Annotated in this window: 56 protein-coding genes, 1 tRNA gene and 1 other RNA gene; 26 read left to right on the forward strand and 32 right to left on the reverse strand. The window is 67.2% G+C overall.

The window, feature by feature from the left end:
- Window positions 1-51: 51 nt before the first annotated feature.
- The 5 genes from AC6HZP_RS20520 to AC6HZP_RS20540 all read right to left on the reverse strand — a co-directional run bounded on the left by AC6HZP_RS20520 (window position 52) and on the right by AC6HZP_RS20540 (window position 2,471).
- Window positions 52-873 carry a TIGR00282 family metallophosphoesterase gene (locus AC6HZP_RS20520; RefSeq protein WP_497524346.1) on the reverse strand — a complete coding sequence of 274 codons (822 nt, stop codon included), beginning with the start codon at window positions 871-873 and terminating at the stop codon, window positions 52-54.
- An 18-nt stretch (window positions 874-891) separates the two neighbouring features.
- A complete protein-coding gene (locus tag AC6HZP_RS20525; protein ID WP_497524347.1) occupies window positions 892-1,482 on the reverse strand; it encodes a 5-formyltetrahydrofolate cyclo-ligase in 591 nt (196 codons plus the stop codon).
- Between the two features lie 70 nt (window positions 1,483-1,552).
- A non-coding RNA gene (ssrS, locus tag AC6HZP_RS20530) (6S RNA) lies at window positions 1,553-1,711 on the reverse strand.
- Window positions 1,712-1,814: 103 nt separating this feature from the next.
- Window positions 1,815-2,186 carry a cell division protein ZapA gene (locus AC6HZP_RS20535; protein ID WP_201400783.1) on the reverse strand — a complete coding sequence of 124 codons (372 nt, stop codon included), beginning with the start codon at window positions 2,184-2,186 and terminating at the stop codon, window positions 1,815-1,817.
- A gap of 3 nt (window positions 2,187-2,189) precedes the next feature.
- Window positions 2,190-2,471, reverse strand: a complete 282-nt coding sequence (locus AC6HZP_RS20540; RefSeq protein ID WP_201400784.1) for a DUF4164 domain-containing protein — start codon at window positions 2,469-2,471, stop codon at window positions 2,190-2,192.
- Window positions 2,472-2,783: 312 nt separating this feature from the next.
- Here AC6HZP_RS20540 and tkt point away from each other — a divergent pair, with 312 nt between their 5' ends.
- The 8 genes from tkt (at window position 2,784) to AC6HZP_RS20580 (ending at window position 11,105) form a co-directional block, all read left to right on the forward strand.
- Window positions 2,784-4,775 (forward strand): transketolase, encoded by a 1,992-nt coding sequence (gene tkt, locus AC6HZP_RS20545; protein ID WP_201400785.1) that lies wholly within the window; start codon window positions 2,784-2,786, stop codon window positions 4,773-4,775.
- Between the two features lie 81 nt (window positions 4,776-4,856).
- Window positions 4,857-5,864, forward strand: coding sequence for a type I glyceraldehyde-3-phosphate dehydrogenase (gene gap / locus AC6HZP_RS20550; RefSeq protein WP_201400786.1), 1,008 nt, complete (start codon window positions 4,857-4,859; stop codon window positions 5,862-5,864).
- 120 nt (window positions 5,865-5,984) lie between these two features.
- Window positions 5,985-7,184: a phosphoglycerate kinase gene (locus tag AC6HZP_RS20555; protein ID WP_497524348.1), complete on the forward strand. Its 1,200-nt coding sequence runs from the start codon at window positions 5,985-5,987 to the stop codon at window positions 7,182-7,184.
- A gap of 190 nt (window positions 7,185-7,374) precedes the next feature.
- Complete coding sequence (locus AC6HZP_RS20560) at window positions 7,375-8,406, forward strand: class I fructose-bisphosphate aldolase (RefSeq protein WP_497524349.1); 1,032 nt, start codon at window positions 7,375-7,377, stop codon at window positions 8,404-8,406.
- A 214-nt stretch (window positions 8,407-8,620) separates the two neighbouring features.
- Window positions 8,621-9,631 (forward strand): flagellar motor protein MotA, encoded by a 1,011-nt coding sequence (locus AC6HZP_RS20565; RefSeq protein ID WP_497524350.1) that lies wholly within the window; start codon window positions 8,621-8,623, stop codon window positions 9,629-9,631.
- A gap of 2 nt (window positions 9,632-9,633) precedes the next feature.
- Complete coding sequence (locus AC6HZP_RS20570) at window positions 9,634-10,662, forward strand: peptidoglycan -binding protein (RefSeq protein WP_201400790.1); 1,029 nt, start codon at window positions 9,634-9,636, stop codon at window positions 10,660-10,662.
- 3 nt (window positions 10,663-10,665) lie between these two features.
- Window positions 10,666-10,911, forward strand: a complete 246-nt coding sequence (locus tag AC6HZP_RS20575; protein WP_497524351.1) for a DUF4258 domain-containing protein — start codon at window positions 10,666-10,668, stop codon at window positions 10,909-10,911.
- Window positions 10,908-11,105 carry a DUF2283 domain-containing protein gene (locus AC6HZP_RS20580; protein WP_497524352.1) on the forward strand — a complete coding sequence of 66 codons (198 nt, stop codon included), beginning with the start codon at window positions 10,908-10,910 and terminating at the stop codon, window positions 11,103-11,105. Before AC6HZP_RS20575 ends, AC6HZP_RS20580 begins: the two co-directional genes overlap by 4 nt.
- A gap of 285 nt (window positions 11,106-11,390) precedes the next feature.
- On the opposite strand, the gene AC6HZP_RS20585 is transcribed toward AC6HZP_RS20580, so the two are convergent.
- Complete coding sequence (locus AC6HZP_RS20585; RefSeq protein ID WP_497524353.1) at window positions 11,391-13,229, reverse strand: ABC transporter transmembrane domain-containing protein; 1,839 nt, start codon at window positions 13,227-13,229, stop codon at window positions 11,391-11,393.
- Between the two features lie 256 nt (window positions 13,230-13,485).
- Here AC6HZP_RS20585 and rpmE point away from each other — a divergent pair, with 256 nt between their 5' ends.
- Complete coding sequence (gene rpmE, locus AC6HZP_RS20590; protein ID WP_201400792.1) at window positions 13,486-13,710, forward strand: 50S ribosomal protein L31; 225 nt, start codon at window positions 13,486-13,488, stop codon at window positions 13,708-13,710.
- Window positions 13,711-14,043: 333 nt separating this feature from the next.
- On the opposite strand, the gene rcdA is transcribed toward rpmE, so the two are convergent.
- On the reverse strand, window positions 14,044-14,571 hold the full coding sequence (gene rcdA, locus AC6HZP_RS20595) for a protease adaptor protein RcdA (RefSeq protein WP_497524354.1): 528 nt from the start codon (window positions 14,569-14,571) through the stop codon (window positions 14,044-14,046).
- A gap of 252 nt (window positions 14,572-14,823) precedes the next feature.
- Entirely contained in the window at window positions 14,824-15,015 is a 192-nt protein-coding gene (locus AC6HZP_RS20600; RefSeq protein WP_497526833.1) for a DUF1192 domain-containing protein, read from the reverse strand.
- A gap of 130 nt (window positions 15,016-15,145) precedes the next feature.
- Between AC6HZP_RS20600 and AC6HZP_RS20605 the strand changes: the two genes are divergently transcribed.
- The 4 genes from AC6HZP_RS20605 (at window position 15,146) to AC6HZP_RS20620 (ending at window position 19,787) form a co-directional block, all read left to right on the forward strand.
- Window positions 15,146-16,123: an NAD(P)H-quinone oxidoreductase gene (locus tag AC6HZP_RS20605; RefSeq protein WP_497526834.1), complete on the forward strand. Its 978-nt coding sequence runs from the start codon at window positions 15,146-15,148 to the stop codon at window positions 16,121-16,123.
- A 1,273-nt stretch (window positions 16,124-17,396) separates the two neighbouring features.
- A complete protein-coding gene (locus AC6HZP_RS20610; protein WP_497524355.1) occupies window positions 17,397-18,119 on the forward strand; it encodes a DUF1013 domain-containing protein in 723 nt (240 codons plus the stop codon).
- A 400-nt stretch (window positions 18,120-18,519) separates the two neighbouring features.
- A complete protein-coding gene (gene rpsU / locus AC6HZP_RS20615; RefSeq protein WP_201400796.1) occupies window positions 18,520-18,750 on the forward strand; it encodes a 30S ribosomal protein S21 in 231 nt (76 codons plus the stop codon).
- A 140-nt stretch (window positions 18,751-18,890) separates the two neighbouring features.
- Window positions 18,891-19,787: a tetratricopeptide repeat protein gene (locus tag AC6HZP_RS20620; RefSeq protein ID WP_497524356.1), complete on the forward strand. Its 897-nt coding sequence runs from the start codon at window positions 18,891-18,893 to the stop codon at window positions 19,785-19,787.
- A 32-nt stretch (window positions 19,788-19,819) separates the two neighbouring features.
- Here the strand turns inward: AC6HZP_RS20620 and AC6HZP_RS20625 are convergent, their stop codons facing one another.
- The 9 genes from AC6HZP_RS20625 to AC6HZP_RS20665 form a co-directional block, all read right to left on the reverse strand.
- Window positions 19,820-20,338: a GNAT family N-acetyltransferase gene (locus tag AC6HZP_RS20625; protein WP_497524357.1), complete on the reverse strand. Its 519-nt coding sequence runs from the start codon at window positions 20,336-20,338 to the stop codon at window positions 19,820-19,822.
- A 94-nt stretch (window positions 20,339-20,432) separates the two neighbouring features.
- Window positions 20,433-21,839, reverse strand: coding sequence for an NAD(P)(+) transhydrogenase (Re/Si-specific) subunit beta (locus tag AC6HZP_RS20630; RefSeq protein ID WP_201400799.1), 1,407 nt, complete (start codon window positions 21,837-21,839; stop codon window positions 20,433-20,435).
- 10 nt (window positions 21,840-21,849) lie between these two features.
- Window positions 21,850-22,341, reverse strand: coding sequence for a proton-translocating transhydrogenase family protein (locus tag AC6HZP_RS20635; RefSeq protein WP_201400800.1), 492 nt, complete (start codon window positions 22,339-22,341; stop codon window positions 21,850-21,852).
- A 2-nt stretch (window positions 22,342-22,343) separates the two neighbouring features.
- A complete protein-coding gene (locus AC6HZP_RS20640; protein WP_497524358.1) occupies window positions 22,344-23,519 on the reverse strand; it encodes a Re/Si-specific NAD(P)(+) transhydrogenase subunit alpha in 1,176 nt (391 codons plus the stop codon).
- Window positions 23,520-23,625: 106 nt separating this feature from the next.
- Window positions 23,626-23,751, reverse strand: coding sequence for an aa3-type cytochrome c oxidase subunit IV (locus AC6HZP_RS20645; RefSeq protein WP_201400802.1), 126 nt, complete (start codon window positions 23,749-23,751; stop codon window positions 23,626-23,628).
- A 167-nt stretch (window positions 23,752-23,918) separates the two neighbouring features.
- On the reverse strand, window positions 23,919-25,274 hold the full coding sequence (locus AC6HZP_RS20650; protein WP_201400803.1) for an ABC1 kinase family protein: 1,356 nt from the start codon (window positions 25,272-25,274) through the stop codon (window positions 23,919-23,921).
- 101 nt (window positions 25,275-25,375) lie between these two features.
- Window positions 25,376-25,768, reverse strand: a complete 393-nt coding sequence (locus tag AC6HZP_RS20655) for a type II toxin-antitoxin system death-on-curing family toxin (RefSeq protein ID WP_497524359.1) — start codon at window positions 25,766-25,768, stop codon at window positions 25,376-25,378.
- Complete coding sequence (locus tag AC6HZP_RS20660) at window positions 25,765-25,989, reverse strand: AbrB/MazE/SpoVT family DNA-binding domain-containing protein (RefSeq protein WP_029076686.1); 225 nt, start codon at window positions 25,987-25,989, stop codon at window positions 25,765-25,767. Before AC6HZP_RS20660 ends, AC6HZP_RS20655 begins: the two co-directional genes overlap by 4 nt.
- A gap of 369 nt (window positions 25,990-26,358) precedes the next feature.
- Complete coding sequence (locus AC6HZP_RS20665) at window positions 26,359-28,170, reverse strand: M3 family oligoendopeptidase (protein WP_201400805.1); 1,812 nt, start codon at window positions 28,168-28,170, stop codon at window positions 26,359-26,361.
- Window positions 28,171-28,412: 242 nt separating this feature from the next.
- Between AC6HZP_RS20665 and AC6HZP_RS20670 the strand changes: the two genes are divergently transcribed.
- The 4 genes from AC6HZP_RS20670 (at window position 28,413) to AC6HZP_RS20685 (ending at window position 34,064) form a co-directional block, all read left to right on the forward strand.
- Window positions 28,413-29,834 (forward strand): sigma-54-dependent transcriptional regulator, encoded by a 1,422-nt coding sequence (locus AC6HZP_RS20670; protein ID WP_497524360.1) that lies wholly within the window; start codon window positions 28,413-28,415, stop codon window positions 29,832-29,834.
- 97 nt (window positions 29,835-29,931) lie between these two features.
- Window positions 29,932-31,611 carry a L,D-transpeptidase family protein gene (locus AC6HZP_RS20675; RefSeq protein ID WP_201400807.1) on the forward strand — a complete coding sequence of 560 codons (1,680 nt, stop codon included), beginning with the start codon at window positions 29,932-29,934 and terminating at the stop codon, window positions 31,609-31,611.
- 352 nt (window positions 31,612-31,963) lie between these two features.
- Window positions 31,964-33,697: a peptidoglycan L,D-endopeptidase MepK gene (mepK, locus tag AC6HZP_RS20680; protein ID WP_497524361.1), complete on the forward strand. Its 1,734-nt coding sequence runs from the start codon at window positions 31,964-31,966 to the stop codon at window positions 33,695-33,697.
- Between the two features lie 193 nt (window positions 33,698-33,890).
- Window positions 33,891-34,064 (forward strand): hypothetical protein, encoded by a 174-nt coding sequence (locus AC6HZP_RS20685; RefSeq protein WP_201400809.1) that lies wholly within the window; start codon window positions 33,891-33,893, stop codon window positions 34,062-34,064.
- A gap of 171 nt (window positions 34,065-34,235) precedes the next feature.
- On the opposite strand, the gene AC6HZP_RS20690 is transcribed toward AC6HZP_RS20685, so the two are convergent.
- The 3 genes from AC6HZP_RS20690 to AC6HZP_RS20700 form a co-directional block, all read right to left on the reverse strand.
- Window positions 34,236-34,487: a DUF2312 domain-containing protein gene (locus tag AC6HZP_RS20690; protein WP_201400810.1), complete on the reverse strand. Its 252-nt coding sequence runs from the start codon at window positions 34,485-34,487 to the stop codon at window positions 34,236-34,238.
- Between the two features lie 88 nt (window positions 34,488-34,575).
- Window positions 34,576-34,893 carry a DUF1244 domain-containing protein gene (locus AC6HZP_RS20695; protein WP_497524362.1) on the reverse strand — a complete coding sequence of 106 codons (318 nt, stop codon included), beginning with the start codon at window positions 34,891-34,893 and terminating at the stop codon, window positions 34,576-34,578.
- Window positions 34,894-34,905: 12 nt separating this feature from the next.
- A complete protein-coding gene (locus AC6HZP_RS20700) occupies window positions 34,906-35,730 on the reverse strand; it encodes an N-formylglutamate amidohydrolase (RefSeq protein ID WP_497524363.1) in 825 nt (274 codons plus the stop codon).
- Window positions 35,731-35,800: 70 nt separating this feature from the next.
- On the opposite strand from AC6HZP_RS20700, the gene AC6HZP_RS20705 reads away from it, so the two are divergent.
- The 3 genes from AC6HZP_RS20705 (at window position 35,801) to pyk (ending at window position 38,805) form a co-directional block, all read left to right on the forward strand.
- The gene (locus AC6HZP_RS20705; RefSeq protein WP_497524364.1) at window positions 35,801-36,709 is read left to right on the forward strand and encodes a DMT family transporter; all 909 of its coding nucleotides are present in this window, start codon (window positions 35,801-35,803) and stop codon (window positions 36,707-36,709) included.
- A gap of 66 nt (window positions 36,710-36,775) precedes the next feature.
- Entirely contained in the window at window positions 36,776-37,369 is a 594-nt protein-coding gene (locus AC6HZP_RS20710; RefSeq protein WP_201400814.1) for a DUF1036 domain-containing protein, read from the forward strand.
- A complete protein-coding gene (gene pyk / locus AC6HZP_RS20715; RefSeq protein WP_497524365.1) occupies window positions 37,366-38,805 on the forward strand; it encodes a pyruvate kinase in 1,440 nt (479 codons plus the stop codon). The genes AC6HZP_RS20710 and pyk overlap by 4 nt, the downstream gene beginning before the upstream one ends.
- A gap of 270 nt (window positions 38,806-39,075) precedes the next feature.
- On the opposite strand, the gene AC6HZP_RS20720 is transcribed toward pyk, so the two are convergent.
- Together AC6HZP_RS20720 and ykgO are read right to left on the reverse strand one after the other, a co-directional pair.
- Window positions 39,076-39,663 (reverse strand): tetratricopeptide repeat protein, encoded by a 588-nt coding sequence (locus AC6HZP_RS20720; protein ID WP_497524366.1) that lies wholly within the window; start codon window positions 39,661-39,663, stop codon window positions 39,076-39,078.
- 73 nt (window positions 39,664-39,736) lie between these two features.
- Window positions 39,737-39,862: a type B 50S ribosomal protein L36 gene (ykgO, locus tag AC6HZP_RS20725; protein ID WP_018181353.1), complete on the reverse strand. Its 126-nt coding sequence runs from the start codon at window positions 39,860-39,862 to the stop codon at window positions 39,737-39,739.
- Window positions 39,863-40,082: 220 nt separating this feature from the next.
- Here ykgO and AC6HZP_RS20730 point away from each other — a divergent pair, with 220 nt between their 5' ends.
- Complete coding sequence (locus AC6HZP_RS20730; RefSeq protein ID WP_201404552.1) at window positions 40,083-40,268, forward strand: KGG domain-containing protein; 186 nt, start codon at window positions 40,083-40,085, stop codon at window positions 40,266-40,268.
- 105 nt (window positions 40,269-40,373) lie between these two features.
- Here AC6HZP_RS20730 and AC6HZP_RS20735 read toward each other — a convergent pair whose 3' ends face one another.
- Complete coding sequence (locus tag AC6HZP_RS20735; protein ID WP_201400817.1) at window positions 40,374-40,832, reverse strand: Lrp/AsnC family transcriptional regulator; 459 nt, start codon at window positions 40,830-40,832, stop codon at window positions 40,374-40,376.
- A gap of 192 nt (window positions 40,833-41,024) precedes the next feature.
- Here AC6HZP_RS20735 and AC6HZP_RS20740 point away from each other — a divergent pair, with 192 nt between their 5' ends.
- Window positions 41,025-42,284, forward strand: a complete 1,260-nt coding sequence (locus tag AC6HZP_RS20740; protein ID WP_497524367.1) for a D-amino acid dehydrogenase — start codon at window positions 41,025-41,027, stop codon at window positions 42,282-42,284.
- Between the two features lie 75 nt (window positions 42,285-42,359).
- Here the strand turns inward: AC6HZP_RS20740 and AC6HZP_RS20745 are convergent, their stop codons facing one another.
- From AC6HZP_RS20745 to AC6HZP_RS20765, 5 genes are all read right to left on the reverse strand, one after another.
- A complete protein-coding gene (locus AC6HZP_RS20745) occupies window positions 42,360-42,608 on the reverse strand; it encodes a hypothetical protein (RefSeq protein WP_201400819.1) in 249 nt (82 codons plus the stop codon).
- A 438-nt stretch (window positions 42,609-43,046) separates the two neighbouring features.
- Window positions 43,047-44,021, reverse strand: a complete 975-nt coding sequence (locus tag AC6HZP_RS20750; RefSeq protein ID WP_201400828.1) for an ABC transporter permease — start codon at window positions 44,019-44,021, stop codon at window positions 43,047-43,049.
- Window positions 44,018-44,989 (reverse strand): ABC transporter permease, encoded by a 972-nt coding sequence (locus AC6HZP_RS20755; protein ID WP_497524368.1) that lies wholly within the window; start codon window positions 44,987-44,989, stop codon window positions 44,018-44,020. The genes AC6HZP_RS20750 and AC6HZP_RS20755 overlap by 4 nt, the downstream gene beginning before the upstream one ends.
- The gene (locus tag AC6HZP_RS20760; RefSeq protein WP_497524369.1) at window positions 44,986-46,494 is read right to left on the reverse strand and encodes a sugar ABC transporter ATP-binding protein; all 1,509 of its coding nucleotides are present in this window, start codon (window positions 46,492-46,494) and stop codon (window positions 44,986-44,988) included. The genes AC6HZP_RS20755 and AC6HZP_RS20760 overlap by 4 nt, the downstream gene beginning before the upstream one ends.
- A gap of 14 nt (window positions 46,495-46,508) precedes the next feature.
- A complete protein-coding gene (locus tag AC6HZP_RS20765) occupies window positions 46,509-47,561 on the reverse strand; it encodes an ABC transporter substrate-binding protein (RefSeq protein WP_201400831.1) in 1,053 nt (350 codons plus the stop codon).
- Window positions 47,562-47,801: 240 nt separating this feature from the next.
- On the opposite strand from AC6HZP_RS20765, the gene AC6HZP_RS20770 reads away from it, so the two are divergent.
- The 3 genes from AC6HZP_RS20770 to AC6HZP_RS20780 all read left to right on the forward strand — a co-directional run bounded on the left by AC6HZP_RS20770 (window position 47,802) and on the right by AC6HZP_RS20780 (window position 50,694).
- The gene (locus tag AC6HZP_RS20770) at window positions 47,802-48,602 is read left to right on the forward strand and encodes an IclR family transcriptional regulator (protein ID WP_497524370.1); all 801 of its coding nucleotides are present in this window, start codon (window positions 47,802-47,804) and stop codon (window positions 48,600-48,602) included.
- 134 nt (window positions 48,603-48,736) lie between these two features.
- On the forward strand, window positions 48,737-49,759 hold the full coding sequence (locus tag AC6HZP_RS20775; RefSeq protein ID WP_497524371.1) for a LacI family DNA-binding transcriptional regulator: 1,023 nt from the start codon (window positions 48,737-48,739) through the stop codon (window positions 49,757-49,759).
- 41 nt (window positions 49,760-49,800) lie between these two features.
- Window positions 49,801-50,694, forward strand: a complete 894-nt coding sequence (locus tag AC6HZP_RS20780; RefSeq protein WP_497524372.1) for a sugar phosphate isomerase/epimerase family protein — start codon at window positions 49,801-49,803, stop codon at window positions 50,692-50,694.
- A 74-nt stretch (window positions 50,695-50,768) separates the two neighbouring features.
- Here the strand turns inward: AC6HZP_RS20780 and AC6HZP_RS20785 are convergent, their stop codons facing one another.
- From AC6HZP_RS20785 to cpdR, 4 genes are all read right to left on the reverse strand, one after another.
- Entirely contained in the window at window positions 50,769-50,957 is a 189-nt protein-coding gene (locus AC6HZP_RS20785; RefSeq protein WP_497524373.1) for a hypothetical protein, read from the reverse strand.
- A gap of 68 nt (window positions 50,958-51,025) precedes the next feature.
- The gene (locus tag AC6HZP_RS20790; RefSeq protein WP_497524374.1) at window positions 51,026-52,549 is read right to left on the reverse strand and encodes an ABC-F family ATP-binding cassette domain-containing protein; all 1,524 of its coding nucleotides are present in this window, start codon (window positions 52,547-52,549) and stop codon (window positions 51,026-51,028) included.
- A 529-nt stretch (window positions 52,550-53,078) separates the two neighbouring features.
- Window positions 53,079-53,153, reverse strand: a tRNA-Val gene (locus AC6HZP_RS20795).
- A gap of 104 nt (window positions 53,154-53,257) precedes the next feature.
- Window positions 53,258-53,620, reverse strand: a complete 363-nt coding sequence (gene cpdR / locus AC6HZP_RS20800) for a cell cycle two-component system response regulator CpdR (protein WP_244670002.1) — start codon at window positions 53,618-53,620, stop codon at window positions 53,258-53,260.
- Between the two features lie 298 nt (window positions 53,621-53,918).
- Here cpdR and AC6HZP_RS20805 point away from each other — a divergent pair, with 298 nt between their 5' ends.
- Window positions 53,919-54,767, forward strand: a complete 849-nt coding sequence (locus tag AC6HZP_RS20805; protein ID WP_201400837.1) for an N-formylglutamate amidohydrolase — start codon at window positions 53,919-53,921, stop codon at window positions 54,765-54,767.
- Window positions 54,768-54,850: the final 83 nt, after the last annotated feature.

Raw genomic sequence — 54,850 nt, forward strand, 5'->3', positions numbered from 1 at the left:
TCTGAAATGGGGGAAGCGTTTGCCTCTCCCATCACGGAATGACGACCGCCGTCAACCCCAGAAGGTCGGCAACCGCTCCTCGAGCACGCCGCCAAGGGCGAGCGGCGAGACGGCGCGGGCGAGCCCGGTGGTGTCGTCGACGTCGACGCAGAGCCCGCACAAGGTCGCCGGGCCGTTCGACGGCTGGAAGCGGCCGGAGGGGATCTTGGTCAGGAAGCGGCGCACCGGCTCGTCCTTGTCCATGCCGAGCACCGAATCATAATCGCCGCACATGCCGGCGTCCGACTGGTAGGCGGTGCCGCCCGGCAGGATGCGGCAATCCGAGGTCGGCACATGAGTATGCGTGCCGACGACCAGGGTGACGCGACCGTCGAGATGATGGCCGACCGCCTGCTTCTCACTGGTCGCCTCGGCGTGGAAATCGATGATGATGGCATCCGCCTGCTCGCCGAGCGGACAGGCCGAGACCTCGCGGTCGACCGCCGCGAACGGATCGTCGAGCGCATCCATGAAGACGCGGCCCATGGCGTTGACGACGAGGACGCGGGCGCCGTTGCGCGCGATGAAGAGATTGGCGCCTTTCCCGGGCGTGCCGACCGGATAGTTGACGGGGCGGAGGAAGCGCGGCTGCCGCTCGGAGAAGACCAGCGCCTCGCGCTGGTCGAAGGCGTGGTTGCCGGTGGTGATCACGTCGGCGCCGGCGTCGAGCACGTCGCGGACGATGTCCTCGGTCATGCCGAAGCCGCCGGCGGCATTCTCGCCATTGATGACGACGAAATCGAGCCTGTAACGGTCAATCAGCCCCGGCAGCTGGTCGATGACGGCGTTGCGGCCCGTCCGGCCAACGATATCCCCCAGGAAAAGCAGTCGCACACGAACCCCCTTGATCGGTCACCCGGATTTCAGCGCAGTGATCCGTTCAGCCTCGGTCAGGATGTAGTCGAGGGGGATGTCGTGCGTCTCAAAAGGAACTTTGTCGACCTCCTGAACCGCGAAGGCAAGCCCGACCAGCAGCGGTCGCGCGCCGGAGGCGAAGATGGCGGCGACGGCGCGGTCATAGTGGCCCTTGCCATAGCCGATCCGGTGGCCGCGCCGGTCGAAGGCGGCGAGCGGCAGCAGGATGACATCCGGCACGACGAAGGGCGCGTCCGCCGAGGGGCCGACGGTGCCGAAGCCGGCCGGATGCAGCTCCGCCCCGGCTTCCCAACGGCGGAAGCGCAGCGTCTCGGCATCGACCAGCACGGGCAGCGCGATGGTGGCGCCGGCGGCGCGCGCGCCTTCGATCAGCGGCCGCGGATCCGCCTCGCTGCGAATCGGCCAGTAGCCGGAGACGATGCGGCCGGCCGGCTCGAACCACTCGACGCCGTGGCGGAGGAAGCCGTCGACGGCGTGCTGGCGCTGGGCGGTCGAAAGCCCGTCACGCCGGGCGAGCGCGGCGACGCGCAGCTGATTCTTGGTGGCGGTATCCGTCTCGGTCGTCATGTCAGCCCGGATCGTCGCGGCGGGGTTGGAAGCCACGGCCATAGAACGATTGCGGGAGAGAAGGAAGGGTGGCGAGCCACGATGGGCCGATGGAGTGATCGATCCCGGGAACCTACAGCGTAGGTGGGCGCCGTATGTCCGGAACCAGGGCTCCAGTCAGGGACAGCTCCCTTTTGGATCGATAAGGCCCCGGGGAATTGTGAGCTCCTGTCGCACCGCGCAGTCTCGCCGACACTGAATATAGGAGACCGCGGGACGCTTAGCCAGCGATCTCGGCGCGATGAGCGGGGAAGCTCTCGCTTTTCCCGTGCTACGGCGGGCGAAGGTCGGGATCAGTCGCGCTTGTCGCCGGCGACGAGCTTCTCGGCGAGGCTTTCGAGGCGGCTCGCCGCCAGGTCGACGACGCGCGCGACGTTCGCTTCCGCTTCCTCGTAGCGCGCGATCACCGCTGCCTTAGTCTCGTTCATCGCGGCGAGCTCGGCCTCGAGCCGGCGGACCTGGCGCCGTGATTCGGCGAGGTCGTCGCCCATGGTGATCGCCGCCATGACGGTCAGGCGCTGGTCGCCGATCTCGCCGAAGCTTTGGCGCAGCTGGCCGATGATTTCATTGAGACGATCGGCGAGGCCCTCGAGATGGGCCTCCTGGCCGTCGTCGCAGGCCATCCGGTAGGTCTTGCCGTTGATGGTGACGCTGACCTGCGACATGGCTCAGCCGTCCTGCCGTTCGAGCACGGAACGAATCGTTTCCATGGCGGCGACGAGACGGCGGGAGACTTCCTTGTTGGCCTCTTCGAGCCGCTCGGAGCGGGCTTCGGCCGCGTCGACCGACTGCGCCAGACGCGAGCGATCGAGGCCGATCCGCTGCATTTCCGTCTCGATTTCGCCGAGGCGCACACCGGCGTTGAGCCGTCTGTCGACCGCTCCCTCCAGCCCGTCCAGCGCCGCACTCAAGCGCCGCAACGCACCTTCAATGGGCGACGCCCCTCGCATTCTCGGCGGAATCTCCCTGTCGCATGCGGTCAGAAATCGTTCCGGACATTAGGCAGGCCCGAAACAGGGCGTCAATGGCTTATCCTGGGCTTATCCGGAAGCGGCCGTTTTCCCGGATTTCCGGGGGCTCGCGGCGGTTGCAGCCGGCTCTCTGCGACAGGTCGCGAGATTGACTCACAAGGGGGGTCTGTTATTTGTCGCAGCGCCTTTCCGCGACGGTCCGGCGGCCTGGTAGTTACCCCACAGAACAACGCGGCCGCGCGACTGCCCGACAAGCGAGCAGTGGCCCGGCCCACAAGCGTGGAAGCAGAGATGACAGCTCCTGAAACTCACAAGCGCATGGCAAACGCCATCCGTGCGCTCGCGATGGATTCGGTCGAAAAGGCCAAGTCCGGCCATCCCGGCATGCCGATGGGCATGGCCGACGTCGCCACGGTGCTGTTTTCGCGGTTCCTGAAATACGATGTCAACGCGCCGTTCTGGCCCGACCGGGATCGCTTCATCCTGTCGGCCGGCCATGGCTCGATGCTGATCTATTCCGTCCTGCACCTGCTCGGCTCGAAGGAACTGCCGATCAGCGAACTGCAGAATTTCCGCCAGCTTCATTCGAAGACCCCGGGCCATCCCGAGAACTTCATGACGCCCGGCGTCGAGACGACGACGGGTCCGCTCGGCCAGGGTCTCGCCATGTCGGTCGGCTTCGCGCTGGCCGAGCGCATGCTCGCCGCCGAATACGGCGCCGACCTCGTCGATCACTACACCTACGTGATCGCCGGCGACGGCTGCCTGATGGAAGGCGTCAGCCATGAGGCGATCGATCTCGCCGGCCATCTGAAGCTCAACAAGCTTATCGTCCTGTTCGACGACAACGGCATCACCATCGACGGCCACACCGATCTCTCGACCTCGGTCGACCAGGTCGCCCGCTTCAAGGCGAGCGGCTGGAATGCCGAGCGCGTCGACGGCCTCGATCCGGAGGAAGTCGCCGCCGCCATCGAGCGCGCCCGCAATTCCGACCGCCCGACCCTGATCGCCTGCAAGACGATCATCGGCTACGGCGCGCCGACCAAGGCCGACAGCCATGCCTCGCATGGCTCGGCGCTCGGCGACAAGGAAATCGCCGGTGCCCGCGAGGCGCTCGGCTGGCCCTACGCGCCGTTCGAGATCCCGGACGACGTCTACGCCGCCTGGCATGGCGCCGCCGCCAAGTCGGCTGAACCGCGCGCCGCGTGGGAGGCCCGCCTCGCCGCCGCCGACGCCGCCGTGCGTTCGGAATTCGAGCGCCGCATGAAGGGCGAGCTGCCGGCCGGCCTCGACGCCGCCGTCGACGCCTACAAGAAGACCCTGTCGGAGACGAAGCCGAAGGTCGCCACCCGCAAGTCGTCCGAAATGGCGCTCGACATGCTGGCGACCGTGGTGCCGGAACTGGCCGGCGGTTCCGCCGACCTGACCGGCTCGAACCTGACCCGCGCCAAGGCGCAGCAGCCGCTGACCCCGGATGATTATTCCGGCCGCTACATCCATTACGGCATCCGCGAGTTCGGCATGTCGGCGGCGATGAACGGCATCGCGCTGCATGGCGGCTTCATCCCGTATGGCGGCACCTTCCTGGTGTTCACCGACTACGCCCGCCCGGCCATCCGCCTGTCGGCGCTGATGGGCGAGCGTGTGATCTACGTCATGACGCATGACTCGATCGGCCTCGGCGAAGACGGCCCGACCCACCAGCCGGTCGAGCATGTCGCAGCACTCCGGGCGATCCCGCATCTGCGCGTGTTCCGTCCGGCCGACGCCGTCGAGGTGGCCGAAGTCTGGCAGATCGCGATCGAGAGCCCGCACAACCCGTCGGTTCTCGCGCTGTCGCGCCAGAACCTGCCGACGCTGCGCACCGAGCACGTCTCGGAGAACAAGTCGGCCCGCGGCGCCTACCTGATCGCCGGTCCGGAGACCGCCGACGTGACGCTGTTCGCGACGGGCTCCGAGGTCGAGATCGCCGTCAACGCCAAGGCGAAGATCGAGGAAGCCGGCCGCACGGCCCGCGTCGTCTCGGTGCCGAGCTTCGAGCTGTTCGAGCTGCAGGACGACGCCTACAAGGCGGCGACCATCGGCAATTCGAAGGTCCGCGTCGGCATCGAGGCCGCCATCCGTCTCGGCTGGGACCGCTTCATCGGCGTCGACGGCATCTTCATCGGCATGAACGGCTTCGGCGCCAGCGCGCCGGCCGACCAGCTGTACGAGTATTTCGGCATCACGGCGCAGCATGCCGCCGATGCGGCGCTGGCGCGGTTGAACACCAACGCCTGAATCACGAACTGAACCATGGCCGGGCATATGCGCCCGGCCGAAACGGACGAAGGCGCGGCGCGCGCCTCAAGGAGAGCGAATATGGCGGTGCGGGTTGCTATCAACGGGTTCGGCAGGATCGGCCGGAACATCCTTCGGGCGATCGTCGAGTCGGGCCGGACCGACATCGAGGTCGTCGCGGTCAACGATCTCGGCCCGGTCGAGACGAACGCCCACCTGCTCCGCTTCGATTCGGTCCATGGCCGCTTCCCGCATGAGGTGATCGTCGACGGCGACACGCTCGTCATCGGCGACCGCCGCATCAAGGTCACGGCGATCAAGAACCCGGCCGAGCTGCCGCACAAGGAGCTCGGCATCGACATCGCGCTCGAGTGCACCGGCATCTTCACCTCGCGCGAGAAGGCCGCCGCCCATCTCGCCGCCGGTGCCAAGCGCGTCATCGTCTCGGCTCCCGCCGACGGCGCCGACTACACCGCCGTGCTGGGCGTCAACCATGAGGGCCTGACCAAGGACCACCTGGTGATCTCGAACGGCTCCTGCACCACCAACTGCCTGGCGCCGGTCGCCAAGGTCCTGCAGGACACGGTCGGCATCGAGCACGGCTTCATGACGACGGTGCATTCCTACACCGGCGACCAGCCGACGCTCGACACCATGCACAAGGACCTCTACCGCGCCCGCGCGGCGGCCCTCTCCTCGATCCCGACCTCGACCGGCGCCGCCAAGGCGATCGGCCTGGTGATCCCGGAGCTCAAGGGCAAGCTCGACGGCTCGTCGATCCGCGTGCCGACCCCGAACGTCTCGCTGATCGACCTGAAGTTCGTCGCCAAGCGCCCGACCACGGTCGAAGAGATCAACGCGGCCATGAAGGCGGCGGCTGCCGGCCCGCTCAAGGGCGTCCTCGCCGTCACCGACCAGCCGAACGTCTCGCACGACTTCAACCACGACCCGCATTCGGCGACGTTCCACCTCGACCAGACCAAGGTCATCGACGGCACCTTCGTCCGCGTGCTGGCCTGGTACGACAACGAGTGGGGCTTCTCGAACCGCATGGCCGACATGACGGCCTATTTCGCCAAGGTCCTCTGAGCGAATTGGCAAAGACGATTTGATCCGTCGAAACGAGATCAGCTAGAACCTGATGGCCCGGACACGTTCCGGGCCATTTTCACATTTGAGGGCGCATTCGCCCACAAGGAGAGAGCGCGCATGTCGACCTTCCGCACCCTCGATACCGCCGAAATCAAGGGCAAGCGCGTCCTGATCCGCGTCGACCTGAACGTCCCGATGAAGGACGGCCGGGTCACCGACGACACCCGCATCCGCGCCATCCTGCCGACGGTGCGCGACGTCACCAAGCGCGGCGGCAAGGCGATCCTCTTGGCGCATTTCGGCCGCCCGAAGGGCGAACGCGTGCCGGACATGTCTCTCGCGCCCGTCGTGCCGGCGCTGGAGACGCTGCTCGGCAGCCCCGTCGCCTTCGCCAATGACTGCATCGGCAACGACGCCGCCCAGGCGATCGCCAAGATGTCGGACGGCGACGTTCTGCTCCTGGAAAACACCCGCTTCCACAAGGGCGAAGAGAAGAACGATCCGATCTTCACGGCAGCACTCGCCGAGCTCGGCGACGTCTATGTCAACGACGCCTTCTCCGCCGCCCACCGCGCCCATTCCTCGACCGAGGGCCTCGCCCACCAGCTGCCCGCCTATGCCGGCCGCTCGATGCAGGCCGAGCTGGAGGCGCTCGAAAAGGCGCTGACCAGCCCGAAGCGCCCGGTGATCGCCATCGTCGGCGGCGCCAAGGTCTCGTCCAAGATCGACCTCCTGGAAAACCTGGTCGGCAAGGTCGACGCGCTGGTGATCGGCGGCGGCATGGCCAACACCTTCCTGCACGCGCAAGGCCTGCCGGTCGGCAAGTCGCTCTGCGAGAAGGACCTCGCCGACACCGCCCGCCGCATCCTGGCCAAGGCCGAGACCGCCAACTGCGCCATCATCCTGCCGGTCGACGCCACCGTCGCCTATCATTTCGAGGCGCATGCCCCGAACCAGACCTATGGCGTCGAGGCGATCCCCGAGGACGGCATGATCCTCGACGTCGGCGGCCTGTCGGTCGAGCGCATCAACGCGGCGATCGACGACGCGGCGACGCTGGTCTGGAACGGCCCGCTCGGCGCCTTCGAGCTGGAGCCGTTCGATCGCGGCACGGTCGAGGCCGCCCGCCACGCGGCGAAGCGCACCAAGGAAGGCCATCTGCTCTCGGTCGCCGGCGGCGGCGACACGGTGGCGGCGCTCAATCACGCCGGCGTCGCCGACGACTTCTCCTATGTCTCGACGGCCGGCGGCGCCTTCCTCGAATGGCTGGAAGGCAAGCCGCTGCCCGGCGTCGAGGTATTGCGCCGCAACACTTAAATCGTTTTAGTCCGCAGCGCAGCAAAACTACGGTCTTTGCGATAATTTGATCAGGTCGATCAAACAACTTCCGAGCTCATCGAGTTCGGAAGTTGTTTTATTTTGCAGTGCAAAATCTAACATGGCGAGTTATGCAACTGCCGGGAGACCCGGACGGTCCGGGTCCGCGCTTTGCAAGAGATCGCCCCGCATGACCGAAAGCCTTCAGGATATTGCCCGTCGTCTCGTCGCGCCCGGAAAGGGCATTCTGGCGGCGGATGAGAGCTCGAGCACGATCAAGAAGCGTTTCGACAGCATCAACCTCGCCTCGACGGCCGACGCCCGCCGCGATTACCGCGAGATGCTGTTCTCGGCCGACCAGGCCATGCGCAACCACGTCTCCGGCGTCATCCTGTTCGACGAGACCATCCGCCAGCAGGCGAAGGACGGCCGCGCGCTGGTCGAGCTGATAACCGCGACGGGCTCGATCCCCGGCATCAAGGTCGACACGGGCGCCAAGGCGCTCGCCTTCCACCCCGGCGAGACCGTCACCGAGGGCCTGGACGGCCTGCGCGAGCGCCTGGTCGAATACCACAAGCTCGGCGCGCGCTTCGCCAAGTGGCGGGCCGTGATCACCATCGGCGAGACCCTGCCGACGCCGGGCGCCCTCTCCGCCAACGCGCACGCGCTCGCCCGCTACGCCGCGCTCTGCCAGGAAAACGGCATCGTCCCGATCGTCGAGCCGGAAGTCCTGATGGACAACCCGAACGCCACCCACACGATCGAAACCTGCCACAAGGTCACCGAGGCGACGCTGCGCGTCGTGTTCGACGAGCTCGATCGCGCCCGCGTCGACCTCACCGGCATCATCCTGAAGCCGAACATGGTCGTGCCGGGCAAGGACAGCGGCCAGAAGGCTTCCCCGTCCGAAGTGGCCGAGCGCACCGTCGCCGTGTTCCACGCCGCCGTGCCGACCTCGGTGCCGGGCATCGCCTTCCTCTCCGGCGGCCAGTCGGACGAGCTGGCGACCGAGCATCTCTCGCTCATCAACGCCATAGGCGACCTGCCCTGGGGCATCACCTTCTCCTATGGCCGCGCCCTGCAGGCGGCGGCGCTCAAGGCCTGGGGCGGCAAGCCGGAGAACGTCGCGGCCGGCCAGCAGGCCTTCCTGCATCGCTGCCGGATGAACGGCCTCGCGGCGCTCGGCCAATGGAACGCGGAACTGGAGCGCGAGGTCGCCTGACCCCGACTCCCGTCGCGGGAGGAAAGCGCCGCCTCTTTCCGAGGCGGCGCGTTAAGCTCTTCCTATCCTGCGGCAAATCACGCTAAACCTTGAGCGCTGGGGCGTGATCGGCTTCTTCCGAGGCCCCGGCACGGACTTGGCGCGTTTCTTCGGCCACGGTTCTGGCCGATGCGTGCAGGGTGAAACGAGACGCAGCGCGATCCGGCGGAAACCAATGGCAAGAGATTTCGACCCCTACAAGCTTGCCAGTCCGCAAGTGTATCTCTGGCGGATGATCGTATTCCTGGTGATCGCCGCGTTTGTCGCCCTGATCCTCTATCGCCAGGTCTATACGTCCTTCCTCGCCAATCCGGCGCTGAACGGCGTCATCATCGGCGTGCTGTTCATCGGCATCCTGCTGGCCTTCCGCCAGGTAATCCGCATCTTCCCGGAGATCCGCTGGGTCAACGGCTTCCGCAATTCCGACCGCTCGATCGAGCTGGAACGCGCGCCCGTGCTGCTGGCGCCGATGGCGGCGATTCTCGGCGACCGCATCGGCCGCATGTCGATCTCGACCCAGACCATGCGCTCGGTGCTCGATTCGATCCTGATGCGCCTCGACGAGGACCGCGACACCTCGCGCTACCTGACCGGCCTGCTCATCTTCCTCGGCCTGCTCGGCACCTTCTGGGGCCTGCTGGAAACGGTCAGCGCCGTCGCTGACGCCATCCGCAGCCTCAACATCGGCACCGGCGACAGCGCCGTGATCTTCGAGGACCTGAAATCCGGCCTCGAGGGTCCGTTGACCGGCATGGGCACGGCGTTCTCGTCCTCGCTGTTCGGTCTCGCCGGCTCGCTGATCCTCGGCTTCCTCGACCTGCAGGCCGGCCAGGCGCAGAACAAGTTCTATACCGAGCTGGAAGACTGGCTCTCCACCGTCACCGACCTCGATCCCAGCATGCTCGACGTGCGCGAGGGCGCCACGACCGGCGAGGACCTTCGCGTCGCGATCGAACGGCTGACCGCGGCGGTGCAGGAGGGCGGTGGCGGCTCCGGCGGCTCCACCCAGCGCGCCACGGCCGCCATGGCCAATCTCGCCGAAGGCATCCAGGGCCTCGTCCAGCACATGCGCAGCGAGCAGCAGGTGGTGCGGGGCTGGGTTGAGCAGCAGGCCGAGCAGCAGCGCGAGATGCAGCAGCTTCTGGAACTGATCGCCAAGGCCCTCAAGCAGCCGGCCGGAGAGTAGGCATGGCCGCCCGCGGACGCCGCCGTGAGGCCAGGACGGACGTCTGGCCCGCCTTCGTCGACGTGCTGTCGAACCTCCTGCTCGTCTTCATCTTCCTGCTCTCGATCTTCGCGCTGCTGCAGTTCCTGCAGAGCCGCGAGATCACCGGCAAGGACACGGTGCTGAACCGGCTGAACAGCCAGATCGCCGAGCTGACCGAGCTCCTCGCCATGGAGCGGGCCGGCAAGCAGGATAGCGCCGACCAGCTCGCCAACCTGCAGGCGAGCCTCGCCTCGGCGGAAGCCGAGCGCGACCGGCTCAAGAGCGCGGCCGACAGCCAGTCGGCTGCCGCTGGGTCGGCCGAGGGCCAGATCGCCATCATCACCAAGGCGCTGGAAAACGAGAAGGTCGTCAGCCAGAAGGCGCTGTCGCAGGTCGAGATCCTGAACCAGCAGATCGCCGCACTCCGCCGCCAGATCGGCGCGCTGGAGGAGGCGCTGAACGCCTCGGAGAAGCGCGACACCGAGAGCCAGACCAAGATCGCCGATCTCGGCCGCCGGCTGAACGTCGCGCTGGCGCAGCGCGTGCAGGAACTGTCGCGCTATCGCTCCGACTTCTTCGGCCGCCTGCGCGAGATCCTCGGCAACCGGCCCGATATCACCGTCGTCGGCGACCGCTTCGTCTTCCAGTCCGAGGTGCTGTTCCCGTCCGGCTCGGACGAGATCAACGCCGAGGGCAGGGTCGAGATGACCAAGCTCGCCGAGGCGCTGAAGACGCTCGAGGGCGAGATCCCGCCGGAGATCGCCTGGGTGCTGCGCGTCGACGGCCACACCGACGCGCGGCCGCTCTCCGGCTCCGGACGCTTCCGCAACAACTGGGAACTGTCGTCGGCCCGCGCCATCGCGGTCGTCCGCTTCCTGGTCGAGCAGGGCGTGCAGCCGATCCACCTGGTCGCCGCCGGCTTCGGCGAATACCAGCCGCTAGAACAGGGCTCGACCGAAGCCGCCTACGCCAAGAACCGCCGCATCGAGCTGAAGCTGACGGAACGGTAGGCCATGCGCATCATCCTCACGGCACATGCGGCCCTGATGATGAACGAGCGCGGCATAGAACTGGAGTGGGTCGAGCGGACGCTGGCCGCGCCCGAGGTTACCGAACCTGACGCGCTTCGCGAGGGTGTGACGCGAGCCTTTCGCGCGATCCCGGAGCGCGAAAATCGTATCCTTCGCGTGGCATATGCCCAGGATGGGGATACATATAGGGTCGTCACCGCATTCCTCGATCGAGGCCGCCGCCGATGAAAACCGTCTATGACCGCGAAACCGACGCGCTCTATCTCCGCTTCACGGACGCGGCGATCCTCGAGAGCGAAGAAATTCGGCCGGGCCTGGTGCTCGATTTCGACCAGAACGGCAAGATCGTTGCCGTCGAGATTCTCGACGCCTCGCAGCATCTCGCACCCGGAACCGACCTGACCCGCCTCGCCGCCGCCTGAGGCCCGGCCTCTGGTCCGCCCGATCCGCGCGGCCCCTCACGACGGAACTGTCAGACGCAGTCGCCGAGACCCCTCCCCCAGTCTGAATTCCAAACCCCAACCATCATCCTGAGGTGCCCGGCGAAGCCGGGCCTCGAAGGAGGGTCCAGGAGGCCACATTCGGGAGGCGGCTCGGATCTCGGTTGTTTCGAAGCTTCGCTGGACCCTCCTTCGAGGCTTCGCTGACGCGAAGCACCTCAGGATGATGACCGGAGCCGATCGATTTGCCCGGAAACGCCCCGCCCCTCAGGCGGCGTCCTCGCGGAACTGCAGGCGCGCCAGGCGGGCGTAGAGGCCGCCCTGGCGGACAAGCTCGTCATGCGTGCCTTCCTCGACGATGGCTCCGCCATCCATGACGAGGATGCGGTCGGCCTTCAGGATCGTCGCAAGCCGGTGCGCGATGACGACCGTCGTGCGGCCGACCATCAGCTCGTCGAGCGCCGACTGCACCGCGACCTCGCTTTCGGCGTCGAGCGCGCTCGTCGCCTCGTCGAGCAGCAGGATCGGCGCGTCCTTCAGGATGGCGCGGGCGATGGCGATGCGCTGGCGCTGGCCGCCCGAGAGCGTGACGCCGCGCTCGCCGAGCTCGGTCTCGTAGCCCTCCGGCAGCGCCTGCAGGAAGCTGTCGGCATAGGCCGAGACGGCGGCGTGGCGGATGGCGCCCGGGTCCGCGCCCGGCCGGCCGATCGCGATGTTCTCCGCCGCGCTCGCGGCGAAGATGACCGTATCCTGCGGCACGATCGCGATGTGGCGGCGCAGCGCCACCGGATCGAGCGCGCGGATATCGACGCCGTCGACCGTCACCCGCCCCTGCTGCGGGTCATAGAAGCGCAGGATCAGGTTGAAGAGCGTGCTCTTGCCCGCGCCGGAGGGGCCGACGACAGCGACCCGCTCGCCGGGCTCGACCCGGAAGCCGACATGATGGATGGCGGCGCCGCGCCCGCCTTCCGGATAGCCGAAGCCGACGCCCTCGAAGGCGATCGCGCCCTTGACCGGCTCGGCGAGAGAAACCGGCCTCGCCGGCGCGGCGATCGACGGCTTTTCCGCCAGGATCTCGGCCAGCCGTTCGGCAGCACCGGTGGCGTTCGCAATGTCGCCCCAGACCTGCGAGAGCTCGCCGAGCGCGCCGGCGGCGATCACGGCGTAGATCAGGAACTGGCCGAGCGTGCCGGGGGTCATCCGCCCGGCGAGCACGTCCTGCGCGCCCCACCAGAGCACGGCGACCATGCTGGCAAAGACCATGAAGATGCCGAAGCCGGTCAGCGCCGCGCGCGCCATGGTCGAGTTGCGGGCGGCGATGAAGGCACCCTCGACGCTGGTCGCAAAGCGACGCGCCACGCTCGCCTCGGCGGTGAAAGCCTGGATGATGCGGACCGCGCCGATCGCCTCGGAGGCATAGGCGGAAGCGTCGGCCAGCATGTCCTGCGCCTTGCGCGAGCGCATCCGCACGCGGCGGCCGAAGCCGACCAGCGGCAGCACGACGATCGGCAGCGCCAGCAGCACCAGGCCGGAGAGCTTCGGGCTGGTGACGATCATCATCGCCACGCCGCCGAGGAACATCACCACATTGCGCAGCGCGATCGAGATGTTGGCGCCGGCGACCGCCTTGATCTGCGTCGTGTCGGCGGTGAGCCGCGAGGCGATCTCGCCGGAGCGGTTGCGGTCGAAGAAATCGATGCCGAGCGCGGCGAGATGACGGAAGACGTCGGCGCGCAGATCGGCGACGACCCGTTCACCGAGCCAGGTGACGAAATAGAAGCGCAGGCTGGAGGCGACGGCGAGCACGGCGACGACGCCGATCAGCGCCATGAAATAGACGTTGATCGTGCCGGCATTGTCGGCGGTGAAGCCGTGGTCGATCATGCGGCGGACGGCGAGCGGCACGGTCAGCGTCGCGAGCGCGGCGGCGACGAGCGCCAGGCAGGCGCCGAGGAGCTGCGGCTTGCGGCGGAGCACATAGGGCACCAGCATGCCGAGCGGCCTGAGCGAACGGCGGCGGGCCTTGGCGTCGTCGCCGGCCTTGGCGTCGTCGCGGGCCTTGGAAGGATCGGCCCGGTCGGCAGCACCTTCCGCGTCTCTAGCCATCGTGTCTCGAACCGCCATCGGCACCCGTCTCAGTCGTTCGCGGGGGCTTTTGCCCCGATGGCGCCTAGATGCACTGCTGGCGGCGGTGTTTCAAGGCGAGCGGGCCCTTGTGCCGGCCCGAACGCTGGGCTATATCGTCGCCCCACAGGACGGCCCGTCGCAGGCAGCCGTTTTTCCCATTGATCAGGACGGCGCCTCCGCTTTGGCGGGCGACGACCATGCGGTCCCGAACGGACCGAGCCGCGAGGACCAGACGATGAAGAAAGACATTCATCCCGACTACCACACGATCAAGGTCGTGATGACGAACGGCACCGAGTACTTCACCAAGTCGACCTATGGTGAAGAGGGCGCCGTCATGAACCTCGACATCGACCCGACGACGCACCCGGCCTGGACCGGCGGCAACCAGACGCTGCTCGATCGCGCTGGCCGCGTCTCACGCTTCAACAACAAGTTCAAGGGCTTCATCGGCGGCTAATTCGCCCGAAGCGCTTTCGGAATGCAAAACCCCGGCCTCTGGCCGGGGTTTTTGTTTGCGTGGGGTTTCACAGGTCCCCTCACCCCATAGGGCTCCGCCATGTCAGCGGCGTGGAACCAGCACGGCCATCATCCTGAGGTGCCCGGCAACGCCGGGCCTCGAAGGAGGGTCCAAGAAACACCTCTGAACGCAAGCGGATGCGTCTGCAAGGCGCAGGGCCCTGCTGGACCCTCCTTCGAGGCTTCGCTCACGCGAAGCACCTCAGGATGATGGTCGAGTTTTGGAAATGCAGTCCGGGCAGAGGGTCTCGGCGCTACGGAACCGGCTTTCGGCCTACTCGCGCCCGCCGCCGAAGGCGCGGGCCAGCTGGCCGAGCTGGCGGCTGACCGGGTTTTCGGCCGGCGCGTCGGCGTTGGCGGCGTTGTAGATGGCGTCGTCGAGGCGGATCACGCGCTCCTGCAGCCGGACCGAGCGGCCGATCAGGTCGCGCAGCCGCTCCGGCAGGTCTTCCCAGCCCGGCCCCTCAGCAATCGAGCCGAAGCCGCGCAGCCGCACCTTGGCCTTCTCGGCGCCGGCCTGCTCGAAGGTCATCTCACCCTCGTTGACCGCGCGCTGCAGCAAGAGCCACGAGGCGAGCTGCATCAGCCGCGTCGTCAGCCGCATCGATTCGGTGGCGTAGGTGAGCGAGCCGCCCTTGGGCAGATCGCGCGATTCGACGCGGCCATCGCCGTCGAGATAGGCGGCGGTCTCCTCGACGAGCAGCATCCCCTCCCGGAAAAGTCCGCGGAAGGTGTCCGAATACGCGAAGCGCTGGCCGAATACGATCGGCGCGTCGACGGGCGCAGGGCTGTCGTCTGTCATGGAATCATTCCGTTGCGTCACCACGTCAATCCCGAGCGGGTTCAGACGGAACGCAAGTTTTGCCGATTTTGACGCCTATGAAGACGGAAGTCAAAAAAAGAGCCGCGGGAAACGGCTCTTGTGAGGCAACAGAGGGAGGAGTCCAACAGAGAAGTTACCACTCACGTCCAGATACCTGGACGAAACGATTACGCGCCCATAACCTTAACGAATGGTTAATGGCCGTCGGGGACGCCTTTCGCCCGCCGCCGTTCAGCTCTTGAAGAACGACGAAGCCGCCGCGCGAGACGCCGTTTTCGCCTCGATCGCCTCCCGCAGCCGCCCGATCTCGCCCTCCAGCAGGGCGATCCGCTCATTCAGTTCGTCGATCGACAGGCGCCCCAGATCCTCGCCGATCCTGTGTGGCGCCGGCTTTTCCACCGGCACGTCGTCGAATAGGGCCATTCCGCACTCCGTCTCGTTTTTGGCTCCCGTCTGGTCCAAAGATAGCAAGATTGCCCCGGCCTGCCAGTCGGGCGCGAAGCCAAGACGCTGAACCAAGAGGAGACGGCCCGTGACTGCGATCCCCGAAACCATGACCGCCATGGCCATTTCGGAACCCGGTGGACCGGATGTCCTGCAGCCGGAGACCCGTCCGGTGCCGCATCCCTTCGAGCACGAAATCCTGATCCAGGTAGCGGCCGCCGGCGTCAACCGGCCGGACGTATTTCAGCGCCAGGGCCATTATCCGCCGCCGAAGGGCGCCTCCGACCTGCCCGGCCTCGAGGTCTCCGGCCATGTCGTGGCGCTCGGCCGCAATTGCAGCCGCTTCCAGCTCGGCGACGCGGTGACGGCGCTCGTCGCCGGCGGCGGCTATGCCGAATATGTCGCGGTCCACGAGAGCAACGCCCTGCCCGTTCCCGCCGGGCTGTCGCTGGTCGAGGCGGCGGCGCTGCCGGAGACCTTCTTCACCGTCTGGCACAACGTGTTCGAGCGCGCCGGCCTGAAGCCGGGCGAGACTTTGCTGGTGCATGGCGGCTCCTCCGGCATCGGCACGACGGCGATCCAGCTCGGCCGCGCCTTTGGCGCCACGGTACTGGCGACGGCCGGCTCGGCGGAGAAATGCGCCGCCTGCGTCGAGCTCGGAGCCAATCGCGCCATCAACTATCTCAAGGAGGATTTCGTCGTCGCGGTGAAGGAGTCGACCGAAGGGCGGGGCGCCGACGTCATCCTCGACATGGTCGGCGGCGACTATATCGAGCGCAATTTCGACGCGGCGGCGACGGACGGCCGCATCGCGCAGATCGCCTTCCTGAACGGCCCGGTCGTCGAGGTGAACTTCAACAAGCTCCTGATCAAGCGGCTGACGCTGACCGGCTCGACGCTCCGCCCGCGCACCGCCGCCTTCAAGGGCACGCTCGCTGCGGCGCTGCAGGAAAAGGTCTGGCCGCTGATCGAGAGCGGCGCGATCCACCCCCGCATCGACGCCACCTTCCCGCTCGCCGAGGCCGCCGCCGCGCACCGCCTGATGGAGAGCTCCGGCCATATCGGCAAGATCGTGCTGACGGTCTGACCCGGAATGCGTGATCTGGCGGGGTCCGAATACCCTTCCCTCACCCCTCCCTGAGGACCCCTTAGCGCAACACCGCCTTCATAGCGTGGATCAGAGCTTGCCACCCTCCGCCGTCATCCCGGCGAAGGCCGGGATCCAGACACACCGGCCAGTGGCCGATCGGCTGAGCCAAGCTTTCCTGGCCGGTGTTCATGGGCCCCGGCCTCCGCCGGGGCGACGGCGCCCTATCCCATGGGCCGTGCATGGCGACCTTGAGGTGTTCTGCGAAGGTCTCCCTCAGGGAGAGGTGAAGGGCACCGCGGATTCTCGCGAGAAATCGAGCGACTGCGCGTCCGGGCGGCAGGAAATCTGATCCGCTCGTGAAACCGGATCGCCCCGCCACCGTTGGTTGCCGTACCGGCGGGCGGTGCGTGGCGGGGCAAGATGCCCTTGCGTTTCCGGCGTCGTCCGCCTGTCGAACGCGGCGACGGGAGGCTCAAACGGGGCGAATTCATATCGTCCCGGGCCAAAATCGAGTAAATTTCCGCAGCCGACGAAACGTAATGACACGTTTCCTCTTCGTGGAACGGGTTGATTCGATGTAAGATTGGGGCTGCCGGTGCAGCTCGCACCCCGGAGGACAACATGCAACGCCAAAATACTTGGGTCTGGGTCGTCGTGGTTATCATCGTCCTGGTGATAGCCTATTTCTGGTGGAAGTCGCGGACACCGGTTGTTCATCCCACGCCGCCGGCCGCCGAGCAGTCGACCCCCGCGCCCGCTCCTGCTGCCCCGAAGCCCGCCGAACCGGCCCCCGCGCCCGCTCCGGCCGCTCCGAAGCCCGCCGAACCGGCTCCCGCCCCGGCGCCTGCTCCGGCAGCCCCGGCCGCTCCGAGCACCCCGTCCGAGCCGGCAAAGCCCCCGGCGACCACGCCGTAGCGCTTCCAGGCCCTGGATGCCGGCGCGCGTCGAGACGCGCCCGGCAAGTGTCAGGCAAGACGTCAGCGCCCCTCACCTCTCCACAAGAGGGTGAGGGGCTCTCCTCGCATCGACCGGACATTCCGCGCTGGGGCCGAGAGCCTGCCCAAACCCTTAGCGACCGCCTCCGGTGGTGGCCCGCGCACGCGGCCGGCGGCCACCGCTTCCGGCCTGGTCACGGGTTTTTGAGATCGGCCGGGACGCAAGCTTTGTTTGCGTCAGGCGAGGCGGCGGTCTATATATCGGCCATCCCCGTCATACAGACGCTACGTTCAGCTCCTCCGGCCACCACCGGGAGAGCGACCAGGAGAGAATTATGTCGACTATCCCGCTGATGCCGAAGGCAACCGCCGTTTGGCTCGTCGAGAATACCTCTCTCGGCTTCGACCAGATCGCCGACTTCTGCAAGCTGCACCCGCTCGAGGTAAAGGCGATCGCCGATGGCGAGGCGGCCACCACCATCAAGGGTCTCGATCCGGTGTCGACGGGCCAGCTGACGCGCGAGGAGATCGACCGCGCGCAGAAGGATCCGAAATACCGGCTGAAGATGGCCGAGACGCGCGTCCGCGTGCCGGTGCAGAAGCGCAAGGGTCCGCGCTACACCCCGGTTTCGCGCCGCCAGGACCGTCCGAACGCCATTCTCTGGCTTCTGAAGAACCATCCCGAGCTGAAGGACGCGTCGATCATGCGCCTCGTCGGCACGACCAAGCCGACGATCGATTCGATTCGCGACCGCACCCACTGGAATTCGGCCAATCTGGCGCCGTCCGATCCGGTGACGCTCGGCCTCTGCTCGCAGATCGATCTCGATTTCGAAGTCGAGAAGGCCGCCAAGAACGCGCCGCCGCGCGAGCCGGGCGCCGAGGGCGAGGTGCTGCTGCCGGCGGAGGAGACGACGGCCGCCGACGCGCTCGCCGCCGCCGCGCTGCGCTCCTATCGCCGGGAGGAGCCGAAGGACGAAGAGCTCGACGCCGATGCCGTCTTCGCCAAGCTGAAGTCGCTGAAGGGCCCGGTCGACGAGGACGAAGACGAGCTCTGAGACGGGATCGCGCCCTGCCCGGACGGGCGGCGCGCCGACGACAATCGAAAGGCCCCTGCTTCCGGCGGGGGCCTTTTCTTTTTCCGAAGCACGCGAACGACGACCGGCCAACGACTCGGGCCGCGCCCATCCGGCGCCGCCCGGCGCCGATTCTCTTCGCGGCGTCCGATCCGGCCGTGACGAATCCGCCGCGCATCACGGGAACTTGCGGCGAAAACCATCCGGCGAACGGCAAAATCGCGAAAATCCCTTGTTTCGTCGGCTCTCTGCTTTGACATTTGCGTCAGGCTTCTGCTATGAGAGCGACCACATTCGGGACGAAGTTTCCTAGCGGCTTTCGCCGCGCTCCTCGTCTCGCCCGAGAATTCATCCGGATCGGATCAAGATAGGACGCTCCCGCGTGCAGGTACTCGTTCGCGACAACAACGTCGATCAGGCGCTCAAGGCTCTCAAGAAGAAGATGCAGCGTGAAGGCATCTTCCGTGAGATGAAGCTGCGCAACTTCTACGAGAAGCCCTCGGAGAAGAAGGCTCGCGAGAAGGCGGAAGCCGTCCGCCGCGCGCGCAAGCTGGCCCGCAAGCGCGCCCAGCGCGAAGGCGGTCTGGTCGCTGCTCCCAAGCCGAAGCGCTGACGAGCGGGGCCTCGGCCCTGCTTTCGCCTGCTTTTTCGCTTTGAAGTTTCAAGGTAACGAGCCCGGTTCGCCGGGTTCGTTGCTTTTTGATGTCTGCGCCCATCTTCTACGCCATGGGCGCCCGCTTGGGAGCAAGGCTCATGATGGTGCTCAGCAGGAACTCGGCCGCCAACACGCCCTCGACAGGGCCCGGACGCGTCGCGCCGGCCTCTGTCATGGGCGTGTTGTCCGCCGCTGGCGTGTTGCTCGGCGCGCTCGCGCTGTCGGGCTGCCAGTCCGCCGGGCCGCATGATTTCGGCAACGACGTCGACCGCGCCATGGGCTCGGAAGCGAACATCTCGTCGCTGAGCTCGGTCGTGAACCAGAACCCCAGCGACGCCTCCGGCTACAATGTGCGCGGCACCGCGCTCGGCCGCGCCGGCCGCTACGACCAGGCTCTGGCCGATTTCAACCGGGCGATCGAGATCAACCCGGGCTTCTACCAAGCCTATTCCAACCGCGCGCTCGTCCTCCGCAATCTGAAGCAGAACGGCCAGGCGCTCTCCGACTACAATCGCTCGATCGAGCTCAATCCGAGCTACAACGAGGCCTATGTCGGACGCGGCAACCTGTACCGCTCGCAGGGCCAGATCGACCTGGCGCTCAACGATTTCAGCAAGGCGATCGAGCTCGAGCCGACCGATCCCAAGGCCTACAACAACCGCGCCCTGATCTATCAGGGCCAGGGCCGCCACGACGACGCGATCGCCGACTTCACGTCCTCGATGACCTACGCGCCGAACGCCGTTGCGCCGCATCAGGGCCGCGGCCTCTCCTATCTCGCCACCGGCGACTACAAGGCCGCCCTCGACGATTTCAACGCCGTCGTCCGCGCCGACAAGGACAATTACCAGGGCTGGACCAACCAGGGCCTGGCGCTGGAGAAGCTCGGCGAGCGCGACGCGGCGCACAACGCCTTCGCCCGCGCCCAGACGCTGAACCCCGGCTACCCGCCCGCCCGCGACGGCATGCGCCGCACCGCCAAGGCCGGCGCCTGACGCCCCTCCCCTTCGACCGCTCCGCCCGGCGATCAGCGCCGGGTCGTGAGATCCAGCGCCAGCAGGATCTCGTCGTGGAAGACGCCATCGACCCGCAGCGCCTTGCGCAACGTCCCGATCGTCTCAAAGCCGAGCGTCGCATAGAGCGAGGCGGCAGAATTGTTGCCGCTGGTGACCCCGGCCTCGAGGATCAGCACGTGCTGCGCGGCATGCTCGATCACCCGCTCGACCAGCGCCCGCGCGACGCCGCCGCCGCGATACCCTCCCGCCACGAACACGCCCCATAGCAGCCCGCGATGCCGGCGCTTCGGGCCGCTCTGCGCATGGAAGCCGGCCGTGCCTATCATCGCCGCGCCGTCGAAGGCGGCGAAGACGGCGTCCGGAGCCGCCTCGAGCCGCTCACGCACCATTTCCAGCGATCGCCCGGCCTCTTCCTCGACACTGGAGGCGAAGGCCGTCGGCACCTCGCGCAGCGCCTGGAGGCGCAGGGCCTGAAAGGCGGCGGCGTCCTCGCCGCGCACTTGCCGGATCGTCTCCCGGACGGTCGTCATTCTCTGTCTCCGGATCTCGAATGCCTTTGGCATCGCCAACAAAAAAGGCCGCCCCAAGGCGGCCTTTTCCGTTTTCGCGATGACGATCTCGACCTTAGTCGAGCGCCTTGACGATGCTCTCGACCATCTTCTTCGCGTCGGCGAAGAGCATCATCGTGTTGTCCTTGAAGAACAGCTCGTTCTCGACGCCGGCGTAGCCGGAGCCCATGCCGCGCTTGATGAACAGCACCGTGCCGGCCTTCTCGACGTCGAGGATCGGCATGCCGTAGATCGGCGAGGTCGGGTCGGTCTTGGCGGCCGGGTTGGTGACGTCGTTGGCGCCGATGACGAAGGCGACGTCGGCCTGGGCGAACTCCGAATTGATGTCCTCGAGCTCGAAGACCTCGTCATACGGCACGTTCGCTTCCGCCAGCAGCACGTTCATGTGGCCGGGCATGCGGCCCGCCACCGGGTGGATGGCGTACTTCACCTCGACGCCTTCCGCCTTCAGCTTGTCGGCCATTTCGCGCAGCGCGTGCTGCGCCTGGGCGACCGCCATGCCGTAGCCCGGCACGATGATGACCTTGGAGGCGTTCTTCATGATGAAGGCGGCGTCCTCGGCCGAGCCCTGCTTGACCGGACGCTGCTCGACCGCGCCGCCGGTTGCCGCCGCGGCCGTCTCGCCGCCGAAGCCGCCGAGGATGACCGAGATGAACGAGCGGTTCATGCCCTTGCACATGATGTAGGACAGGATCGCGCCCGACGAGCCGACCAGCGCACCGGTGATGATCAGCGCCGTGTTGCCGAGCGTGAAGCCGATGCCGGCCGCGGCCCAGCCCGAGTAGGAGTTGAGCATCGAGACGACGACGGGCATGTCGGCGCCGCCGATCGGGATGATGATCAGACCGCCGAGCACGAGGCTGACGATGACGATCAGCCAGAAGACCAGGTGGCTCTCGGTGAAGACCAGCACGACGATCAGCGCCACCAGCAGGATGGCGAGGCCGGCATTCACGATATGGCGGGCCGGCAGCAGGATCGGCTTGCCCGACATGTTGCCGTTCAGCTTGGCGAAGGCGATGACCGAGCCGGTGAACGTGATCGCGCCGATGGCGACGCCGAGCGACATCTCGACCAGCGCCTGGCCGTGGATGTGGCCGATCTCGCCGATGCCGAAGGCGGCAGGCGCGTAGAGGGCCGCGGCCGCCACCATCACGGCGGCGAGGCCGACGAGCGAGTGGAAGGCGGCGACCAGCTGCGGCATCGCCGTCATGGCGATGCGGCGGGCGATGACCGCGCCGACGCCGCCGCCGATGGCGAGGCCGAGGATGATCATGCCCCAGGCGCCCGCGCTCCTGGGCGCGGCGAGCACCAGCGTGGTCAGGATGGCGATCGCCATGCCGACCATGCCGTAGAGATTGCCCTGGCGCGACGTGGCGGGGCTGGAAAGCCCGCGCAGCGCCATGATGAAGAGCACACCGGAGACGAGGTAGAACAGCGCCGTGATATTTGCGGTTGTCATCGGCGCGGCCTCACTTCGACTTCTTCTTGTACATGGCAAGCATGCGACTGGTGACGAGGAAGCCGCCGAAGATGTTCACGCTGGCGAGGATCAGGGCGATGAAGCCGAAGCCCTGCGCCCAGGCGTGGCCGGAGGCCGAAGCCGCGTCCACCGCCGCGTCGACACCGACCGCGAGCAGCGCGCCGACGACGATCACCGAGGAGATCGCGTTGGTGACCGACATCAGCGGCGTGTGCAGCGCCGGCGTGACGGACCAGACGACGTAGTAGCCGACGAAGATCGCCAGCACGAAGACGGAGAGGCGGAAGACGAAGGGGTCGATCGCGCCACCGGAGACCGCGTGCGCCACGGCGCCCGCCGCGTCGCCGAGGCCGCCGGCTGCCTGCTCGGCATAGATCTGCGCGGCGGCCGCCGCTTCCTTGGCGGCGCTTGCCGCGGCGTTCGCCGCATCCGCGGCGGATTGGGCGGCGCTGGCCGCCTGCTCGGGCGTGAGACTTGCCATGATCAGTTGGCCCCCTGCTGGGCGACGAGAATGGGCTGGGATTCTTCCTTCGGCTTGAAGGCCGGGTGGACCACGGCCCCGTCGCGCGTCAGCACGGTTGCCTTGACCAGTTCGTCGTCCCAGTTGACGGCGACGGTCTTGGCCGCCTTGTCGATCAGGGTTTCGGCGAAGGCATAGAGGTTCTTGGCGTAGAGCTGCGACGCGGTGGCGGCGATGCGGCCGGCGACGTTCAGGTGACCGACGATCTTCTTGCCGTCGATCGAGACGACTTCGCCGGGCTTTGCACCCTCGACATTGCCGCCGCGCTCGACGGCGAGATCGATCAGGACCGAGCCGGGCTTCATCGAGGCGACCATGTCGGCCGAGACGAGGCGCGGCGCGGCGCGGCCCGGGATCAGCGCCGTCGTGATGACGATGTCCTGCTTCTTGATGTGCTCGGCGACGAGGGCTGCCTGCTTGGCCTGGTATTCGGCCGACATCGGCTTGGCATAGCCGGCGGCGGTCTCGGCCTGGCGGAATTCCTCGTCCTCGACGGCGACGAATTTGGCGCCGAGCGATTCAACCTGTTCCTTGGCGGCCGGACGCACGTCCGTCGCCGTCACCACGGCGCCGAGGCGGCGGGCGGTGGCGATCGCCTGCAGGCCGGCGACGCCGGCGCCCATGACGAAGACTCGGGCGGCCGGAACGGTGCCGGCGGCGGTCATCATCATCGGCAGGGCGCGGTCATATTCGCCGGCGGCGTCGATGACGGCTTGGTAGCCGGCGAGGTTCGCCTGGCTCGACAGCACGTCCATCACCTGGGCGCGCGTGATGCGCGGCATGAATTCCATGGCGATCGCCGTGACGCCGGCGCCAGCGAGCGCGTTGACCGCGTCCTCGTGGCCGTAGGGGTCCATCGTCGCGATGACGAGGGCGCCCTTCTTGTAGAGCGGCAGCTCGTCGGCGACGGGCCGGCGCACCTTGAGCACGATGTCGGCGTTGGCGACGGCGTCGGCGGCGGTCGCCGCGATCGTCGCCCCGGCGGCCGCATATTCGGCGTCCGGGATGCGCGACGCGACGCCGGCGCCGGATTGCACGGCAACCTCGGCGCCGAGCGCGATGAACTTCTTTACGGTTTCAGGCGTCGCGGCGACGCGGCTCTCGAGCCCGTCAACCTCCGCCGGCACACCAATCTTCATGGCGTTTTCCTGTGGAACGGCGGGGCCGCAACGCGCCCGCACAGCCAAATCAGTCGGGTATCGCGACAATCCGGCGGAAGGCCCGCCGGATGAATTTATGTCGAATTCAGAGCAGGAAAATCGCCATCAGCACGAGAATCGCCACGCAGGCGATCGTGCCCCATTTGGTCAGGCCCGTGAAAAACGCATAGGTTCTCTCGTGCTCGCGGTAGTCCATCGGGCTATCGGCCATGGTGTCTCAGTCCTTCAGCGCAAACCAAACGTGAGCGGCCTTTACAACACTTGGCGAGGGCGGGCAATGCGACATTGCCGGCCGGGCCAGGACACTGCCGGAGGCCGTCCTCCTTAGTTTTAGCATAGCTAAATTTCTGGTCGAGACTTTATCCGGCAGCCGTAGGGTCAGAGCAGGCCGACGCCGCCGAGCGCCGCCTTCTGGCGATAGTCGAGCATGTCGCGGTCGAAATCTTCGATCGTCTGCGCGAACAGCCGGTGGAAATTCAGTTCCGCCTTCAGATGCAGGAACACCGAGCCGAGGCCGATCGCCGCCCGGTCCATGAACACGAACTCGCGCGGCACGGTGACGGGCCCCTTCTCGCGCAGCACCTGGTGCACCTGGAAGGCCTCGCGGCGGCCATAGTCGGAAGGCGCTACACCATCGGCGATGGTGCGGACCCGATCGTCCAGCAGCGGGCCGTAGATGAAGCGGGCCCAGATATTCAGGGCTTCGATCAGTTCGTTCGAGAGCCCGCCGAAGCCCCAGACCTCATAGGCCGAGACAATGCGGTCGCGGTCGTTCTCGCGCAGGCCGTGGAACAGGTTGACGACGCCGGCGACAAAGGCCGCCGGGAAGATGCGCACGCAGCCATAATCGAGCAGGTTGATGCCGGCCGCCTCGCCGGCCTCGTTCTCGAACACGGTGTAGTTGCCGAGATGCGGATCGCCATGGATGACGCCGTAATGGGCAAAGGGCGACCACCAGGCATTGAACATCGCGGTGGCGATTCGGTTGCGCTCGTCGAGCGGCCGGTCGCGGTAGTCGAGCAGGCGGTTGCCGTCGAGCCAATCGAGCGAGAGCAACCGGTTGGTCGAAAGACGCGGCTCGACCTCGGGCACCCGCACCAGCGTCTCGCCGTCGAGCATGATCTTGTAGAGAAGCGCATGCCGCGCCTCGCGGCCGTAGTCGAGCTCCTCGCGGATGCGGCTGCCGATCTCCTCGAAGATCTCGCTGGTGTCGATCGAGCGGTCGACGCGGCGATAGATCGAGAACAGGATCTTCAGCTGCGCGAGGTCGGCTTCGACGGCCGACTGCATGTCGGGATATTGCAGCTTCACCGCCAGCGCCCGGCCGTCTTTCGCGATGGCGCGATGCACCTGGCCGAGCGAAGCGGCGGCGGCCGGCTGGTGTTCGAACAGCTGGAAGCGCTGCTCCCAGCCGGGGCCGAGTTCGGACTGCATGCGGCGCTTGACGAAGGGCCAGCCCATCGGCGGCGCGTTCGCCTGCAGCTGCGCCAGTTCCTGCGCGTATTCGGGCGGCACGAGATCCGGCACGGTCGATAGGATCTGGCCGACCTTCATCAGCGGCCCCTTGAGCCCGCCGAGTGCGGCCGCCAGCTCCGCCGCGTTCTTGCCCTTGTCGAGATTGCCGCCAAACATCCGCGCCCCCGCCACCTTGGCGGCGACACCCCCCACATTCATGCCGACCCGGGCATAGCGGGAGAGACGGCCGGTAAGACGGTTGCGTTCGGAATCGGACATGGGGCGAGCTCTCTTGGGGAGGACAGGCGCATTCGAAGGCGTGCCCCTAAGATGCGGTGCCCAACGTTATGCGCAAGCCGCGACCGAAAAAACGTCCCGCGCTACTCCGTCGCTGGCGAGAGATTGGCGCGGATCCAGCGGGTGAGACTCTCTTCCGAGATCTCGCCGGCGGCGAGGCCGAGGATAGCGAGCGTCGCCTCCGGCGGCGGCGGCGCGAATTGCACGCCGTTGAGGCGCAGGAACAGCATCATCGCGACGAAGGCGGCGCGCTTGTTGCCGTCGATGAAGGGATGGTTGCGCGCGATGCCGAAGGCGTAGGCCGCGGCGAGGCTGGCGAGATCGGTCTCGCCATAGGCAAATTTGTTGCGGGGGCGGTCCAGCGCCGATTCCAGCGCGCCCGCATCCCGTATCCCCGCCGGCCCGCCGAACCTCGCGATCTGCCGCTCATGCGCGACCAGCACTTCCTCGAGGGTGAGCCAGCGCGGCTCGCTCACTTCGCCAGTTCCCGGAGCGTGTCACGGTATTCGTCCATGATGTCGTCGACGATCCGCATCGCCTTGTCGAATTCCGGATCGAAGGGCGAAAGGCGGATCGAACCATCGGCGTTCTCGGTCACGTTCAGCCATTGGCCCTGCTGCAGGTCGAGCCGCGTCAGCAGTTCCTTGGGCAGGATGAGACCGGTCGAATTGCCGATCTTCTTGATCTCGAGCTTCATGGCGACACCTCCGTTGTACAGATTGTACAACAATCTGCATCGCACGGCCACAACCACTGCCGAAAGGCCATGCGGCGCGCAGCGCGCCGGACATGGCGCGACGTGCTACATTCCTCGAGCTGCGCGCCCCACGCTCGCCGTCATCCCGGACGCAGCGCAGCGGAGATCCGGGATCCATTCAGCCGGAGCCTTGGGGATTTCATCCAGAAGGTCCTGCGACAGGAGTACCCCAGAGCCCGAGAACCCGGCTGCATGGATCCCCGCCTTCGCGGGGATGACGGGGAGCCAGCCGAGATTCCAAGCACGAAAAAGCCCGGCGCCATCCGATCAGGACAGCACCGGGCTCGGTATCAGAGCGAAGATAGAGGCCTACGCCTCCATCGCCTCCAGCTCGCTGATGAAGCCTTCGAGCACCGAGAGGCCCTTCTGCCAGAAGGAGGGGTCGGTGGCGTCGAGGCCGAAGGGCGCCAGCAGCTCGGAGTGGTGCTTGGTGCCGCCGGCCTTCAGAAGGGCAAAATACTTCTCCTGGAAGCCGCTCTCCGACTGCCGGTAAACGGCGTAGAGCGAGTTCACCAGGCAGTCGCCGAAGGCATAGGCGTAGACATAGAACGGCGAATGGATGAAGTGCGGGATGTAGGTCCAGAAGGTCTCGTAGCCGGGGCCGAGGCGGATCGCCGGGCCGAGGCTCTCGGCCTGCACCTCGAGCCAGATCGCGTTGAGCTGGTCGGCCGTCAGCTCGCCCTCGCGGCGGGCGATGTGGACCTTGCGCTCGAACGAATAGAAGGCGATCTGGCGCACGACCGTGTTGATCATGTCCTCGACCTTGGAGGCGAGCATCGCCTTGCGCTGGACCGGATCCGTCTGCGCGTCGAGCAGCGCCCGGAAGGTCAGCATCTCGCCGAACACGCTGGCCGTCTCGGCGAGCGTCAGCGGCGTAGGCGCCATCAGCGCGCCCTGCGGGCCGGCCAGCACCTGGTGCACGCCATGACCGAGCTCATGCGCCAGCGTCATCACGTCCCGCGTCTTGCCCTGGTAGTTGAGCAGGACATAGGGGTGCACCGACGGCACGGTCGGATGGGCGAAGGCGCCCGGCGACTTGCCAGGGCGGACCGGCGCGTCGATCCAGTTCTTGTCGAAGAAGTCGCCGGCGATCTCAGCCATCTCGGGGGCGAAATCGCCATAGGCCGAGAGCACCGTGTCGCGCGCCTCGGTCCAGGGGATGGTGCGGCTCGGCACCTTCGGCAGCGGCGCGTTGCGGTCCCAATGGTCGAGCGCGTCCTTGCCGAACCACTTCGCCTTCAGCTTGTAGTAGCGGTGCGACAGGCGCGGATAGGCCTCGCGCACGGCGGCGACCAGCGCGTCGACGACTTCCGGCTCGACCCGGTTGGCGAGATGGCGCGAGGCGGCGACGTCCTCGAAGCCGCGCCAGCGGTCGGCGATCTCCTTGTCCTTGGCGAGCGTGTTGGTGACCAGCGTGAACAGGCGGATGTTCCGGCCGAAGGTGGCGGCGAGCGCTTCGGAGGCGGCCTTGCGCTTCGCCTCGTCCGGATCCTGCATCAGATTGAGCGTCGGCTCGAGCGTCAGCTCCTCGCCGTTCACGTCAAAGCGGAGCGAGGCCATGGTCTCGTCGAACAGCCGGTTCCAGGCGCCGCGGCCGGTCACCGACTTCTCGTGGAAGAGCTGCTCGACCCGATCCTCGAGTTGGTAGGGCTTCTCCTTGCGGACGTCCTCGATCCACGGACGGTAGTGGTCGAGCCCGGCATCGGCTGTTATCGCCGCCTCGAGAATCGAATCGTCGACCCGGTTCAGCTCCAGCGTGAAGAACAGCAGATGCGTCGAGGCGTCGGTGATCTTCTGCTGCACGTCGCCATAGAACTTGGCGCCGACCGGATCGGTGGTGTCGCCGGAATAGACGAGGCCGGCATAGGAGATGATACGGCCGAGCAGTTCGTCGAGCGCCTCATAGGCGCGGATCGCCGCGACCAGGCCGCCGTCGCGGGCGAGGCTCTCGAGCTTGCCCTTGTAGGCCGCCTCGAAGGCGAGCGAATCGGTGTTGGCCCGCGCCAGGTCGGCGAGGAGCTGCGGCGATTCCATGCCCGGATAGAGATCGGCGAGATTCCATTCCGGCAGAGGCCCGAGCGCCGCCGCGTCGGCGGGCTGGGTCGCAAGCGTGGAACTCATCGGAAGCGGTGTGTTTGGGAACATGGGGGATCCGGTCGCACGAGAATGGGTGCTCTTACTTAGGGGTCTCCCCCCGCCCGGATCAACCCGCGACCGCCGCCGCCGAGATTTGCCGAGGGATGGCGGCGCGCGTTGCCGGAAGGGTAACAGGGCGTTAACGCCCAGACCCGATCATGCCCCGGCGACGCCGTCCCCGCCGGGTCCGCCGCGCCTCCTCCGGTCCCTGCAAAGCGCCCTCCCCGATGCCCGCCCAGATCCTCATCGTCGACGACGATCCCGCCGAACGGCGGCGGCTCGAAGCAGCGGTCGCCGGGCTCGGCCATGTCGCGACGGCGTTCGGCGACGGCGAGGCCGCTCTTACGCGGCTCCGAGCCGCCGACGGGAAACGCTTCGATCTGATGATCCTCGATCTCGTCATGCCGGAACTGGACGGCATCGGCGTACTGCGGCGGCTCGCCGAAATCGGCAGCAAGATCCAGGTGATCGTCCAGGCGGCGCCGGGCGGCATCGACATGGCCGCCAGCGCGATCAAGGCCGGCGCCACGGATTTCCTGCTGAAGCCGGCGAGCCCGGAGCGGCTGGCGATCTCGGTCCGCAACGCGCTGCGAATCGGCACGCTGGAAGGCCAGATCGCCGGAGTGAGCCGCTCGTCCTCGGGAAAGCTCGATCTCGGCGATCTCGTTGCCACCGGCCCCGCCATGCAGCGCGCGCTGTCGCTCGCCCGCCGCGCCGCCGCCTCCGCCCTGCCGATCCTGCTCGAAGGCGAACGCGGCACCGGCAAGGCCCGGATCGCCCGCGCCATCCATGGCAGCGGCGATCGGCGCAACAAGCCCTTCGTCGCCGTCGATTGCCGCGCGGATCAGGGGCTGGCGGGGATCGAGGCCGCGCAGGGCGGCACGCTGCTGCTGCGCGAGATCGGCAATCTTCCGCCCGATGCCCAGGCGCGACTGCTGCGCGTCCTCCAGGACGGCGAGGCCGAACTGGCTTCGGCCAAGCGCGCCGCCCGAATCGACATCCGCCTGATCGCCACCTCGAGCCGCGACCTGATCACCGAGGTCCGGCAGGGCCGCTTCCGCGAGGATCTCTTCTATCGGCTGAATGCGCTGCCGATCCGTGTGCCGCCGCTGCGCGAGCGGCGCGAGGACATCGTGGCGCTCGCCCAGCACTTCGCGCTCCGCATCGCCGCCGAAGAAGGCCGACCGGCGCTCGAAGGATTTTCTGCCGACGCGCTGGCCCTGCTCGGCCGGCAGGCCTGGCCCGGCAATGTCCGCGAGCTCGAAAACGCCGTCTTCCGCGCCGTGGCGCTGGCGGATGGCCCCTGGCTGACGATCAACGATTTTCCCCGCCTCACGGCCGGATCCGGGCCCGCGACCGTCCCGGCCGAGGCGCCGGTGGCCCCCTCCCCGGCCGCTCCGTCAGCCCGGCTCGCACCGATGCCCGCGCCAGCTTTTCTCGAAGTCGGCCACATCCGCGCGATCGGGCCAGACGGCGATGTACGGACGCTTGCCGAGATCGAGGCGGCCATGATCGAGCTGGCGCTCGAACGCTACCGTGGCCGCATGGCAACGGTAGCCCGGAAACTCGGAATCGGACGATCCACCCTCTATCGCAAACTCAAGGAACTCGGCATTGCCGGGGACGAAGAGAAAGTTGCGGCAGAGTGACCGGGATCGCAGCGCGGCGGGCGGAATTGATGTTTCTAGAGGCGCAAGCCTGAACCGAAGGGCCCCCAAACCCGTTGGTTCGGAAGGTATGGATGCGATGAAGGGTTCGAGCGACATGATCCTGAAGGCGACGAAGGCATTGCTGGCGAGCGTGGCATTGATCGGACTGTCGGTCGGCGCCGCTCATGCCTACCTGCCGGAAGGCAAGACGTTCCGCGAGCGCGCGGGCAGCGCCGCCAGCCTCGCCATGGCCGACGCCGCCAGCGATCCGGCGGCGCAGGCGCTGAAGACCCTGCTCGCAGCGCAGCCGAAGACCGGCAGCTTCCTCGAAAAGCGCGACCGCGCGGCGCTCACCGAATTCTATGCCGAGCGCGACTACCAGCCCGTCTGGATGGTCGGCGGCGTCTACACGCCGCAGGCCCACAAGGTGATGGAGCGGATCGCGGCGGCGGCGGAGGACGGCCTCGACCCAGCCGCCTACCGGCTGCCGGCCTCGGCGATCGGCGCCAACGTTCCGGCCGGCGCCGAGATCGCCGCCTCCGTCGACCTGGTGCTGAGCCAGGCAGTCCTTCTCTATGCGCGGCAGGCCTATGCCGGCCGTCTCGATCCGTCGTCGATCAGCAAGCTGATCACGCTGAAGCCGCTGCTGCCCGATCCGATCGAGGTCCTGACCACGGTCTCCTCCGCTCCGGACGGCGCGGTGGCGATCGCCAGCTACAATCCTCAGCACGAAGGCTATCTGCGCCTAAAGAAGGCGCTCGCCGCCGCCCTCGCCACAGAGACCGTAGCGGACCATCCGCGCGTGCCGGAAGGCAAGTCGATGAAGGTCGGCCTGTCGGATCCGCGCGTGCCGCTGCTGCGCGCGCGCCTCGACGTGCCGGCGCCGAGCCAGGCCCCCGAGGTCTATGACGAGGCGCTCGCGCAGGCCGTGAAGACCTTCCAGGCCGGCAAGGGCCTGCAGGCCGACGGCATCGCCGGCAACGCCACCGTCGCCTACATCAACGGCACCGGCAAGACGAACACCGCCGAGATCGTCGCCAACATGGAGCGCTGGCGCTGGATGCCGCGCGACCTCGGCGCGTTCCACATCATCGCGAATGTGCCGGAATACAGCGTCCGCGTGGTCGAGAACGGCAAGGTCATCCACACCACGCGCTCGGTGGTCGGCAAGGTCACCAACCAGACCCCGATCTTTTCCGACGAGATGGAATCGATCGTCGTCAATCCGAGCTGGAACGTTCCCGCCTCGATCACGATGAAGGAGATGCTGCCGGCCGTCCGTCGCGATCCCGGCTACATGACGCGCAAGGGCTACCAGGTGCTCGCCAATGTCGACGGCAAGTACCGGCCGATCGACCCGCAGATGGTCGACTGGAGCAACGTCAACCCGCGCCAGATCATGATCCGTCAGCCGCCGGGCGACGACAATGCGCTCGGCAACGTCAAGTTCCTGTTCCCCAACGAGCACTCGGTTTACTTGCACGACACGCCGTCGAAGAGCTTCTTCAAGCGCGACGTGCGCGCGCTCAGCCATGGCTGCGTCCGCGTCCAGGACCCGCTCGAATTCGCCGACGTGCTGCTTGCTCATCAGGGCGGATGGTCGCAGCAGCGGCTCCGGAAGATGGTCGGCGGCAAGGAAAAATGGATCAATCTGCCGAATCGGATCCCGATCCATCTGACTTATTTCACCGCCTTCGTCGACGATGACGGCCGGCTCGAGACCCGTCCCGACATCTATGGCTTCAACGCCAGGGTGGAGAAAGCGCTGGGCCTGTAACGGCCGAATTCCGCCATTTCGTCCGGTTTTCGGACGGGCGGAACGATCGACGCGACGCCCGGGATCCGACGCCCGGGTCGACAGACGCTCCGGAAGATGCGAAACCGCGCAGGGTTCGATTTCCTGCGCGGTTTTCTTTTTGCCCCTCAAATGCCACGATCTGCTCCGCATGATGGATCGATGACATTGCCGTGATCGGCAGGTGATGCCCTCGGTGAGGCGCAAAAAGGTCGATTACGGTAAATGCTCGTTAACATTCGTGAAGCATTCTGCCCTTACGGGGGCCCACATCGGGCAAGGACGCAGAAGCACATTGATTAAGCAGATCGATCAGTATCGGCGAGACCGGGGCTTGCTGCAGCGTTGCGGTGCCGCTCTTCGCCTGCTCCTCGCCACGGCCGTGTTTACCGGCTCGGTGGTTGCAACGGTGCCCATGGACAAGGCCCAGGCCGCAGCGGGTGACCGCGCGCTGAAGCTTTACAACATGCACACCAAGGAATCCGCGACGATCGTCTTCAAGCGCGGCAACCGGTTCGATCCGGACGGGCTGAAGCAGCTCAACAATTTCCTGCGCGACTGGCGTCGGAACGAGCCGACGAAGATGGATCCGCAGCTCTTCGACCTGATCTGGACCGTCTACCAGCAGAGCGGCTCGCGGCAGCCGATCCACGTGGTCAGCGGCTATCGTTCGCCCGCCACCAACGGCATGCTCCGTTCGCGTTCGCGCGGCGTCGCCCAGAAGAGCCAGCACATGCTCGGCAAGGCGATGGACTTCTTCCTTCCGGACGTCGATCTCGCGAAACTGCGCGCCATCGGGCTGCGCATGCAGGTCGGCGGCGTCGGCTTCTACCCGACCTCCGGCTCGCCCTTCGTTCACATGGACACCGGCAGTGTCCGCCACTGGCCGAAGATGACGCGCGACCAGCTCGTCCGCGTCTTCCCGGATGGCAAGACGCTGCATATTCCGTCCGACGGTCGCCCGCTCCCCGGTTATGAGCAGGCGCTCGCCTCCTACAAGGCCCGCAAGGCCGGTGGTGGCGCCGTCATGATGGCGAGCGCCGCGCCTGCCAAGAAGGGCAAGTCCTGGTTCGCCCGCCTGACCGGAACCGACGCCTCGGACGAGGACGATATGCCGGATACGCCGGTCGAGGCAGCGACCCCGACCGCGAAGCCCGACAAGGTCAAGCCCGCCGTCGTCGACGCCGTCCAGGTGGCCGCCGTCACCGCGGAAGAGCCCGAGCAGGTTCCGTTCGCAACCGCCTCCGCGCCGCTGCCGCGCCCGTCGCCGAAGCGCGGCGCAGAGCCGGCCGCCGACGCTTCCGTCGTCGTCGCGGCGGCCGACACCGAGGCCGGCCTGCCGCCGGCGCCGCGTCGCTCGCCGGTCGTGCGGCCGATGATGGCGCTCGCCAGCGTCGCGCCGATCCCGCAGCCGGCACCGCAGCCGACGCCGAATTACGGCACCGGCATCACCGATACGCTCGCCGCGATCGAGGAAAGCTCGGCCGGCGCCACGCAGACCGCGGCCCTTCCCCGCAAGCCGGGCACCGCCGCCGACGCCATCGCCGACGCGATCGGCCAGGGCAAGCCGGCCAGCGACGCCATCATGGCCTATGCCGCGCCGCTGACGGTCGATGAGTCCGGCACGCATATCGATGCCGCCACCGGCGCCATCGTGAGCGGCGAGGCCAACGGCCGCCCGGCAGCGAAGACCCAGGCGCCCCGCGTCGCCTCGCTCGGTGGCGACATCGGCATCGCCGGCGCTTCGCCTGCAACCTCCCCCGGCCGCGTCGCGGCGGATCCGCTGGCCCGGCTGACGCCGGTCGCCTATCAGGCGACGACGATCGAGCTCGTCACCCGCTCCGGATCGACCCGCCAGAAGGCCTATGCCGACCTGCAGATGCCGCATCCCTTCGCGGTGCCGGAACTGTTCACGGCGCCGGAGCGCTCGATCCGCCTCGGCTTCGGACGGATCGCCTATGAGGGCCTCCGCACCGACCGCTTCGCGGGCCCGCTGGTCCACCGGCTCGGCACGATGGAATTCGCCTCGCTGGAGCCGATCAGCCGGACGGCGCTTTTGAAGCGCTGATGTCAGCCGATCCTCGATTTCAAAACGCCGCGGCCCCGCCCGCGGCGTTTTTTTTTTCGGCGGAGCTGATGCTTGCACGGAGCGATTGCGAACGGGGCGATCGCCGGTTCGCGCCAAGCTAACGCTTCAAAAAGCTGTCGGGGCCGCCTTCGGGTTGCTATAGGCTGCACATCAGCCCCAGAGGAGGTGTGCCATGAGCGAACCGACCGAGCATTTCAAGAAGGCCGCCCGCCGGAAGTCGGCACCCGTCAAAAAGGTGGCGCTGTCGGCGGAGGCCCGCCAGGCGTACGAGGAACTGGTGCGGAGCCGCGATGAGCGCGACCGCAGCTATGGCCAGTTCCTGCCGTCCGAAAACAAGGGGAAATAGCGCCTCCGGCCCCGCGAGGGGCCGCGCGGATCGACCGACAGGGATCCGCTATGACGGCGACAAACGAGCGCGGCGGCGCCGATGGGATCATCGGGCCGTCCGCCGCTCGGAACCCGACGATCCCGCCGGGAAGACAGGTCTCCGGGACCGAAGCCCCGGATCAGCCGGTCCTCAGACCATGCCGAGCGCGTTCTTGTAGAGCTCGAGGATCGCCTCTTGCTCTTCGCGCTCGTTGGCGTCCTGCTTGCGCAGAGCCACGATCTTGCGCAGCGCCTTGGTGTCGTAGCCATTGGCCTTCGCCTCGCCGTAGACGTCCTTGATGTCGTCGGCGATCGCCTTCTTCTCTTCCTCGAGGCGCTCGATGCGCTCGACAATGGACCGGAGCTGGGCGGCGGCGATGCCCTGGACTTCGTCTTCAGCCATGTTGGGAAACCTCAATAGATTGGCGCAGGCGAGCGTGAGTGCCCGACTTGGGCGTGAGGGTCAAGCCCGCTCCGGGCGTAGCGGGACGTCAATGATCGGGGCGGTTGGCCGCGAAGGCCGCCAGCTTGTCCGGCGAGGCCTCCGTCTGGTTGCGGTTCTGCCATTCGGAATAGGGCATGCCGTAGATGATCTCGCGCGACTCATCCTTGGAGAGCGCGATGCCCTTCGCCTCCGCCGCCTCGCGATACCAGTTGGCCAGGCAGTTGCGGCAGAAACCGGCGAGATTCATCAGATCGATGTTCTGCACGTCGCCGCGTCCGCGCAGATGCGCGACGAGTTGCCGGAAGGCGGCCGCCTCGAGCTCGGTCTGCGTCGCGGCGTCGAGGGATTCGGGGGTGTTGGACATGCTCTGAACCTTCTAGTCGACCAGCGGACCGGTCAGGGAACCGAAGAACTCGACCTGATGCGGCGCGGTGCCGATCTCGAGCGCGGTGAGGACGGAGGCGAGCCGCTCCGACCATTCGTCGACGCCGGCCGGCTCGGCGATCAGGTCCTGCCGGATCTCGACCAACGCGTGGGCGAGCCCGCGCCTTGTCGCGTGGCGGTAGAGCGTGTCGCCCTTCAGGGCGCCATGATAGGGCTCGTTGTCGCCGACGACGATGGCGGGATCGCGGGCGAGCCCGGCGATCAGAGGCCGGGCGAGGCGCGGATCGGCGTCCCACAGGATGCCCGCATGCCAGGGACGCGGGATCCCCTTCCAGAACGGGGTGAAGCTGTGGATCGACAGGATCATCGGCAGCCGGCCGCTGGCGATCCCCGCCTCGATCGCGCCGTTCACCGCGTCGTCATAGGGCTTGTAGAAGCGGGCGATGCGCCGCTCCCGCTCGGCCCGGTCGATGCGGGCATTGCCGGGCACGACCGCGCCGTCGGATAGCCGCATGATCAGGGTCGGGTCGTCGAGTCCGCGATTGGGATCGATCAGCAGGCGCGAGAAATGCGACAGCACGGCCGGAACGCCGAAGCGCGCCGAGAGCGCCCGGGTCAGCGCCGCCGCGCCGATATCATAGGCGATGTGCCGCTTGAATTCGGACGTTGGCAGGCCGAGCGAGCCGTATTCGGCCGGCACGTAGCTGGAGGCATGGTCGCAGAGAAGGATCAGGCCGGCGCCCGCGTCGCCGGGCAGGATCTCGAACGCGGCCGCCGCGCCGTCGGCGGCGAAGCCGGAATTTGAATGAGTGCGCATGGCGGAATGATAGTGACCCCGCCGGCCGGCTGCCATAGGAATGTGCTCTGCCCGCTTTTCCGAGATTGCCGTGTCCCGCACCCTGCCATCCGCCTCCGCTCCCGCCTCGATCGCCGCCTTCGCCATCCCCGCCCTGATCCTCGGCGCCATGGCGATGGGCATCTCGCCGATCTTCGTCCGGCTGACCGATGTCGGCCCGTTCGCGAGCGCTTTCTGGCGGGTCGGCGGCGCGTTGCCGCTGCTGCTCGCCTGGGCCGTGTTCGAGGCCCGGCGGTCGGGCGCGCCGCTCGCCTCGATCCTGAAGCTCGATGGCGCGATCCTCGCCGCGGGGCTTTTGTTCGCGGGCGACCTGATCTTCTGGCATCTCGCCATTTTGAAGACGAGCGTCGCCAACGCCACCTTCCTGGCCACCATGGCGCCGGTCTGGGTGGTGCTCGGATCCGGCCTCTTCATCGGCGAAAAGGTCGGTCGCGGCGTGCAGGCCGGCCTCGCGCTCTGCCTGCTCGGCGCCGCCTTCCTGATCGGCATGAGCTGGAGCGTGCGGCCGGACCATCTCGACGGCGATCTCTTCGGCATCGCGACGTCGTTCTTCTTCGGCGGCTATTTCCTCGCCGTCCGCGTGGCGCGCCGCCGGTCGTCCGCCGGCAAGATCACCTTCCTGTCGACGGTGATCACCGCCGTCGTGCTGCTCGCCATCACGCTCGCGACCGAGCCGCGCCTGCTGCCGCAGACGGTCGAGAGCGCCGCTTCGCTCGCCGGCCTCGCCTTCATCAGCCATGCCGGCGGCCAGGGACTGCTCGCCTTCGCACTCGGCCATCTGCCCGCCGCTTTTTCGGCGCTGGTGATCTTCCTGGAGGCCGTCGCGGCCGCCGTGGCGGGCTGGCTCTTCCTGGGCGAGGCGGTCTCGGTGGCTCAGCTCGTCGGCGGCGCCATGATCCTCGCCGGAATCGTCGTCGCACGCCCGCGACGGCCCGGTTGATCCGGGAGTTTCAGCCATCATGCCGCCGCGTTTGTTTTGAACATCAGGCTCATGCGATTCATCGGAATGAAACCTGCGGCCCGCCCGCGCAACGAGCCGGCCGCGCCCCCTGCTGCACCAGAGCAGCGACGGTTGACAGCCGGAAAGCGGCGACGGCATAAAGCTGCCTCCTACGTCAACCGGTTCGCGACCCTATCGATGCGATCATCCCTGCTTCGACATTGGCCGCGGCCGGCCCTATTGGCCCTTGCGCTCGCTTTTGCCTCTCTGTTCCTGTTCGCGGAGCCCGCCTCCGCAGACCTTCGCCTCTGCAACAAGACGCCCAGCCGCGTCGGCATCGCCATCGGCTACAAGGACAAGAAAGTCTGGACCACCGAAGGTTGGTGGAACGTGCCGGTCAATAGCTGCGAGACGTTGGTCAGCGGCACGCTCGTGTCACGATACTATTACGTCTATGCGGTCGACTACGATCACGGCGGCGAGTGGAGCGGCAAATACGTGATGTGCACCAAAGACAAAATGTTTACGATCGAGGGCACGGAAGATTGCGTGCCGCGAGGCTTTAATCGGTCCGGTTTCTTCGAAGTCGACACCGGCGAACAAACCAGCTGGACGATCCAGCTCAATGAACCTGCCCAGCAAGGAGCTAATCGAAAATGAGACGGTCGCGTAAGGTCAAAATTCTCGCGACCCTGGGCCCAGCATCCTCCGACAAGGCGACGATTGAAGCCCTGTTCCGGGCCGGCGCCGACGTCTTCCGCATCAATATGAGCCACACGGCGCATGACAAGCTCAACGAGCTGGTCCGCATCATTCGCACCGTGGAAGCCGATGTCGGCCGTCCGATCGGCATCCTTGCCGATCTACAGGGTCCCAAGCTTCGCCTCGGCACGTTCGCCGACAAGTCGGTCGAGATCACCGTCGGGCAGAATTTCGTGCTCGACAGCGATCCGACGCCCGGCACCACCGGCCGCGTCTTCCTGCCGCATCCGGAAATCCTCGAGGTCCTCGAGCCCGGCCATCGCCTGCTGATCGACGACGGCAAGGTTCGCCTCCGCGTCATCTCGGCCGACGGCAAGAGCGCGCTGACCACCGTGGAAGTCGGCGTCAAGCTTTCGGACCGCAAGGGCGTCAGCGTTCCCGATTCGACGATCAAGACCGGCGCGCTGACCGAGAAGGACCGCGCCGATCTCGACGCGGCGCTCCAGGCCAATGTCGACTGGATCGCGCTCTCCTTCGTGCAGCGTCCGGATGACGTCGCCGAAGTGCGCAAGATCGCCGCCGGCCGCGCCGGCATCATGTCGAAGATCGAGAAGCCGCAGGCCGTGCAGCGCCTCGCGGAGATCATCGAGATCTCCGACGCGCTCATGGTCGCCCGCGGCGATCTCGGCGTCGAGATGCCGCTCGAGCAGGTTCCGGGCATCCAGAAGCAGATCACCCGCGCCTGCCGCCGCGCCGGCAAGCCGGTGGTCGTGGCGACGCAGATGCTCGAATCGATGATCACGGCGCCGGTTCCGACCCGCGCCGAGGTGTCGGACGTCGCCACCGCCGTCTACGAGGGCGCGGACGCGATCATGCTGTCGGCCGAATCCGCCGCCGGCGCGTTCCCGATCGAGGCGGTCGCGACGATGGACCGGATCGCCACCCAGGTGGAGCTCGATTCGAACCACAAGAACATCATGCACGCCCAGCGCACCGAGCCGGAAGCAACCGGCGCCGATGCGATCTCGGCGGCGGCCCGGCAGATTGCCGAGACGCTGAACCTCGCGGCGATCTGCTGCTACACGGCATCCGGCTCGACCGGCCTTCGCGCGGCGCGCGAACGGCCGCAGACGCCGATCATCGCCCTGTCGCCGATCGTCTCGACGGCCCGGCGCCTTTCGGTCGTCTGGGGCCTGCACTGCGTGGTCAGCGACGACGCCTACAATCTCGACGACATGGTGAACCGTGCGTCCTTCATCGCCAATCGCGAGGAATTCGCGAAGCCCGGCGACCGGATCATCATCACCGCCGGCGTGCCGCTGCGCACGCCGGGCGCCACCAACATGCTGCGCATCGCCTTCGTCGGCGCCAGCACGGAGGAAGGCCGCCGCTAGGCAGCCTCGGCAGGCCGCGCAAGCGCCCTGCTGGCCCCCACGACGATCCCGCCCCTCCTTCGGGAGGGGCGGCCCCAGGCGGCCTCCAGCAGCCACCTACCTGCCGCAGCCGCGCACCAGCGCCGCCGCCGCGTCCCCAAGACAAATCCCGTTCTGAAAATAAGCCTGCCGCCCGGCGAGGCCGCGATCTCGCGCGTTCGCGATTCCTTGGCGCTCTAGGCACGCTCCGGCGCTCTGGGGCGTTCCTGGGCGCTCTACGCCCGTATGCGGCTAGATCTGCCGGCCCTCGACCTCGGGCTCCAGCGTCTTGATCGCGTCGCGCACTTGGTCGTCGAGATAGGGATCGATGGTGAGCGCCTTGCGGAGGGCAGCGAGCGCCTCCTTCTTGCGGTCGATCTCGTTCAGGATCATGCCGAGACCCGCCAGCGCCCCGAAGTGGCGCGGCTCCAGCGCCAGCACCTTCTCGATGTCCGAGAGGGCCTTGCCGTATTCGTCCTGCAGGAAGAAGAGGGTCGCGCGCCGGTTCCAGCCCTCGGCGAAATCGGGCTTCAGCGCGATGACGGCATCAAGGAAGTCATAGGCGCGCGCATAGTCCTTGGTCGCGATCGCCTCGGCCGCCCACTGCATCAGGAGATCGATCGTATCGCTGCCGGACTTGAGCCAGCGCCGCTGGATCTCGGCCTCGGCGGTGGAGCCGGCGGTCTCGTCGCCCGGCTTGCCGAGCGTCTCGAACAATTGATCGATGCTCTGGTTGGCGAGATCCCCGCCTACGACGATATCGGGCCGGTCGCTCGTCGACGCGAGAGACGGCGAAACCAGAGCGGCCAACGCAACGAGAGAAACGACAAATGCCCGCATGGAGGCCATCATAGCCGCCAAACGGGCATCGTCAAAACCAAATCCGCAAGGCGTGCCATGGCACGCCCAGACATTAGCCCTGACGGGCCTTGTAGCGCGGATTGACCTTGTTGATGATGAAAACACGGCCCTTCCGGCGGACGAGCCGGTTGGCGCGGTGACGCCCGAGCAGGGACTTGAGCGAGTTCTTGATCTTCATGGCGCGACGCTCGCGAAAGGGTTCTGGGAACGAAACGAGCGCCCAAGGCGCCCGCTCGAAAATTCGGCCGGACCATAGGCAGCGAGGCCCTGCCTTGTCAACACGAGGGGGCCAGAATCCTGAGATTTCGGCCTGAGACACCCTGTTATGCGGCAAAGTTCGGAACGATTGGCGCGGAAGGGGGTTTTCAAGCCGGACGGGGTTCATTGGAGTGAGCGACATGCCCAACAAAGAGCACCGCGGCGGATCCGGAAACTTCGCCAACGACCCGAAACGAGCCTCTGAAATGGGCAAGAAGGGCGGCGAACAGTCCGGGCAGCGCCAGCAGGCCCAGACGACCGAAAAGACCCCACAGCAGGGTTCCCAGCAGAAGAAGGGCGACATGCCGAAGGGCGGTCAGCGCTGATCGATCCACGGATCGAGACCTATCGAACCCGTCCTTCGCGGACGGGTTCTTTTTGGCCTCATGCGGCCCGTCCGCGCGAATCGGCGGCATCGCACGCTCCCGATTCTACGCCGGCCGCCGCGTCGACAGGACGTTGCGGATGGCGAAGCTCGAATGGATGCGGGCAACGCCGGGCAGCGCCGACAGGATCTCCTTGTGCACGCGCTCGAAGCTCGCGGCGGTCTCGACCTCGACCCGCAGAAAATAATCCGAGCCCCCGGTCATCAGATAGCACTCGCGGATCTCGGGATGCTTGCGCACCGCCGCCTCGAAGCGGTTCAGATAGTCCTCGGTCTGGCGCTCCAGCGTGATCTGCACGATGACGGCGATCCCCTCCCCGGCGACGCCGCTGCTCACCAGCGCCGTATAGCCCCGGATGACGCCGGTCTGCTCCAGGATGTTGACCCGCCGCAGGCAGGCGGAGGGCGACAGGCCAACCTCCTCCGCCAGCTTGGCATTGCTCATCCGCGCGTCGAGGCGGAGCAGCCGGATGATGTTGCGGTCGATGGCATCGAGGCTGGACATGAATTTTCTTTCGGCGGCGGCGTGGAAGGTTGCGCAAGTTGCGATCGGATCGCAGGACCTTGCGCGAATAGATCAGACGTTCGCACGACGGCGCAATATGATGGAGGGATCGATGGGGCGACGCCGGGACGGTCGCCGGAAGGCCGATGATGATCGGCACCGGGCGCCGCCGGCGCGTGGGCAGGGAAAGCCATGAAAGTCACCATTCTCGGCGCGGGTGTCATCGGCGTGACGTCCGCCTATTATCTCGCCAAGGCCGGCCATCAGGTGACGGTGGTGGACCGCCAGCCCGGCCCGGCGCTGGAAACCAGCTTCGCCAATGCCGGCGAGATCTCGCCCGGTTATTCCTGGCCCTGGGCCGCCCCCGGCATCCCGCAGAAGGCGGTGAAGTGGGTGTTCATGAAATACGCCCCGCTGATCATCCAGCCGATGCTCGACGCCGATACCTGGCGCTGGGTGATCGCCATGCTCGGCAATTGCACTTCGTCCCGCTACGCCACCAACAAGAGCCGGATGGTGCGGCTCGCCGAATATTCACGCGACTGCCTGATCGCGCTGCGCGACGAAACCGGCATCCAATATGACGGTCGCGCGCAGGGCACGCTGCAGCTGTTCCGGACGCAGAAGCAGCTGGACGGCATCGGCAAGGACGTCGACGTGCTGAAAAGCGACGGCGTGCCGTTCGAAGTGCTGGACCCGGCCGGCTGCGTCGGCGCCGAGCCGGGCCTCGCGCATGTCCGCGACAAGATCGTCGGCGGCTTGCGGCTGCCGCATGACGAGACCGGCGACTGCTTCAAGTTCACCAACGAGCTGGCGCGGCGGGCCGAGGCGCTCGGCGTCGTGTTCCGCTATGGCGTCGACATTCTCGGCCTCCGCACCGAGGGCAAGCGGGTCGTCGCCGTCGAGACCTCGGCCGGCGAGCTCGCCAGCGACGTCTTCGTCGCGGCGATGGGCAGCTTCACGCCGCGCCTCCTGAAGCCGCTCGGCCTCCGCGCACCGGTCTATCCGGTCAAGGGCTATTCGATCACGGTGCCGATCGTCGACGAGACGCGCGCCCCGGTCTCGACGGTCATGGACGAGACCTACAAGATCGCCATCACCCGCCTCGGCGACCGCATCCGCGTCGGCGGCATGGCGGAGATCGCCGGCTTCAACCGCGACCTGCCGCCGTCGCGAAAAGCCACGCTGGTCTATTCGGTCGAGGATCTGTTCGGCGGCGCCGGCGACCAGTCAAAGGCGAGCTTCTGGTGCGGCCTCCGGCCGATGACGCCGGACGGCACGCCGGTGATCGGCGCGACGGGCTACGGCAATCTCTACCTGAATACGGGACACGGCACGCTCGGCTGGACCATGGCCTGCGGCTCGGGCCGGCTGCTCGCCGACCTGATTGACGGCAGGACACCGGACATCCATTCCGACGATCTCGGCCTCGCCCGCTACGACGGCCGCTGAGCGGACAGACGGGCGGGACGGCCCGCGACGCGCGCCGTCCCGCGAATTCTGACAAGTCTACTCGACGCTATCGATCTAGTAGCTCGTGCCCTTGCTAGGCGCCATGGTTCCCTTGGGCGCCATGGTTCCGCTCGACGGGGTGAGGTTGTGATGGGTGGGCGTCTCGCAGCGCCACACATGCTTGCCCTTCTCCATCACCCGCGTCGCCTGCGTGCCCGCCTTGCAGCTCAGGCCATGCGTCGAGGCCGCCGACGCCGGAGCGCCAGCCGTCAACGCGAAGAGGGCCAAGGCCGAAGCGGTTGCGAGTGCGAGTTTTGTCTTCATGATTTTCCTCCAACTCCGCCAGAGTCGTTCAGCCCATACCGGGCGGGAGGCGACACCAGCCTGAAACTGAAGTGGGGCGCCGTCGCGACATGGCAATTCCACCCGCCGGGCGGGGGTAGCGGGATCGCCGGGGATCGAGGAGGACGGGCAGGCCCGGACAGGGCGCCGCCCCCGGCGCAACCTTGAATAAGCCAGACTTTGCAGTGCGTTACGCGACGCGTCCACCGCAGCGGCAGACCCGCCGCCGCGGCCAGAAGCCCAGATGTCCGCGCGGTTAAATTTCGGACATCTTGGAGATCGGCCGGTTTCGCCAGCGGGCGAGGGTTTGGCGGCGACCGTCATCGATGGAGAGCGTGGGCAACACGCGACGGCGAACTCCCTCTCCCGCTTGCGGGAGAGGGTTGGGGTGAGGGTCTGTTGGCCCGAGCGAGGTCCGCCCTAGCGGCGCGCCGCCTCGCGGCCCGAGAGCAGCAGCAAAGCGAGGATCAGCGTGCCGAACAGGATGCTGCGCCAGCCGGGCGAGGCGTTGACGACGGTGATCAGCGCCGTGATCGTCACGAGCAGGATCGCGCCCGGGATCGAGCCGGCATAGGTGCCGAGCCCGCCGAGGATCGAGGTGCCACCCAGCACCACGGCGGCGATCGAGGCCAGCAAATACGGGTCGCCGATGCCGACATAGCCCTGGCCGTTCATGCCGAGCACGAGGATGCCGGCGAGGCCCGCCATGAAGCCGCTGATGCCGTAGACCGCCATCGTCGTCGTGGCGATCGGCACGCCGGAGAGCTTGGCCGCGAGCGGCCCGGCGCCCATGGCGAACAGCCGCGCGCCGAACGGCGTCGCATGCATCACCACCAGCACGACGACCGAGATGACCACCCAGACGAGGATGCCGGCCGGCACGCCGAAGGGCCTCGCATTGCCGACCCAGCTGACCAGCGGATTGGCGGCGGTGACGGCGCTGCCGCCGGCGATGATGATCAGCAGCCCCTGCAGGAAGGTCGCCATGGCCAGCGTCATGATCATCGGGTGGACGCGTAACAGCGCCACGCCGAGGCCGTTGACGAGGCCGATCGCGGTCGTCATGGCGAGCACGGCGAGGATCGGCGTCAGCCCGGTCGGGTCGGCGTCGATCGCGAAGAGCGGCAGGCCGACGGCGGCGACGGTGACGATCGCCGCGACCGAAAGATCGATGCCGCCGGCGATGACCACAAAAGTCTGCCCCGCCGCGACGATGCCGATGACGGCGGCGAGCTCGACCAGATAGCGCAGATGGCCATAGGCGCCGAAGCCGCGCGAGACGAAGCTCGCCACGATCCAGACCAGCGCCACGATGGCGAAGGTCAGGAACGGCCGGCTGGTGACGATGGCCCGGATGCGGGACCTGGACAGGATTCCGGCGTCGCTGATGCTCATCGGGCCCTCATGCGGAATTGGGGAATGGCGACCGCGCCGATGATGATCAGGCCCTGCGCCACATATTGTGCGACCGGCGTGAAGCCGAGGAAGAACATCACGGAGATCATCAGACTGAGCAGCAGGCTGCCGGCGAGCGCGCCGCGCATGGTGCCCTGGCCGCCGAGGAAGCCGATGCCGCCGAGAACGGCGGCGGCGATCGAATTCAGCGTGAACGACGTGCCGATGATCGGATCGCCGGAGCCGGTCTGCGCCGCGACGAACAGGCCGGCGCCGGTGCAGAGCAGGCCGCTGATCGCATAGGCCGCGATCCGGGCGGCGTCGACCGGAACGCCGGAACGATAGGCGCCGACGGGATTTTCGCCGGCGGCATAGAGGCTGAGTCCGAGCGGTGTCGCCAGATAGAGCTTCCAGAGAAGCACGATGACGACCAGCACGGCAAAGGCGGCCGGCGTATTGCCGGCGAGCAGGTTGGAGAGCCAGTCCGGCATCGCCCCGCCGGGTCGCGGCAGCACGAGCAGCGCCGCACCCGCGATGATGAACGAGCCGGCCAGCGTCACGACGATCGCCGGCAGGCGCAATTTGACGACGATCAGGCCGGTCACCGCCCCGATGCCGAGGCCGGCGAGGCCGACCAGCGCCGCGCCGCCGGCGACGCCGAGCGGACCGGTCATGGTAGTCGCGGCGATCACCGCGCCGAGGCTGACCAGCGCGCCGATGGCGAGGCTGATGCCGCCCGTCAGCATCAGGATCGCCTGCGCCATGGCGACCAGCGCCAGCGGGAACCAGCTCTGCGTAAACTTGGCGAAGCCCGCCGCCGTGAAGAGGCCCGGGAACAGCACGCCATAGGCGATCAGGAAGGCGAGGACGACGAGGAACAGGCTGCGGACGCCGATATTGCGCTTGGCCTGGACCGCCCAATAGAGCGCGTTGCCGCGTCCGGGCGCGGAGATGGAGGGGTTGCTCATGCTGCCTGCCTTTCGCGCTCGGCGCCCATGGCGGCGGCGACGATCGCCTCCTCGCTCAGGCCGCCTCGATCGAGCATGGTCACGATCCGCCCCTCGCGCACGACGGCGACGCGATCGCAGAGATGGACCAGCTCCGGCGTGTCGGAACTGAGCAGGACGACGGCCTTGCCGGAGGCCGCGAAGGCGCGCAGCATCTGATAGATCTCCCGCTTGGTTTCGACGTCGACGCCGCGCGTCGGATCGTTGAGGAGCAGGACGGACGGATCGTGCGGCATCCATTTCGCCAGCGCGACCTTCTGCTGGTTACCGCCGGAGAGCGCCTGCGCGGCGCGGCCGAGATCGCCCTTGATGGAGAACTGGACCGCGAGCCCCATCGCCGTCTCGCGCTCGGCCTTGCGGCTGCGCAGCTTCAGCGCCGGCATGCGGGCGAAGGCCGGCAGCATCAGGTTGGTGATGATGGGATGGATCAGATGCAGGCCCTCGCGCTTGCGGTCAGCCGGCACATAGGCGAGCCCGCGCGCATTGGCCTGCGGCACGTTGCCGGGCAGGCCGGACTGGCCGCCGATCGTCGCCGAGGCGACCTTGGCGGGAATGGCGCCGTAGAGCCCGAGCAACAGGTCTTCCTGGCCCTGGCCGACCAGCCCGCCGATGCCGACCACCTCACCCGCCTTGACGTCGAGATCGACGTCCTGCATCGCGCCGGCGGAGAATTTGGTGACAGCCACGGCCGTGGTGGCGGTGAGCGTGCTGTCCCAGCGCGGGAAGAGGTCGCCGGGGTCGCGCCCGACCATCAGGCGCACCAGGCCGGCCGCGTTGACGCCCTCGAGCGAGCGATCGGCCGTGCAGGTGCCGTCCTTCAGCACGGTGACGTGCTGGCAGAGCTGCATCACCTCTTCCAGCCGGTGCGAGATGTAGAGGATCGCGATGCCCTCGCCGCGCAGCTTCTCCAGCAGCGTCGTGAGAATGCGCGTCTCGGTGGCCGAGAGCGACGAGGTCGGTTCGTCGAGGATCAGCACGCGGGGCTTGCGATAGAGCGCCTTGGCGATCTCGACCATCTGGCGCCGGCCAAGCGACAGCTCGCCGACCGGCGTCGCCAGCGGCTCGTGCAGCCCGACGAGATTACAGGCCGCCTTGGCGCGGGCGGCCAGCGCGGCGTAGTCGACGAGGCCGAAGCGGCGCGGATAGGCGCCGAGGCCGATATTCTCGGCGATCGAGAGCGAGCTGGTCAGGCTCAGCTCCTGCTGCACCACGGCGATACCCGCCCGGCGCGCGTCCGGCGGGCTGTGGCGGCTGACCGCCTGCCCGTCGATCTCGATGGTTCCGCTGTCCGGACGCAGCGCGCCGGACAGCAGATTGATGAGCGTGGACTTGCCCGCGCCGTTCTCGCCGAGCAGCGCATGCACGCGCCCCGGCATCAACTCGATGGAAACCGAGCGCAGGACGGGGTTGCCGAAGAATGCCTTCGACACCCCGCGCGCGGCGAGGATGGGTGCGGGCGAAGCCACGAGGATCGTCCGGTTTACTTCTGGGCCAGAAGCTTGGCGAACAGTTCCCGGTCATACGGCGAGAAGATATAGCCGTCCGCCGGGAAGTCCTTGGCGCGGGCCAGGTACTCGTCGATGTTGGAATTGTCGATGACCGGCAGCGGGATCTTGACGAAGGCCGGCACGTCCTTGCCTTCCAGCGCCTGCACGGCGGTGTAGGCGGCGAAGGCGCCGAGCCAGTTCGGCTGCATCGTCGCCCAGCTCTTCAGGCCCTTGTCCTTCCAGAGCTCGAGGAACTGGCGGGCGTTCTCGCCGGTGATCGGAACCTGCTCGCGGCCCTGCTTGTCGAGCGCCAGCACGGCGCCAGCCGAAAGCGCGCCGCCGAAGGAGAGAATGCCGTCGATCTCGGGATTGGCGAACAAGAGGCTTGTGACGGCCTCCTGCGCCGGCGCGACGTTGTAGGCGGTGTTCGTCTCGGCCAGGACCTGGATGTCCGGATTGGCCTTGAGCAGGTCGTTGGCGCCAGCGCGGCGATCGTCGCTGACGGAGACGCCGGCCGGGCCGTTCAGGATCAGGATCTTGCCCTTGCCGCCGAGCGAATCGATCATGAACTTGGTCGCCTGCTCGCCCCACTGGTGCGAGTCGGTGTTGACCTTGGCGGTCACGTCATCGGTGTCGACGAGGCTGTCGAAATTGATGATGGCGATGCCCTTGGCGCAGGCGTCGGCCAGCACGCGGGCCGGCGCGGTCGACGAGCCGGCGATCAGGATGATGGCGTCGACATTGGCGTCGATCATCGACTGGATCTGCTGGATCTGGACGTTGGCGTCGCCCTGCGCGTCGGTGACGACGAGCTTGTCGACGAGGCCTTCCTTCTTCAGCTGCTCGACTTCGGCTTCGATCGTGCCCTGGGTCTGCTTCATCCAGGTCGGCACGGAATAGATGTTGGCCCAGCCCAGCGTGTAGGGCGCCTTGCGGTCGCCCTTGATGCAGTTGGCCGCGGCGTCGGCCTGAGAAACGCCCGCCACGCTCATGAGGAGGCCGAGTCCCAGCATGCTTGCGGATGCAAAGAGAGAAGATTTTTTCATCACGTTTCCCCTGGAAGGTTGTGCCGCGATGCGCCGAAAAAAGGACAAGCCGGCAACGCGCCGTTCACGACGACGCTCTCCCCTGCCAGGTGCCCCAAATTCTCCGCCCGGGCCCTCTTTAGTGTCCGATATACTGTACATCTTGCTTATATATCGGACACATACGAAGCTAGACCCAGTCCGAACATCTTTCAAGCGTCTTCCGGCGCGACCCTGGAAACATGAACGAGCAGGCCTGACATGACGGAAACCGCGTATCCGAGTGACACCCGACAGGAGACGGCGGCCACGGCCGGCGGCGAGCGCAAGCGCGGCATCGACAGGGTGATCATCCTGCTCGAGGCGCTGCTGCGTCATCGCGCGCCGATGCGCGTCGGCGAGATCGCGCGGCGGATCGGCGCGCCGCGCTCGACCACCTACGAGATCGTCAACCGCCTGCTCGAGGCGGACATGCTGGAGACGGTCGGCGCCGACGGCCATGTCTATTTCGGCCGCGCCATGCATCTCTTCGGCTGGGCCTACAGCCACCACAACGCGCATTATCCGCGTATCGTCGAGGCGCTCGACCGGCTGGCCGGCGACAGCGGCGAGACGGCGCAGCTCTGCGGCCTGCGCGGCAACAAATATGTCGTGCTCGACTGCCGGGATTCGACCGGCCCGTTCCGCATCTCCAGCCAGATCGGCGTCGAGGTGCCGATCCCCTGGACCGCCTCCGGCCGTCTGCTGCTCACCCACATGAGCGACGAGGCGGTGCGCGCCTTCGTGCCGGCCGAGGATTATCGCCTGCCGGACGGCCGCCTCATCCCGCAGGAGGAATTCCTCGCCGACATCGCGCTGGCGCGGCGGCAGGGCTACAGCGAGAGCGCGGCGCTGGCCGATCGCTTCACCTGGTGCCTCGCAGCCCCGATCCGCGACGCGCGCGGCGGCGTCACGCTGACGCTCTGCTTCGTCCTGCCGGTCGATACGCCGGAACCGCGCCGGATCGAATTGCTGGCGATGCTGCGCGAACGGGCGGCGAGCCTGGACCTGATAGGGGAATAGCGCCGTCATCTTGTCGCGCGGTTCCGCGCCTATCGTCTTCCGTTGCGGTCCCTGACGAGAAACGGTAAAACGATTTTTCATAAATCGTTTTTGCGACCCTCCCCATCGGGATCGCCGCAACCGAGGAGCCGGGCGTGACGGAAAAGCCGATCTCCATCCGCGACGTCGCCGAGCGGGCCGGCGTCTCGCCGGGCACGGTCTCGAACGTCCTGAACGGCAGCCGGCCGGTCAACGCCGCGCTGGCGCAGCGCGTGCGCGAGGCTGCCGAGGCGCTCGGTTACCAGGCGGATCGCGCCGCCGCGCTGCTTCGGACCGGCAAGGCGCGCATCATCGCCGTGCTGGTTCCGGATCTCGACAATCCGTTCTTCACGGCGGTGGTATCGGAGCTGGAAGCCAATCTGCGCGATCAGGGCTATGAGTTGATCGTCGCCAGTTCCCGCGGCGAGACGGAGGTCGAGCAGTCGCGCCTCGCCGCCATGCTCGCCTGGCGCCCGGCCGGACTGGTCGTCATCCCGAGCTCCGACGAATTTCCGGCGCGGGCGCTGATCGAGAAGGCGAACGTCCCCTATGTCATCGCCGACCGCATCACGCACGACCCGGCCGCCGACACCGTATCGGTCGACAACGAGAACGCCGGCGCGATCGGCATGCGCCATCTCGTCGAGAACGGTCATCGCGACATCCTGATCGCCGCCTCCATCCTGCGTCTCGCCAACATCCGGGAACGTTGCGCCGGCGCGGGAGCGGTCGCGGAAAGCCTCGGCCTGCCGCCGCCGACCATCGTCGAGACCGGCGGCGATTTCGGGCTTGCCTCCTCCCGGCTGGCCGAATGGCTTGGCAAGAACCCGGCGCCGACGGCGATCCTCGCGCTCACCAATTTCACCACGCTCGGCGCCCTCTCCGCGCTCGCCGAACGCGGGATCGCCATTCCCGGATCGATCTCGCTGGTCGGCTTCGACGACTATGCCTGGATGCGGGCGCGGGCGACGCCGCTGACCGCCATCCGCCAGCCGATCGAGGAAATCGGCCAGGCGATCTGGTCGCGGCTCAAGGCGCGCATCGACGGCGACACGTCGCCGCCGGCCCACATCCAGCTCAAATGCACGCTGCAGGCGCGGGCCTCGATCGCCCCGCCGGCGCCGCGGAAGGGAATCTAGACAGGGCCGCAAGAGCCCTGAAACCGAAGAGGGAGGAAACCATGAAGAACAAACTGGGCGTTCACGCACAGGTCTGGGTCGGCGGCTGGAGCCACGGGGAAGCCGAGCGCGCGATCGCCAGCACCGCCGACCTCGGCTACGACTATATCGAGGCCCCGGCCCTCGACCCGTCGCTGATCGACATCCCCTTCACGGTGAAGGCGCTGGAGAAGCACGGTATCGGCATCACCACGTCGCTCGGCCTCGACGACAGCTGCGACATCTCCTCCGGCGATCCCGACAAGAAGGCGCGCGGCGAGGCGCATCTGAGGAAGGTCGTCTCGACGACGCGCGACCTCGGCGGCACCCACATCACCGGCATCCTCTATTCCGGCTTCCAGAAATACTTCACGCCCGCCACGCCGGAAGGCGTCGCCGGCGCGGTCGAGGTGCTCCGCCGCATCGCGGAGGAAGCGGCGAAGAGCAACATCACCCTCGGCCTCGAAGTGGTGAACCGCTACGAGACCAACGTCATCAACACGGCCGCCCAGGGCGTCGAGCTCTGCAAGCGCGTCGGCATGCCGAACGTCAAGGTGCACCTCGACTGCTACCACATGAACATCGAGGAAGCCGACGCCGAGCGCGCCATCATCGAGACCGGCGATTATCTCGGCTATTTCCACACCGGCGAATCGCATCGCGGCTATCTCGGCACCGGATCGATCGACTTCACGCGGATCTTCCGCGGCCTGGTCAAGGCGAACTACCAGGGTCCGATCGCGTTCGAATCCTTCTCCTCCGCCGTCGCCGGCGAGCCGCTTTCCGGAATCTTGGGCATCTGGCGCAATCTCTGGACGGATTCGACCGATCTCTGCCGCCACGCCATGCAGTTCACGCAGGCGCAGATGAAGGCGGCCGAGGAAGCGCAGGCGATCCGCACCGGCGCCGACTGGTAGTCCCGACACTGGTAATACCGACATGCATCGGGCGGCCGCCGGGCCGCCCGATGCACCTCAACCCCGCCCTTCCCTCAGCCCGGGCCGATATCGATGCCCTTGGTGTCGGAATCCGGCAGCGAGCCGGTTCCCGGCGTCTTCTCGTGATCGGTCAGGTCGGGACGGGCATGCGGCCCTTCCGGCGGCATCGGCTCGACCTTCCGGTCCGTCTTCTTGTCCGACTTCGGATCCGCGTCCCTGGTGTCCCGCTTGGCGTCCGACATGGAAACCTCCATCAAGCCTCACTGACAAGTGAACGCGCCGGCGCCGGATTCGTTGCGAGATCAAGGCCCTATCCCGCGGCGACCTCCGCGAAATAGGCTTCCGGCCCCTCGACCTCTACCAGCTTCTTCTTCTCGATCCGCCAGAAGCGGTTGCCGACGGCGCGCACGAAGCTGCGGTCGTGCGACACCAGCAGGCAGCTCGCCTCGTGCCCGAGCAATTCGCTCTCCAGCGCCTCCTGCCCCTCGATGTCGAGATGGTTGGTCGGCTCGTCGAGGAGGTAGAAATTGGGATCGGTCAGACGGAGCACCAGCATGCCGAGCCGCGCCTTCTGCCCGCCGGAGAGGCGGCCGATCGGGCTCGCCTGCCAGTCGATGCCGATGCCCGCCCCCGCCAGCAGGCTGCGGCCGCGCTGGTCGCCGAGCTCGAAGCGCCGGGAGAGCGCGCCGAGCGGCGTATCGGTATCGGCGAGATCGGAGAGGCCCTGGTCGCCATAGCCGAGCACCAGGCTCGGCGTCGCCTTGACGGCGGGGTCGGCGCCTTCCGGCGCGACGATCGCCCGACGCACCCGCTCGATCAGCCGCGACTTGCCGGCGCCGTTCAGCCCGAGCAGCACGATCCGGTCACCCTGGCGGATCCAGAGCTTGCCGGTCCGAAACAGCAGCGTGCCGTCCGGCGTCGTGACAGAGGCATCGTCGAGCGTCACCAGCACCTTGGCATGGGTGCCGCGATTGGCGAGGCGGATGGCGCCGGCCGAGCGCTCCTGATGCGCGGGACGCGCCGCCTCCTCCAGTCTGTCGGCCCGCTGCCGGAGCTGCTTGGTCTTGATGACCAGCAGGTCGCTGCCGGAATTGATGCCGATATTGTTGAGCTTGGCCGCCTGGCGCCGCAATTGCTGCGCCGCCTTCATGTCCTTCTCGAAGCGGTTCGCCTCGGACGCGTCGACCTCGTCGAGCGCCGCCCGCGCCCGGCTGTAGGGGAGCTGGAAGACGCGCGAGGCCTCCGGCCGCAGGAACAGGGTTCGGTTGGTCACCGCATCGAGAAAAGCGCGGTCGTGGCTGCAGATCACCAGGGTCGTGTCGCGCGGCTGCGCGTTCAGCCAGCTTTCTAGCTGGCCGATCCGGGCGAGATCGAGGTGGTTGGTGGGCTCGTCTAGCAGGAGCACGTCGGGATCGGTGACGGAGACGCGGGCGAGCATGGCGAGGCGCTGCCAGCCGCCGCTCAAATGGCGGAGCGGCTTCCGCCGCATCGCCTCCGGCACGTCGAGCGAATCGAGCACGACATCCGCCCGCCAGCCTTCGCTCTCCAGTTGATCGGCCGGCAGCGCCTTCAGCACCGCGTCGTGGAAGGCGACGTCGGCCAGCGCTTCGGGAACATATTGTTCGACATGCCCGACGCTCAGGCCGCGGGCGCGGGTGACGTCGCCCGCCGTCGGCTCGATACCGCCGGCGATCACCCGGAGCAGCGTGGACTTGCCACGCCCGTTGGCGGCGACGATGCCGAGGCGGTCGCCCGGCTCGATGGCGAGGTTGAGGTTGGAGAAAAGCGGTGCGCCGAGGGTCACGCCAAGCGCGCGCAGATGAATCAAAGCCATGGGAATTCTCGGGTCTGTCCGGACCGCCGCCGACGCCCCCGCGCGGGGTGCGCATTCAAAGGCAAAAGAAGTCCGGTGATTGTCACGATGCCGGCGCGTGAACAGGATTCAGCGCGGCATCACCACGAAGGGCAGACCGAAAAGAGAGGCGCGTTGGCGCTCGCCGGGGTCAGCCCTGCAAAAATCCTTGCAGGGCATGAACAGGGCCGCACTGACGAATGTTGCGAAAGAACGTACGCACGCAGCCCTCCTTTGTTTGGCGCGAACAATGGCCCGACCATAGCGGCGGCGATTCAGCGTGGCAACCGGGGGTCACCAAGCCCCTTCTCCCGGACCGCGTCCCAAACTCGGCCGTTCTCCCCCGAAAGCGAAGCCGGCTCTGACGGGAGCCTGCCCGGGAGCGCTCGGTGCGTCGCGACGGGGCGCGGCAGACCGGACGCGCTTGCGCCGGGCGGTCGGCGAAATCGCGAGGCTCAATCCCGGGACCGGGAAAGAAATTCGCTAGGTATTTCAAGGGAGGTGGGAAGGATGGTGGGCGTGACAGGGATTGAACCTGTGACCCCTACGATGTCAACGTAGTGCTCTCCCGCTGAGCTACACGCCCATCCTTCTGACCGCGACCGGCGGGACCGGCGGCGTGAGCGGGTGTATAGCCGGGTGTTTCCGAAGGTTCAAGCCTCGTGTTTCCCGACCCTGTTGAAAACTTCCTCAGGCGGCGAGCAGACGCTCCACCTCGTTGACGAGATCGCGCAGGTGGAACGGCTTCGACAGCACCTTCGCATCCTTGGGCGCGTTCGAATCCGGGTTCAGCGCCACGGCGGCGAAGCCGGTGATGAACATCACCTTCAGGTCGGGATCGAGCTCGGTGGCGCGCCGCGCCAGCTCGATGCCGTCCATCTCCGGCATGACGATGTCGGTGAGGAGCAGCGTGAAGGGCTCCTCGCGGATCCGTTCATAGGCGCTGCGGCCATTGTCGAAGGAGACGACATCATAGCCGGCATTCTGCAACGCCTTGGCCAGAAAGCGGCGCATGTCGTTGTCGTCTTCGGCAAGCAGGATGCGGTTCATCAGGGAATCCATGGCTGGACGGCCGGTCTCGGTCGAGATTCGATCGGGCGCCTCGCGGCACCTTGTGATTTGGTTATCGAATTACGGCTGAACGAAGTAAATATCGGGTGAATGGGGGCGAAATTTCCCGCTCCCTGCCGCGCCGGTGGACAGCTGCACGCCATATTGGCACCATGATGCGGCGCAGGTATCCGTTCCGCGGACCGGCGCCAAGATGGCACCCCGTTGCGCGTGCCAGAGAACTGGGAGAACGACCATCGACGCCGCGCCGGACCTTGCGAATGCGCTTCCCTTCGAAGTGATGGCTCCGGCCGAGCAGCGCATTCCGTTCGTGTTCAACTCCCCCCATAGCGGCCGGGTCTATCCGGCCGATTTCCTCGAGGCGTCGAAGCTCGACGAACGGATGATCCGCCGCTCGGAGGATACGTTCGTCGACGATCTCTTCGCGTCGGTGGTGCCGCTCGGCGCGCCCCTGATGCGGGCGCATTTTCCGCGCGCCTGGCTGGATGTGAACCGCGAGCCCTACGAACTCGACCCGCGCATGTTCGACGGCGAGCTGCCGCCCTATGCCAATGTGCGCTCGCTCCGCGTCGCCGGCGGCCTCGGCACCATCGCCCGCGTCGTCTCGGAAAATGTCGAGATCTATGCCGAACCGATCCCGGTCGCGGATGCGCTGCTGCGGATCGAGACGATCTACAAGCCCTATCACGAGACGCTGCGACAGCTTCTGGCGACGACGCACCAGCGCTTCGGCTTCTGCGTGCTGGTCGACTGCCATTCGATGCCGTCCTCCGTCCGCGCGGCGCCCGGGCGGGCGCGGGCCGACATCGTGCTCGGCGACCGCTACGGCACCAGCTGCGCGCCGGCAATCTCGGAAGCGGCGCACGCGATCCTGACCGACGCCGGCTATGCGGTGGCGCGCAACAAGCCCTATGCCGGCGGCTTCATCACCGAGCACTACGGCCGGCCCGGCAACGGGCTGCACGCGCTGCAGATCGAGATCAATCGCGGGCTCTACATGAACGAGCGGACGCTGCAGCTGAATTCCGGCTTCGAGCGGCTCGCCGCCGACCTCGCCCGCTTCACGGCGGCGCTGTCGAGCGTGCCGGACGCCGCGCTCTACCCCATCGCCGCCGAGGCGGCCGAGTAGAATTCCAGGCAGAAAAAAGGGCCGCTCGTGGATACGAGGCGGCCCAAGTCTAGGGAGGAAACGCCCAAGAAGGGCAGCGGTAG

This window comes from Kaistia sp. SLG-1 (assembly GCF_059699055.1).

Coding starts and splice junctions, on each gene's coding strand:
- AC6HZP_RS20650 (WP_201400803.1), bottom strand. CDS start 25,274: ATGTCCGATTCCGAACGCAACCGTCTTACCGGCCGTCTCTCCCGCTAT.
- AC6HZP_RS20740 (WP_497524367.1), top strand. CDS start 41,025: ATGAAAGTCACCATTCTCGGCGCGGGTGTCATCGGCGTGACGTCCGCC.
- AC6HZP_RS20675 (WP_201400807.1), top strand. CDS start 29,932: ATGAAGGGTTCGAGCGACATGATCCTGAAGGCGACGAAGGCATTGCTG.
- gap (WP_201400786.1), top strand. CDS start 4,857: ATGGCGGTGCGGGTTGCTATCAACGGGTTCGGCAGGATCGGCCGGAAC.
- AC6HZP_RS20540 (WP_201400784.1), bottom strand. CDS start 2,471: ATGCGAGGGGCGTCGCCCATTGAAGGTGCGTTGCGGCGCTTGAGTGCG.
- AC6HZP_RS20720 (WP_497524366.1), bottom strand. CDS start 39,663: ATGCGGGCATTTGTCGTTTCTCTCGTTGCGTTGGCCGCTCTGGTTTCG.
- AC6HZP_RS20785 (WP_497524373.1), bottom strand. CDS start 50,957: ATGTCGGACGCCAAGCGGGACACCAGGGACGCGGATCCGAAGTCGGAC.
- AC6HZP_RS20610 (WP_497524355.1), top strand. CDS start 17,397: ATGTCGACTATCCCGCTGATGCCGAAGGCAACCGCCGTTTGGCTCGTC.
- AC6HZP_RS20620 (WP_497524356.1), top strand. CDS start 18,891: ATGATGGTGCTCAGCAGGAACTCGGCCGCCAACACGCCCTCGACAGGG.
- AC6HZP_RS20755 (WP_497524368.1), bottom strand. CDS start 44,989: ATGAGCAACCCCTCCATCTCCGCGCCCGGACGCGGCAACGCGCTCTAT.
- AC6HZP_RS20695 (WP_497524362.1), bottom strand. CDS start 34,893: ATGTCCAACACCCCCGAATCCCTCGACGCCGCGACGCAGACCGAGCTC.
- AC6HZP_RS20790 (WP_497524374.1), bottom strand. CDS start 52,549: ATGGCTTTGATTCATCTGCGCGCGCTTGGCGTGACCCTCGGCGCACCG.
- AC6HZP_RS20735 (WP_201400817.1), bottom strand. CDS start 40,832: ATGTCCAGCCTCGATGCCATCGACCGCAACATCATCCGGCTGCTCCGC.
- AC6HZP_RS20665 (WP_201400805.1), bottom strand. CDS start 28,170: ATGAGTTCCACGCTTGCGACCCAGCCCGCCGACGCGGCGGCGCTCGGG.
- AC6HZP_RS20635 (WP_201400800.1), bottom strand. CDS start 22,341: ATGGCAAGTCTCACGCCCGAGCAGGCGGCCAGCGCCGCCCAATCCGCC.
- AC6HZP_RS20730 (WP_201404552.1), top strand. CDS start 40,083: ATGCCCAACAAAGAGCACCGCGGCGGATCCGGAAACTTCGCCAACGAC.
- rpmE (WP_201400792.1), top strand. CDS start 13,486: ATGAAGAAAGACATTCATCCCGACTACCACACGATCAAGGTCGTGATG.
- AC6HZP_RS20780 (WP_497524372.1), top strand. CDS start 49,801: ATGAAGAACAAACTGGGCGTTCACGCACAGGTCTGGGTCGGCGGCTGG.
- AC6HZP_RS20770 (WP_497524370.1), top strand. CDS start 47,802: ATGACGGAAACCGCGTATCCGAGTGACACCCGACAGGAGACGGCGGCC.
- tkt (WP_201400785.1), top strand. CDS start 2,784: ATGACAGCTCCTGAAACTCACAAGCGCATGGCAAACGCCATCCGTGCG.
- AC6HZP_RS20580 (WP_497524352.1), top strand. CDS start 10,908: ATGAAAACCGTCTATGACCGCGAAACCGACGCGCTCTATCTCCGCTTC.
- AC6HZP_RS20670 (WP_497524360.1), top strand. CDS start 28,413: ATGCCCGCCCAGATCCTCATCGTCGACGACGATCCCGCCGAACGGCGG.
- AC6HZP_RS20555 (WP_497524348.1), top strand. CDS start 5,985: ATGTCGACCTTCCGCACCCTCGATACCGCCGAAATCAAGGGCAAGCGC.
- AC6HZP_RS20575 (WP_497524351.1), top strand. CDS start 10,666: ATGCGCATCATCCTCACGGCACATGCGGCCCTGATGATGAACGAGCGC.
- AC6HZP_RS20640 (WP_497524358.1), bottom strand. CDS start 23,519: ATGAAGATTGGTGTGCCGGCGGAGGTTGACGGGCTCGAGAGCCGCGTC.
- AC6HZP_RS20630 (WP_201400799.1), bottom strand. CDS start 21,839: ATGACAACCGCAAATATCACGGCGCTGTTCTACCTCGTCTCCGGTGTG.
- AC6HZP_RS20605 (WP_497526834.1), top strand. CDS start 15,146: ATGACCGCCATGGCCATTTCGGAACCCGGTGGACCGGATGTCCTGCAG.
- AC6HZP_RS20750 (WP_201400828.1), bottom strand. CDS start 44,021: ATGAGCATCAGCGACGCCGGAATCCTGTCCAGGTCCCGCATCCGGGCC.
- rcdA (WP_497524354.1), bottom strand. CDS start 14,571: ATGACAGACGACAGCCCTGCGCCCGTCGACGCGCCGATCGTATTCGGC.
- AC6HZP_RS20535 (WP_201400783.1), bottom strand. CDS start 2,186: ATGTCGCAGGTCAGCGTCACCATCAACGGCAAGACCTACCGGATGGCC.
- AC6HZP_RS20745 (WP_201400819.1), bottom strand. CDS start 42,608: ATGAAGACAAAACTCGCACTCGCAACCGCTTCGGCCTTGGCCCTCTTC.
- AC6HZP_RS20570 (WP_201400790.1), top strand. CDS start 9,634: ATGGCCGCCCGCGGACGCCGCCGTGAGGCCAGGACGGACGTCTGGCCC.
- AC6HZP_RS20565 (WP_497524350.1), top strand. CDS start 8,621: ATGGCAAGAGATTTCGACCCCTACAAGCTTGCCAGTCCGCAAGTGTAT.
- AC6HZP_RS20690 (WP_201400810.1), bottom strand. CDS start 34,487: ATGGCTGAAGACGAAGTCCAGGGCATCGCCGCCGCCCAGCTCCGGTCC.
- AC6HZP_RS20645 (WP_201400802.1), bottom strand. CDS start 23,751: ATGGCCGATAGCCCGATGGACTACCGCGAGCACGAGAGAACCTATGCG.
- AC6HZP_RS20625 (WP_497524357.1), bottom strand. CDS start 20,338: ATGACGACCGTCCGGGAGACGATCCGGCAAGTGCGCGGCGAGGACGCC.
- AC6HZP_RS20710 (WP_201400814.1), top strand. CDS start 36,776: ATGAAACCTGCGGCCCGCCCGCGCAACGAGCCGGCCGCGCCCCCTGCT.
- AC6HZP_RS20765 (WP_201400831.1), bottom strand. CDS start 47,561: ATGAAAAAATCTTCTCTCTTTGCATCCGCAAGCATGCTGGGACTCGGC.
- AC6HZP_RS20700 (WP_497524363.1), bottom strand. CDS start 35,730: ATGCGCACTCATTCAAATTCCGGCTTCGCCGCCGACGGCGCGGCGGCC.
- AC6HZP_RS20585 (WP_497524353.1), bottom strand. CDS start 13,229: ATGGCTAGAGACGCGGAAGGTGCTGCCGACCGGGCCGATCCTTCCAAG.
- pyk (WP_497524365.1), top strand. CDS start 37,366: ATGAGACGGTCGCGTAAGGTCAAAATTCTCGCGACCCTGGGCCCAGCA.
- AC6HZP_RS20685 (WP_201400809.1), top strand. CDS start 33,891: ATGAGCGAACCGACCGAGCATTTCAAGAAGGCCGCCCGCCGGAAGTCG.
- AC6HZP_RS20805 (WP_201400837.1), top strand. CDS start 53,919: ATGGCTCCGGCCGAGCAGCGCATTCCGTTCGTGTTCAACTCCCCCCAT.
- AC6HZP_RS20660 (WP_029076686.1), bottom strand. CDS start 25,989: ATGAAGCTCGAGATCAAGAAGATCGGCAATTCGACCGGTCTCATCCTG.
- AC6HZP_RS20525 (WP_497524347.1), bottom strand. CDS start 1,482: ATGACGACCGAGACGGATACCGCCACCAAGAATCAGCTGCGCGTCGCC.
- ykgO (WP_018181353.1), bottom strand. CDS start 39,862: ATGAAGATCAAGAACTCGCTCAAGTCCCTGCTCGGGCGTCACCGCGCC.
- AC6HZP_RS20560 (WP_497524349.1), top strand. CDS start 7,375: ATGACCGAAAGCCTTCAGGATATTGCCCGTCGTCTCGTCGCGCCCGGA.
- AC6HZP_RS20600 (WP_497526833.1), bottom strand. CDS start 15,015: ATGGCCCTATTCGACGACGTGCCGGTGGAAAAGCCGGCGCCACACAGG.